The 46,011-nt window shown below is 73.6% G+C and carries 7 protein-coding genes and 1 pseudogene (1 of these 8 running past the window's edge); 1 reads left to right on the plus strand and 7 read right to left on the minus strand.

Annotated elements, in window-relative coordinates; translation table 11 throughout:
* Positions 1 to 421, plus strand: partial view of a DUF4097 family beta strand repeat-containing protein gene (locus ACHFIV_RS15060; protein ID WP_398968151.1) — the final stretch only. 422 nt of this gene lie to the left of the window's left edge; 421 of the gene's 843 nt are visible here — the last part of the coding sequence; its start codon lies beyond the left edge, outside the window; its stop codon occupies positions 419 to 421.
* Positions 422 to 658: 237 nt separating this feature from the next.
* Here the strand turns inward: ACHFIV_RS15060 and ACHFIV_RS15065 are convergent, their stop codons facing one another.
* The 7 genes and pseudogenes from ACHFIV_RS15065 to ACHFIV_RS33200 all read right to left on the minus strand — a co-directional run.
* Positions 659 to 2,668, minus strand: coding sequence for a beta-N-acetylhexosaminidase family protein (locus ACHFIV_RS15065; RefSeq protein ID WP_398968153.1), 2,010 nt, complete (start codon positions 2,666 to 2,668; stop codon positions 659 to 661).
* Between the two features lie 221 nt (positions 2,669 to 2,889).
* The gene (locus ACHFIV_RS15070) at positions 2,890 to 3,510 is read right to left on the minus strand and encodes a type VII secretion system-associated protein (RefSeq protein WP_398968155.1); all 621 of its coding nucleotides are present in this window, start codon (positions 3,508 to 3,510) and stop codon (positions 2,890 to 2,892) included.
* Positions 3,503 to 4,273, minus strand: coding sequence for a type VII secretion system-associated protein (locus tag ACHFIV_RS15075; RefSeq protein WP_398968158.1), 771 nt, complete (start codon positions 4,271 to 4,273; stop codon positions 3,503 to 3,505). Before ACHFIV_RS15075 ends, ACHFIV_RS15070 begins: the two co-directional genes overlap by 8 nt.
* 68 nt (positions 4,274 to 4,341) lie before the next feature.
* On the minus strand, positions 4,342 to 42,675 hold the full coding sequence (locus ACHFIV_RS15080) for a lonely Cys domain-containing protein (protein WP_398968161.1): 38,334 nt from the start codon (positions 42,673 to 42,675) through the stop codon (positions 4,342 to 4,344).
* 81 nt (positions 42,676 to 42,756) lie between these two features.
* Positions 42,757 to 43,128 carry a hypothetical protein gene (locus ACHFIV_RS15085; protein ID WP_398968163.1) on the minus strand — a complete coding sequence of 124 codons (372 nt, stop codon included), beginning with the start codon at positions 43,126 to 43,128 and terminating at the stop codon, positions 42,757 to 42,759.
* Between the two features lie 2 nt (positions 43,129 to 43,130).
* Entirely contained in the window at positions 43,131 to 43,583 is a 453-nt protein-coding gene (locus ACHFIV_RS15090; RefSeq protein WP_398968166.1) for a YbaB/EbfC family nucleoid-associated protein, read from the minus strand.
* A gap of 181 nt (positions 43,584 to 43,764) precedes the next feature.
* Positions 43,765 to 46,011: pseudogene (locus ACHFIV_RS33200) on the minus strand (AAWKG family protein); the annotation flags it as partial.

Here is a 46,011-nt window from a genome sequence, read left to right on the forward strand (position 1 = left end):
GGCCGAGATCACCACCAGCTCCGGCAGCCTGCGCGTCGGCCTCGTGGAGGGCCCCGCCGTCCTGAAGAACTCGCACGGCACCACGAGCGTCGGCACCGCGACCGGCGAACTGCGGGTGAGCGGCGCCAACGGGGACATCGACATCGCACGCGCCGGGAGCTCGGTCACCGCCACCACCGCCCACGGCGCCCTGCGCGTAAACGAAGTGGCGCGCGGATCGGTGCAGCTGGAGACCTCCTACGGCGCCATCGACATCGGTGTCCGCTCCGGTACGGCCGCCTGGCTCGACGTCAGCTCCGAGCGCGGACAGGTCCGGAACACCCTCACCGACTCCGGGACCCCGGAGAAGACCGAGGACACCGTCGAGGTACGCGCCCGGACCCGCTGGGGCAACATCGACGTCCACCGCGCCAGGGCCTGAGTACCGCGCCCCTCCGGCGCGGACGACGACTCCCCCGGTTTCCCACCCCACCTCCTGGCTCGCCCTCGCCTGGTGCCTCGGACTCGTGGTCCTCGGTTACCGCTGGTCGATGTCGACGTTCCACCACGGCCCTGACAGGCGAGGATGAGCTGATACCGCACGGCTGACCGGGCCCGGTGCGCCACCACCGGGCCCGGTCAGCCGTGCGGTGGCGCCGGCCCCGGCGCATGGACGGACTCACATGGCCGGTGCCCGTTCGATGAACGTGTCCAGCACCCCGTCGGCCACCTTGACGGGACCCTGCGGCCTGGTGGTGCCCGGGATGGTGGTGACCGCGGCTGCCTGCTCGGCAAGTCCGGCCGCCGCGGCGAAGTCCGCGTGTCCGCTGCCCGCGTGGGCCTCGGCCCGCAGGCCGTCGAGTGTGGCCTTCAGCGAACCGCCCCACAGGTCGAGGGCGTCCAGCCAGGGTTTCGTCTGCGCCAGGAACGCCGGGTCCCGGACACCTTCGCGAATCCGCTCGGGAGCCCCGGCCAGCACGTCGGCGTACGCGTCGAGCTCCCGCAGCGCGGCCTGCCGGCGGGCACGGGACCCGCTGCCCCAGGCTTCGGTGAACTCCGCGAGGCGGGCCGCCAGTCCGGGTGCCTGCGGCTGCCAGTTCGTGTCACCGAAGGTCGGTGCCAGGTGCTGGGTGTCGAAGAAGGCCAGCAGGGCGCGGGTGGTGGCGGGGTCACCGCCCGCCAGGTAGCCGGCCGCCGCCCGCCAGGTGCGGCCGGGGTCGTAGTCCTCGTCGTTCCACGCGAACGCCGCGCCTCCGAAGAGGGCGACCTTGCTCGGCGCGGCCTGGTTCATCGGGTTGAGGACGATGCCGCTGAGGGCTTCGTGCAGACCGGCTTCCCTCTTGTCGTAGGGGGCCATCAGCAGCCGCCCCGCCGTCTGCCCGTAGTCGTTGACCGGGTAGTTGTCCCACAGGAACACCTTGCGCCCCCACACGGCGGACGCGGCCTCGGCGTCCGCCGTGCTGATCGAGGGAGGGACGACGTCCGTACCCGTCCACTGCACGATCACCTTCGGGTCCAGTTGTTCCCGAAGGACCGACTTGTAGGCGGAGTCGGCCGTGTCGGAGTACTCCGTGGGCACGAACTGGAGTGGTCCGGCATCCGGGTGCGTGTCGATGAAGCCGTGCTGCACCGCGTTGAGCAGATCCGCCTGTGCCTGCCCCGCGCTGCCCCGGCCCGGGGCGCCGTACTCCTGCCGGTCGGCCTCGCAGTTCCACTCGGTGTAGCTGATGTCGTCCAGTGCCACGTAGAAGTTGCGGGCGCCCTGGTCGTAGAGGGTGCCCAGCTTGTCCTTCAGGGCTTTCACGTCGTCCGGGTCGCTGTAGCAGACGGAGAGGCCCGGGGAGAGCGCGTAGGTGAAGTCGACGTGGTGGGCGGCGGCTTGCTCGATCAGTTCACGCAGGCGGGCCAGCCGGCCGGCAGGATAGGGCTCGCGCCACTCCTCCCTGAGATACGCGTCGTCCTTCGGGGTGTAGATGTAGGTGTTGGCCTTGATGTCACCGTAGAAGGCCAGTTGGTCGAGCCGGTCGGTGTGCGACCAGGGCGCGCCGTAGAAGCCCTCGATGCTGCCGCGCAGGGGCATGGCGGGGTGGTCGGTGATCGACACGGCCGCGAGGGTGCGTTTCCCGGTCACCAGTTGCCGCAGCGTCTGCGCGGCGTAGTAGGTGCCGTCCCCGTCGTTGCCGGCGAGCACGACCGTGTCGCCCCGGGAGGCGAGGGAGTAGCCCTCCGCCACCGGCGTGCCCGGTACGGTGCCGCCTGCGGTGCGCAGGGCGTCGGCCACCGCCCGGTCCTTGACCGAGCCGGCCACGACGGTGAGCGTCCTGCCATGGGCGCGTGAAGCCGGGGCGGCGTCCCCGGCGGGCGTCGTGTCGATGTGACGGGCCCCGGCCGAGGCCAGAGCGTTTCTGATGACATCGATGGCCGAGGCATCGACATCGTCGCCGAGCAGGAGACGCACGCGGTCCGGGACGCGGACGTCCCGCCCGGCCCGTTCCATTCGCTGCGGGGTCGGGGTGACGACGGGCAGGTTCCCGGCGGGCGCGGGCGCCGCCCTGGTGGCGGACGGGCCTCCGGAGGCCTGGGCGGGGGCGGAGAGCGTCCCGAGGGCCAGCAGGGCGACGGCGCCGAGCAGCGGGAGCCGGGACACACGGGGAAGACAGTACGAATGGCTTTCCGGCATACGGGTCACTGCACCTCCACGGAAGTGGACCACCACGTTCAGGTGGTGGAGTGGTCTAAACCACCACCCGTCGGTGCCGGTGTCAAGATCCCTGCCGGAAACAAACGGAAGCCTCACGTCCTGTCCATGAAGTGGCGCGCACTCTCGACGGCGGGTCAGCCGGGCCGCCGCCCGGGGCTTCGGACGCGTTTCCTGTTTCCTCGCGCCCCCGGAGCCCCGCAGGGGCGTGCCTACTGCTCCCCCGCCGGGGCCGCCGCGTTCGCCGCCGCCTCCCGCAGCACCTCCGCGAGCCCGTCGGTGGGCAGCACCATGCTGACCGGCGCGGAGCTGTTGAGGCACAGGGCGTGGTCCGGGGGGATGCGGGCGAGCAGGTCCGCCACGGGCAGCCGTTCGAACCCCAGCTGCCCTACCGCCCTGAGGTGGTGGGGGGAGGTGTAGACGGGGATGACCGCCGTGCCGTCGGGCGCCGACGCACTCACCGGTTCACCCCCCGCCGTGACCAGCACCGCGACCTCGGCCCTGGCCAGGGCCGCCGTGACGTCCTCCGCCGGGCCGTACCCGGTGGTGGCGAGCTGGACGGCGCGGTCCACGTCGTCGGCGGGCTCGGGCCACCCCATCGCCTCGGGGGACGGCCTGTAGTCCTCGTTGTCCTCCCACTCGACGATCTCGCCCTCGGAGTCGGAACGCCACTGCCCGACCACGGCCCACTCCGGCGGCGGGCCCTCCCCCTGCCAGGCGGGATCGGGCAGGTAGAGCCAGTGGTCGGGTGCGAGCCTGGCGGCCTGGATGAACTCCTCGGGAGGGGCGGGGTCCAGGGGGGCGGCGGGGGTTCCGGTGCCGAGCTCACTCATCATGTCCTCGCTTGCTGGGGGTACCTGGGTCGGTGTGGGAGCGCCCGGCGGCCCGGGCCGGGGCGCCGGGTCCGGATTCGCCGGTCACCTCCGCCCACCGTGCCCGCAGATCGTCCGCCGGGACGAGCAGTGCGGCCGGAGCGGAGGCGCTGAGGAACATCACGTCCCGGCCGGCCGGCAGCCGGTCGAGGAGGTCGGGGAGCGCCATCAGCACGTGCACGGGAAGGCGGTCCGCCGACGCCTGCGGCGCCACAGGGAAGACGGGCGCCGCGAGGGCGCCGCCGGGTGCCCGCGTCCACGCCGGCTCCCCGTCGTCGGCCACGCACACGGCCACGGTGCCGGCCTCCGCGAGAGCCTCGGCGACATCCGCGTCCGGACCGTAACCGGTGGCAGCCAGGTGCACGGCGGCGTCGGCGTCGCTGACCGGTGCGGCCCACCCGAGTGCGGCGGGTGAGGGGCGGTAGTCCGGGTTGGCCTCCCACTCGGCGATCTCGCCGTGGGCGTCGCTGCGCCAGCGGCCGAGTACGGCCCAGGGGGGCGGGGGCTCGTCGTCCGTCTCGCCGAGCCAGTGCCGGTCGGTCACCGACAGCCAGTGGTCGGGGGCGGTGCGGGCCGCCGCGACGATGTCCTCGGGCGGCGCCGGGAAGTGCGCGTGTTCCCGCCCTACGGGTACGGGCGGACGCGCGGACACGCCCTCGGGCGCCGCGCCGGGAAGAGGTATCGGCCCGCGGGCGGCGTCCGGCCGTCCGTCAGAAGTCGGCATGGGGGTCGCTCCATACGGTCACGCCGCGCGGATGCCCGGCTGGCGGAGGAAGACACGAGGACATCTCATCACCCGTGCGCACGGTCGTCGCTCCCCGCCCCCGCTCCGTCGGCCTTCCCGGTCTCCTCCGCCCGCCCGGCCTCCAACTCGGCCAGCAGCGCCCGGGCGTGCTCGTCCGGGAACAGCCCTTCGCGGGCGACGCAGGCCCGCAGTTCCTCCTCGGAGAGCGGGTGGACGTCCCAGTACCGGCCCCAGTTGTTCACGTAGACCGAGGCCGCCGAGCGGTCGAACTCGTCCAGGGCGTGCTGGGCTCCGGTCATCACCTCGTGGAAGCTGTGGTGGCCCACACCCACCAGGATGCTCACCAGTCCGGACCTGATGAGACCGAGATCCACGGGCACGCCCGCGAGCCGGGTGAGCCGGGCCACGTGCGTGATGATCCGGTAGGCGCTGCCCGAAGTGCCGGTCAGCACCAGGCCACCGGAGTCCTCGGAACGCGCCTGGTAGTCCGCGGCCATCGGCAGCGTGTGCGTCAGTCCGGCGGGCGACCAGAGCAGGGTCCCTTCCCGGACCGCCAGGCGCCGCTCGGCCGGGCTCAGTGCGGGCCAGACCTCGTGGGGCCGCAGCGGTGTCCGCAGAAGCGCGTCCAGCTCGTCCATCTCCTGTTCCTCGTCCTCGGGGTCCAGGCCCGCCGCGAGGAGTTCGGCACGCTCGCGCTCGTAACGCTTGAGCTGCTCGCTCCGGTGCCGGTCACGGCGCTCCAGCCCGATCACCGGATGCTGCGGCTCGACACCTCCCATCAGGTACGGGACGAGGTCCCTCGCCACGCCGTTGAACAGGAACGTCACCCGTTCACGCAGGTTGCCGGACTCCACGACTCTCGCGAGTTTCTCGTACGAGGTCCCGACGGCTCCGGCGTCCTCGCCGCTTCTGCTGCCGAACTGCCGGTAGTCCGTGCGGTTGTGCAGGGCGATCGCCCAGAACGCCCGCACGACCTTGCCGAACTCGTCGTTGACCTGCTGGCTGTCTCCCAGGTACGCGGCGAGCCGCTGCTCGAAGTACAGGGCTTCCTGCGCGTAGCGGACGCGGGCCAGGGCCCAGGGGGGCGCGTCGAGTTGCCCGGCCTGCTCGTCGGGCTCCGAGGAGTCATCCCGCTCGGTGCCTCCTCGGGAGTTCCCGGGCACCGGGGTGCCCTCACGGTCCGTGGACGGTTCCCGCCTTCGCGGCAACGGATCGTCGTCCGAGTCGGAGTCGTCGTCCCTCGACAACAACGGCCGCGGATCGTCGTCCGGGTCCGGATCCAGGGACGGGGCCGGGAACGACTCGAGCACCGGGCCGGCGAAGTCCGCGTCCACGACGGGCGCCCCGGCGCTTCCGGTGTGCGGCGCGAAGTACGGGTTGGGGACGTACGGTCCGACCGGCATGCCGTACGCCATCGGTTGCGCGCCACGGATGTACCGGCGGTGGATGCCCCCGGGGAAGAGCACCTCCTCCTGGTCGGGGAAGGGCGAGGCCAGCCCCAGAGTGGCGTTCACGTCGATGCCGCCAGGTACCTGCATGTCGTAGCGCCAGCGGTAACGGCGGTGCAGCGCGTCCGCACCCATCGGGTTCGCGCGGGCGCTGTCGCGCACGTAGTCACGGTTCGCGGTCGCGCTCGCGAAGACGGTGTCCGGAACCAGGGCGCTGCCGCCGTAGACGTGGTCGACGAGGTGCACCATCTCGGGCCCGTACGGCTTGAGCCCCTCGCGGAAGACCTGCTCGGGACCGTCAGGACTGAAGCGGAACAGCGGGCCCTCGTGGTCACGCCACAGCGCGTCGGGGAGCGTGCTGCCTGCCAGCGCGGCCGGGTCGGCCGCGACGACGGCCGGGTCGACGGGTGGGGTCGGGCTCACCGGTCCGGTGGCGGGCCAGCCGACAGGTACGGGCTCGGCACCCCCGTCCGTCAACAGACGGGAAGAGGCGACGAGTCCACGACCGGGCAGGTACCAGTCCCAGGCCGGACCCTTGGAGTACACCCGCCCGGCCATGTCCGTGACACCACCGGCGGACGGGCCGTCCGGGTTGTACTCGCCGCGCAGTCCGAGCGACGGAATCTCGGCCACGAACACGTGGAGGTCCGGATCGTCCTGGCCGTAACCCCACACGGTGTGCCGGTCGGTGGTGACGGCCACGGGGAACGCCTCCAGCGTCTCCTCGTACCGCCCGTCGAACTGCCCGTCCGCCGAATAGGGCAGGGCCTGCTGCCCCGCCGAGGCCGTGCCGGCGGCGGGCGCGGTGCCGGCGCTCCACTCAGCGGTCCCCGCGGTGTTCCCCGTCCCCGGAGCGACGGACGGATCGGCGGACGGCATCCGTGGGACGGTCCGGTGCCAGACGCCGGGCCGCTCCGCGTCCGCAGCGAGAACCGTCACGACGCCCGGTCGGGTCGTGCCTCCCTCGGACACCGTGAGCGCGCCGTCGTAGCTCCATACGGTCCGGTCGTTCGTGAGGGAGAAGCCCTGCTGTGCGCGCAGCTCCCCCGTTCCGATACCGGGCACCAGCAGGGCAAGGGGGCGGTGATGGTCGATCAGCGGCAGCTCCGGGTCGGATTCCAGCAGGGCGAAAAACTCCTGTGAGGTGACCTGCACGGTGCCGCCCGGCAGCCGCAGGACCACCGCACCGGCGTCGGTCGTGTCCGCGTACACGAAGTACGGAGCGGCGGCGCCCTGCTGGGTCCATGGGGCGAACTCCAGCGAGCCGGTGTTCCCCGCGGCGCCGGTCCTGTCGGCGTACAGGCGGGAGGGCTCCAGCCCGCCGGGGGTCGGCGTGGGCCCCCAGTTGCGGCCCTGGAGGAGGCCGCCGGGCGTGCGGACGCGGCCCTCGTCGGCGAACGCCCCCAGCGTCTCCAGATGGAAGACGGCGAGTTCACCCGGGTGGCCGGAGTTCCGCCCGGTGGCGAAGGCCTGTTCGGTCAGCTCCCTCAGCCGGGCCTCCGTGGACGCGTCCCACCCGGCCTCGGCGGGCAGGTGGAGCGCCGCACGCCCCAGTTCCTCCCGTCGCGCGGGTGTCCTGGCGTCCAGCAGCTGTGAGGCGCCGGTCATCGCCCACAGTGCGCGGGCGTACTCACGCGGCGTGAGTGGACCGGCGGGCATCCGCAGCACCGCCCGCACTGCGGCGTCGCCACCTGAGGCGATCCTGTCCAACGCGGACCGCAGCGCGGGCGCGTCCCAGGCGTCGGTGAGCGCCACGTCCCGGGGTGCGGCCAGGGCGCTGTCGAGCACGGCCTCGAAGTCGGCCGGCCCCGGGTCGTCCCCGTCGGGAGGCGACGCGAGGAGCTGCCACAGCTCCATGCGCAGCGGGGTGAGCGCGCTCAGCGCCGGGTCGTTCGCCCGCAGCGTCTCCAGTGCGCCGATCCCGCGCAGCAGCCGCTCGTAACGGCCGCCAGGCACACCCCTGTCGGCCTCCACCTCGTTGCCGAAGACCTGCTTCAGCGCCCGTACCAGCCTCAGGGCGCGCGGCCCCTCGTCGTCCCAGGCGGGAAGGCCCGTGGGATGCGGGAGGGGGCGCAGGCCGGCGGCCTCGCTCAACTCCGCCGTCGAGTGCACCGGTTCGGGCAGGAACGTCTCCATGCGTGCCAGGGTGCCGTCGGGCGTCGCCGCGAGCAGCCGCGTGGTGTCGTTGTAGCCGGTCCTTCCGGTGGCGGCGGTGGTGGTGCGCCCGCTGCTGTTGGCGGCGTGCTGCGCGAGCGCGACCTCCTCCAAGGGGTCCTCGACGAGCGGCGCGGGCCTGATGAGGGACTGCGGGCGCAGCGGGTCACCCGCCACGGCGCCGTAGCAGCTGGCGACGTGCAGTTCGTCCCCGGCCGCCCGCTCGACCACCTCGGGCAGCCCGCCGATGTAGCGTCCGCCGTCCTCGGCTCCGAGCAGCAGCACCCGGCCGTCCTTGCCGGCCAGCTTCAGCCCGCCGGGTACGCCGTGGGCGTGGAAGGTGTAGACCGACGCCTCGGGGTCCGGGGCGGTCTCCTCGGTGGCGACCGTGTGGAAGGTGTCGCCGAGGCGGAGGACGTGCGCGCGTTCCCGCATGCCCCGGTACAGCCTCAGCCGCCGCTCGCGCAGCCGCCTGCGGCCGTCGTCGGGCATCGACTCCCGGCCCTCGAAGCGGTGGTCCGCCCCCACCAGCGGGCGGGTGTCCACGTCGCTGTCCCGGAACCGGGTTCCGTCCACGGTGACCCATTCGCGGTCCACGGACTGCCCGTTCGCGGCCGACGGCGGATCGAAGGGCACCCAGTCGCCGTACGCGTCGCCGGGGTCGGAGTCGACGAGCGACAGCACGTGGGCGGTCGGCCCGGCGGCCGTGTGGGGCTCGGTCTCGGGCTCCATGAGGCGTCCGTCGCCGCTGGGCGCCCAGACCCTGCGGCCCAGCCGCTCCGCTACGGCCCGTGCCAGCTGGCCGTACTGGGCGCCCGCGTACGGGCTCGCCAGCACGACCGGGACGTCGAGCGGCAGCGACGCGAGTACGGGATCGGCTGCCAGCAGGTCGGCCACCGCCTGCGGGCCCAGGTCCCTGCCGTCGGCGAACAGCGCCTCGCCGTAGCCGCCCTCGGCCGCCACCACGTAGGCGCCTTCCCTCCAAGGGGCGGCCTCCTCGGAGACCCTCCGCAGCTCACCGCCCCGCTGTTCGTGAAGCTGGATCCGCGTGGCGTCGACGCTGCTGATGCCGGATCCGGTCCAGTCGCGCCCGCGCGGAGCGCCCTGGGTGTCGCTCATCAGCGTGTCGCCGGACAACAGCGGGTCCAAGGCCGCATCGACGGCTCCCACGGGCGGAAGCGAGTCCGTGGACGACGACCCGGACGTGTCCGAGGAGGAGACGGGTGAGGCCGGGGCAGACGCCGTGTCGGTCCCCGGGGCGAAGGCCCAGTCGGGGTCGGACGGCGACGTGAGTGGCGTCAGGGAGCTCCGGGGCCCGTTGTCCGCGGCCGGGTCCGGGTGCGTGGCGCCCCGTCCGGTGGACCGGGGCACCGGCGCGGGGAGCGGGCGGGGCGCGTCCTTGGGCGCGGCGTGCTGGACCGGGCGCGCCTGGTGCCAGACGCCGCCCCCCGGCACACCCCCCATGACGGCCGAGTGGTGCATGGTCAGCACCGGCTGCCCGGAGTCCCCGGTGCCGGACAGGTCCGCCGGGAAGTCGGTCCACCACACGGTGCGGCCCAGCCGCTGGGCGAGCCGCTCGGCCACGTCGCCCGCGTCGGCGGGCGGTCCGGTGAACGCCAGGACGAGGGGGGTGGTCAGTTCCCTGCGTGTGAGCATGGGGTCGTGCGCGAGCAGCTCCACGAACTCGCGGGTGGGCACGGCGGCCGACTCGCCGTCGTAGGTCAGCCGGAGGAGCTCCGGGTCGGACGCGTCGGGGGCGACCCGTACCAGGAACGGGACCCGCGTGCGCCCGCCCTGCGTCCACGGCGCGTCCGCCAATACGGCGAAGGTGCGGAACTGTGCCAGGTCCACGTACGACTGCGGCTGTCCGCCGGTGAAGTCGCGGCCGAGCCCGCGGGCGGCGCCCTGCACCGTGCGCAGACCGGACGTGGCGTACACCCTGGCCTCGTCCAGGTCGTGCACCGCCGCCACGTCGGGGTCGGACGCCTGGCGGCCCACCGCGAAGGCGCGCGTGAGCAGGTCGAGTGCTTCCCCGAGTTCGTCGGGGCCCGGCCGTGCGCCGGGCGTCAGATGGAGGACCTGCGCGACGAACGCGTCCCGGTCCGGGCCCGGGGTGTCCAGCGTCTCCTCGGCCTTGACCCGGGCCCAGAAGATGCGCGACCGCTCGGGCTCCCCGACCGCGTCCTCGTCGATGTCCAGGGCGGTGGCCGCCTCCTCCTCGGGGTCGGCGTCCCGCATCCACCGGGCGGCCGCCTCCACGGCGGGGAGGTCCACGAAGCCCACCAGCTGGTCGCCGGGCCACATCCTCCACTGCTCGGCCGCGGCGGCCAGTACACGTCGGGTGACGTCCTGGTCCACACCGGACGCGGCGTCGGGGTGCGCCTCGACCACCCGGCGCAGGAGGTCCAGCGTGAACGGGCCGGCGGTGTCGAAGTCGGAGTCCGCACGCCACATGTGGTCGACCGCCGCCGCGCCGCGCAGCAGGCCGTCGTAGTCGGGCGCGTCGTCCACGTCGTGCCCGAAGGTGAGCCGCAGTGCCCGCACCAGGCGCAGCGTCCTCTCGCGCGTCTCCTCCGTGACGGGTCCGTCGGCCGGGCCGAATCCGGCGGCCTCGGCCAGGCGGTCCAGTCCGGGGCCCGCGGGCTCCGGCCGGAACAGGTCCCAGGCCCTGTGGCGCCCCTGCGCGTCGGCGAACAGCGTGCGCGTGTAACGGCCGTTGTCCGACTTCGTCCCCTGCGAGCTGTAGGCCAGGCGAACGGTGCGTCCCGTGGAGTTCGCCACGTGCTGTCCCATGGACACGTCGCGCAGCGGGTCGGGAACGAACGGGCCGGGGAAGGCGTCGCCCGCGGTGTTCGGGGCTGGCACGGCGCTGTCCTTGGGCGCTCCGCTCCAGCAGACCACGAGGTCGACCCAGTGGTTCTCGGGCAGGCTCGCCAGGCTCTTGCGGCGCTTGAGCCACGGCCCGGCCTCCCGCTCGTCGACCCGCCTGACGGTGCCGTCCCGCAGCGCCAGTTGGAGGGCGCCGGGTTCGCCGTGCATGTCCAGGCGGTAGGCGGTGTCCTCCGGGCCCGGACGCGGCAGGTCGTACTCCTGGGACATGCCGTCCGTGGCCGGGTAGTGGTGCACGAACGTCGTCATCCGGTCGAGCCGGCGGCCCTCGTCCTCGAAGTGCTTCGCGTACTCGGCGGGGTGGTGCGAGGCACGGCCGATCTGCTTCCCGCTCAGCGAGCTGACGATGGGCCGGGTCACCACGTCGCGGTGCCAGTCCGGTGCCTCGTCGTCGGGGTCGGGCGCCAGGCCGGGCTCGCTCGCGATCCAGTCGCCCTGGGGGACGCCGGAACGGCGGACGGTGTCGATGGTGCTCGCCGCGCCGGGGGCCGAGCTGAGCATCGCCTCGCCGCTGTGTGCCCAGACCGTCAGGCCGGTGCGGTCGGCAAGCTTGCGCGGCAGGTCGAGGTAGCCGTCCCCGGCGAAGGGGATCGCCAGCACGATCGGGGTGCCCCGCGTGAGTCCTTCCCTTGCCACGTCGGCCGCGACGAGTTCCACGAACTCGTCGACGCCCAGTTCGACCGTCGAGTCGTCCGGCAGCCGTGCGTCCACCTGGTCGTGCCCACCGTCGGCGGCCACGACGTACGGGGTCGTGCCCTGCGGCCAGGGTGCCGGGGCAGTGCCGAGGACGTCGTACGTGCCGGACGCCGCGTCCTCCAGTACGTCGCCCCGGGCGGTGTCCAGCTCGGCGACGGCGTCGTCGTCCCAGTTGAGGCCCGGTACGCGGCGTCCCTGGACGGTGAAGTGGCGGGCGCGGCCCGGCGCCAGCACGCCCAGCTCGGTGAGGTGGAAGGCCCCCAGTGCGGCGAGGCTCGTCGCCGCGCCCGCCGCCGTGGCCCGTTCCACCAGCGCGAACAGTTCCGCGCGAAGGTCCGGTCCGGCGCTCGCGTCGGAGTCCAGGTGCAGTACGCGGCGGGCGAGCGCGTCCACGTCCAGCGGACGGTCGCGCAGCGAGGGCTCCCGGCGGCGCAGGGTGTCCAGCGTCTGCACGGCTGCCGCGTCCGGCGACTGGGAGATGCCGATCGTGGCCTGCCGGCCGAGTGCGGCCCGGGTCACACCGTCGAGCGCCCCCGTGCCCACCCAGTCACCGGGGACCCGTGTCAGGCTCTTCGCCCCGATCGAGAAGTCCCCGGCGGTCAGACGTGGTTCGCCGGCGGGACCGTCCTTCTGGAGGTCGTCGAGCGCACGGGCCAGCAGCCGCTCGAACAGGGTGCGGGCGGCCTGCGCGCGCCGCCTGGCCGCCGAGGCCTGCTCGCTGACGTGCGAGGAGTTGTCCGTCCGGCGCGCGTCGGCGCCGTAACCGGTGACGGTGATGCGCGGCAGCGCCGCGCCGGCCCGCCGGTTGCGCAGCCCGGCGGCGGCCACCTGGGACGCCAGCCGGCGCAGGGTGTCCGCACCCTGCGCCGAGGGGGCCGTCTCCCCGGGCCCGTACGCCACCAGGGCGCGCGTCGGCAGGACGGGCAGCGGCCGGGCCGCCTGCGGAGCGGCCGGGGCCGTGTACACCGGTGTGGTGAGCGTCGGCACCGAGGTCATCTCCACGCCCTGCATGGGGTCTCCGGCCGAGGAGCGGGCCTTCACGGTGGAGGTCGCTGCTGCCGTGGAGCTCTCCCCGGACGAGGGCGCCGCGGGCAGCGGCCGCTCGACGGCACGCGGGCCCTCCTGGGTCCCGGCCCGGTCGACGGGCCGGGCCTCCCGCCAGTCGGCGACCGTCGGGCTGGTCAGGGTCAGCAGCGAGTCGACGAGCGTGGGCACCGCGACGCCTGCGTCGTCCCTGCCGGACAGATCCGCCGGGAACGGGCTCCACCACACTCCGCGGCCCAGCCGCTGGGCGATCACCTCCGCGACGCCGGGGGCCGGGCCGCCGAGTCCGGTCAGCATGAGGAGGACGGGGACGGTCAGCTCCTTTCGATTCAACTCCGCGTCTGCGGCGAGCAGTTCGGCGAACTCCGCGGCAGTCACCTCGTAGGTGGCACCGTCGAAGCTCACCTGGACGCGGCCGTCGTCCTGGAAGCCCACGTCCGCCAGGACCAGGTGCGGGACGGGCTTGTCCTTGCCGTACACGTCCTGCCCGGCCCACGGGGCGTCGGTGAGTCCGCCCGGTGTCCGGAATTCGGCCAGTGCGGGCCGGGGTGCCGACAGGTCCGCCCAGTCCCGGCCGCCGCCCGTGGCGGACCCCATGGTCGTGGCCACCGAGGACCGGCCGAAGGCGCCGCGCACCTCCAGGTCGTACGCGGCGGCCACGTCCGGATCGGTCATGTTCCGGCCCGCGGCGAACCCGCGGGTCAGCACCGTCAGCGCCTCCTCGCGCAGTGTGCCGTTCACCTCGGTGCCGGGGTCGAGGTGCCGGATCCTCGCGGTGAGGGCGTCGGCGTCGGGGCCGGCCAGGGTCTCCTCGGCCTTGACGCGCGCCCAGAACATCCGCGCCCGCTCGGCGTCGCCCACGTCGTCGGGCCCGGAGAGGCCCAAGGCGGCGACGGCCGCCTCGTCCACCGCCACGGTGTCCTGCAGCCACCGTGCGGCGGAGTGCAGCACCGGCAGGGCGACGAACCCGCTGACCGGCAGGGAGGGTCCGTCCTGCCAGGCCTGTGCTGCCGCGGCCAGTACGCGGCGGGTGGCCTGACGGTCCACTCCGGAAGCGGCCTCCGCGTGGGCGGCGATCACCCGACGCAGCAGGTCCGGCGAGAACGGGCCGGTCCCGGCCAGATACGGATCGGAGTGCCACATGCGGGCGAGCGCATCGGCTCCGCGGATGAGGGTCGCGAAGTCGGCGTCGTCCTCCACGTCGTGGCCCAGGAGCAGCTTCAGGGCCCGTACCAGACGCAGTAGTTGGGCCCGGCTCCCCGGCGAGGGTTCACCCCTGAACCCGGCCGTCGCCGCCAGCCGGTCCAGCTCGGCCTCGTCGGGCTCCGGACGGCTGGTGTCCCACCACCACTGCTGCCCGCTCGCGTCGGTGAACAGCACCCGCACGGGGTCGTCCTGGTAGGTGAAGACCCCCTGCAGGGCGTGGGACAGCCGGACGGTGCGCCTGGTGACGTTCGCCAGGTGCTGTCCCAGGGACAGGGCGTCGTCCGAGAGCGGATCGGCGGCGAACGGCACGGGGAAGGAATCACCGACCTGCGAGAGGTCCTGCACGGCGCTGTCCTGCGGGGCCGAGGAGTAGCAGACCACCATGTCGATCCAGTGGTCGGCGGGCAGGCTCGACAGGCTCTTGCGGCGCCGCAGCCACTCCCCCGCCTCGTGCCGGCCGGCCGTCCTCGACCCGCCGTCGGCCAGGGGCAGCATCAGGCTGCCGGGCAGCCCGTGGCCCGCCAGGTGGTACGCCTTGTCCTTCGGTCCGGGGTCGGCCAGCGGGAGCTTGGCGGAGTACGTACCGGTGGCGCGGTTGAAGTGGACGTACAGCGTCATCTGGTCGAGACGGTTGAAGTTGTCCTCGCGCGACGACTCGGTGAGCTCGCCGGGGTGGTGCAGACTGCGGCCGATCTGCTGCCCGGTGCGCGCGCTCACGATGGGCTGGGACAGCACGTCGCGATGCCAGGCCGGGGCGCTGTCGTCCGCGTCGGGCACCAGGCCGGGCCGGACCGGGACCCACGAACCGTGGGGCATCCCGTCCCGCTGGATCACGGCGACGGTGTTCACCGCCGCCGGATCGGGGTTGCGGCGAGCCAGGCCGCTGTGCGCCCACACCGTGCGGCCGGTGCGCTCCGCGAGCTTGCGCGGCAGTTCCAGATACCGGTCGCCCGCGAACGGGACGGCCAGCACGATCGGGGCCACGGCCGGCATGCCCTGCAACGCCGGGTCGGCGGCGACCAGTTCGGTGAACTCGTCGACATCGAGATCCCGCGTCGTTCCGTCGGGCAGCAGCGCCGTCACCGTGTCGTGGCTGCCCTCCGCGAGGACGGTGTACGGGGTCATGTCCCACGCCCAGGGGGCGAAACCCGTCAGTCCGCTCGGAGCGAGTCCGCCCGCCTGGTCCTCCTTGAGGTCATCGACGAAGAGGCCTTCCATTTCGGCGACGCCGGCCCCGGCCCAGTTCAGGCCCGCCACCCGGCTGCCTCCGATGGTGACGTACCGGGCGCGGTCCGGGGCGAGTACGCCCTCCTCCTCCAGGGCGAACGCCGTGAGGGAGGCCAGGCTGCCCGCCCGCCCGGCCGCGATCGCCCGCTCGACCGTCGTGTACAGGGCCCGGTGCATCTCCGGGTCGACGAGCACGGACGGGCCGAGGCGGCGGACGCGCCGGGTGACGGCGTCCATGTCGAACTCCCCGGCGCGCAGCGCGCTGTCGTCGCGGCGCAGCGCGTCCAAGGTCTCGACCGCCGCCGCGTGCCCCGGCGAGGTGAGGGCGATGGTGGCCTGCCGGCCGAGGTCCGGGCGGCTCACCGCGTCGGACATCGCAGCGGTGCCGTTCCGGCCGGGCAGACGCGCACGGCCGCGCGACGTGATCTTGAAGTCCCTCGCGGACAGTCGTGTCCGCCCTTCCGGCAGGTTCGTCTGGAGGGTGCTCAGCGCGTCGTCGAGCTTCCGGACGAACAGGTCACGCGCGGTCCGCGCGCGCCGGTCACCCCTCTGCCGGGCGGCCTGTTCCCGCTGCTGCGCGGTGCCGGCCTGGCGGGCGTCGGCACCGTACCCGGCGATATCGATCTTCGGGAGCGCTACCCGCGTACGCAGATTGCGCAGACCGGCAGCCGCCACCTGGAACGCCAGCCGTTCGACGCTCTCCTCCGCGCCGGCCGAGGGGCGTGTCTCCCCTTGGGTGTACGTCACGAGACTCAGCCGGGGCAGGGGAGCGAGCGGCCGAGCGGTCGCGGCGGTCACCGGCGCGGCGAACACCGGCCGGCCGGGAACCGTGTCCAGCGTCGTCATGTCCGGGCCGGTGGGCTCCAGACCGGTCATGTCGACGTCGGTGTCCGGACCCGTCAGGCCCGGGTCGGCAAGGCCTGTTCCGGTCGGACCGAAGTCGAAGTCGAAGTCGAAGTCTCCGGTGTCAAGGTCGTTCCAGGCCGAGATGTCGAAGTCACCGAGGTCGATCGGGCCCAGATCGATGTCGTCCACCATCGACAGGTCGAAGTCGGTCATGGCGGCGTCGGTCCCCGACTGCGCCGCCGGCACCGGATCCGTGGCGGGCGCGGTGGCCGGGCCCGGTTCGGCGGCGGCCGCGGTCCATCGCTGCCGCAGGCCCAGGCCGGAACGGAGGGTGTCGGCCAGTTCCGTGGCGGAGGCCGGTGCGGCCCCTGGGCCGGCCCCTTCTTCCAGCAGGTGACCTGCGACCCGGCGTACCGCGTCGCGGAAACCGTCACCGGCATACCGGGAGTCGGCGAGGACCTCGTGCGGCTCCGCCGGCAGCACCAGGGATACCGCGGCGTCCCAGGCACGGGTGATGACGCTCCCGTCCGTCCCCTCGGGTGCCGAGTCCGCGAAGCGGGCGTACGCCTGCGCCCACAGCCGCCGCGACGCGCTCGCGGCCACCGCGTCCAGGGTGTCCGTCCAGGGGCCGGGCCTCGCCATCCGCACCCGGGCCAGGTCCAGCGGCGACAGCGCGCCCGCGGGCAGCCGGTCGTCGCCGCGCAGCATCATCTCGGTCCGCTGGCCGACGGAGGGTGTGACGCCCGCGGCGCCCATCTCCTGCAGGCCGACGGTCTCCTCCGCGGCGGGCCGCGCCGGGAGGGGCGGCAGGTCGGCCTCGGTCACCTGCTCCGAGATCCAACGCCGTTCTCCGGCGTCCCTCGGGACGGCCGGGCCCGTGGCGGCGGCGTCGGCCCCTTCGCGCGCCGCGCCCAGAGCCTCCGGAGCCACGCCCAGGCTCCACAGCCGGGCCTCGGCGTCCTCCAGCCGGCGGCGGGCCTCGTCGACCCCGGCCCAGGCGTCCGCCACCGCCGTCTCGTCACCGCTGACCCGCTCCGTCGTCGTGGCTTCGGCGGCTGCCTCGCCGAGCGCGGTCAGCGCCTGCGCGTGCGCGTCCCAGGCGGCGTCGAGGTCCGTGGTGGGGTCGGCCGCAACGGCCGTACGGGAGGATCGCGCGTTGGACGCCGTGGCCGTGGTGCCGGAGCTGTCGCCCTGGTTGGCCATGGTCCTCCCCCAGCCGCCCGCCGTGGCCGGCTGTCCGTCCGGGCCAGGCAGTACCGCGACGGTGTACGTACCGGTCGCCGGGTCGTGGTGGAGCGTGGTGGCGCCGTCGGTGGCCCACCAGTTCCGGGCCGAGTTCCGGGCGCCCTCACCCGGGAGGCTGCCCTCGACAGGCCTGCCGCCGGGAGGCCTGCCGTGCGGCACCACGGCGATGACCTCGGCGTATCCGTTCTCGTTCAGCAGATCCGGGTCCCTGAAGACCAGTTCGCCGAACTCGGCGGGCGTTACCGGTCCCTGCATCCGCAGACCGCCGGCGTCCCCGTCGGCGACGTACACGAAGGGCCTCGGGCGGTGCGGGTCGGCCGTCCAGGGCGCGGGCTCGGTGCCGACGGGCACGAGCGAGCCGTCCGGCGCGTACCCGAGCAGGGTCACGACAGTGTGGTCGAACGTGCCCTGTGGCCGGGACGTGCCGTCCAGCGCCCTGCCCCAGGCGTCGCCGTCGTCGTCTGCCAGAAGCCGGTCGGACTCCAGCGCGCCCTGCTGCTCCAGGTGGTAGGCGGCCAGCTCGCTCAGCTGCCACGGGTCGCGGCCTGCGGCCGCAGCCTGCCGTGCCACGAGGACCGCTTCGCCGAACCGCGCCGGGTCGGGGGCGGGCAGGTGCAGTACCGCGGCGGCGAACGCGCCCTGATCGGTCCGACCTGTCACCAGCGCGACCTTGAACGACGCCCACAGCAGCCGTGACCACTCGGACTCGCCCACCGGCGCCGAGACGTCGAGCCCCAGGACGCGGCGGGCGACGTCCTCGCGGTGCGGTGCGGCGGCGAGGTCCGCCAGCATGTGGACCAGGTGCGGCAGCGCGATCCAGTCGGTCAGGGGGCCGCGCGACCCGGCGTCCCAGCGCCGCGCCGCCTCCGCCAGCAGGCTCCGGTGGCCGTCCGGCGTGAACTGCGGGGCCTGTCCCTGCGGGAGCCCGCCCGCGAGGTACCGGGTCACGATCTGTCCGTACAGGTCAAGGGTGAACTCGCGCGCACCGTCGCGGTTCAGGCCCGGATCGGCCTGGTGCATCCGGTCCAGCGCGCCGATGCCGCGCAGGAGTACCGGGTACTCCGGGCTGTCGTCCACCGTGGTGCCGAAGATCTGGCGCAGCGCCCGGACCAGCCGCAGGGTCCGCTCCCGCGCCGCCTCGGGGGCGGGGCCGGGCCCGTGGTGCAGTCCGGCGTCGCGGGCCCTACGGTCAAGGGCGTCCCCGGCCGGTTCGGGCGTGAACATGACCCACGGGTAGGTGCGGCCGCGCGCGTCGGTCTGGAGGGCGATGTAGGCGTCCTGAGTGCCGTCCTTCGGCTGGACCGCGGCGTTCATCAGGGTGGTGGCGAACACCGTGCGGCCCGTCTCGTTGGCCGTGTGCTGGCCGACCGCGAGGGCCGAGAGCGGGTCGGGCACGAACGGCGGCGCGCCGACGATGTGGAACCCGGGCGTCTCGCCGATGCCGGGGGGCGCCGCCGCGTAGCAGACGAGCAGCGCCACGGGGTGTTCGGGGGCGAGCGAGACCAGGCTGCGGCGGCGGGCGAGCCTGCGGGCGAACTGGGGTCCGTCGTCCGTCCGTTCCCCCTCGGGGGTGTGCCAGGTGACGGAGCCCGGCAGACCGTGGTTGTTGGGGAAGTACGGTGCCGGCAGGCCGAGCGCGGTCCACGGCACGGGGGCGGTGGGGCCCTTGAGGTCGTAGGCGGTGCGCTGGTGGGTGTAGGTCGTGACCGTCCCCAGCCGGCTGTGCGTCATCGTCCGCCGCCAGCCACCGTCTTCCGAATCGGCGAGGTCCATCGAGATGTAGCCCGTGGACCGGTTGCCGTGATGGGCGATGGAGAGGGCACTGACCTGAACGTCGTCCGCGCCGACGGCCGGGATGGGCGCCGTGGCGGGCGTGTTGGAGAACCACTGGCCACGGGGCGCCTGCCGCTCCTCGTCCAGCAGCAGGACCACCGAGCGGTCCGGGGCGCCCGGGAGGCGCCCGATCCCTGACCGGCCGGTGGTGGCCCACACCTCGCGGCCGAGCCGGTCGGCGAGCCCGCGCGGCAGGTCCAGGGACGCGGCGGTGGGCCGGGCGACGTGGAGCAGCAGGGGCCCCGGCCGGCCCGTCAGGTTCCGGTCGAGGGCCATCAGCTCGTGGAAGACCTCGGGCGTCACGGGGCGCGCGAAACCTCCGAGCCCACGGACCACGACCGCGTCGGACCGGCCGCCGACCATCACGAGGTACGGGTCGGGGTCGCCCTGGGCGGGGAGCCAGGGCGCGGTCTCGGGTTCGCTGTGGCCGGTCGCACCGTCGGGGGTGCGCGAGATCCGGCCGGTGGTGCCGGGATCGAAGTCGGCCGGCAGGGGCTGGCCGAGCCAGTTCCAGCCGCGCGGGCGGCCCTGGGCGTCATTGATCCTGAAGTCGGCGTGGAACGCGCCGCGTTGCGCGAGGTAGGCGGCGGACAGGGCGGGAAGGGTGCCGGCGCCGGCGGCGAACGGGGCCGTCACCAGCCGTACGAGGGCGCCGCGCGCCGACGCGTTCACCGTGTCGGAGGGGTCGAGCAGCAGCACCCGGCGGACCAGGGCGTCCAGGTCCAGGAAACCGCCGCGCAGCTGCGGGTCCGCCGACCGCAGCCGGTCCAGCCGCTCCAGCGCCTCGGCGGTCCGGTCCCGGTCGACGGCGTTGAGGGCGCCCAGGCCGTGCAGCGCGTCCAGGACCGCTTCGCGGTGCCGCTCCGCGTCGTCGGGCGAGACGTCCTGGGGCATGGCGGCGGTGCCCTGACCGGTGGCGGGGGTGCCGGACGCGTTCGGCATCTGCGGGGCCGGACGGTTCGGTTCGGTGGCGACGGGCCGCGTGTGGATCGGGCGGTGCGGGAGCACGGTGCGGCTGCTGCTCCCGCCCTCGCGCGTCACGGTGCCCGTGACGCGCCCCGGCTCCAGCTCGTCCAGCAGCGCCTGGGCGTGCTCGTCGGGGAAGAGCCCGTCCCGCGCGACGTTCTCCCGCAGCTCAGCCTCGTCGAGCGGGTAGATGTTCCAGTACCGGCCCCAGTTGTCCGTGTAGTCGAGGGCCGGGTCGTGACCGGGCACGTCGTTCAGTGCCAGCTGGGCGCCGCGCATCACCTCGTGGGCGGTGTGATGGCCCACCGTCAGCGAGATGGCCAGCATCCCGGCCCGGATCAGCCCGAGGTCCAGGTCGAGGCCCCACTGGTCCCGCATGCGGGCGGCGTGCAGCATGAAGCGGTACGTGGACCCGGCGGTGCCGGTCGCGACCAGGCCGCCGGAGTCCTCGGAACGCCCCTGGAAGTCGGAACTCATCGCGAGGTCGTACACCGTCGTCGCCGGCACCCAGGTCAACCCGGCCTCGTCGACCGCGATCCGTCGCTCCGCCTCGCTCAGCGGAGGACGCGCGTCCTCCGGACGTGCCGGATTCGCCACGGGATGCGGAAGTTCCCTGACCGCCGCCGCCTTCTCGGCAGGGGGCATGTCCGACGCCTGGATCTCCATGGCGCGCCGCATGTACGCGGCGTAGACCTCCCGCTCACGTCGGCTCGGCCGCTCCTCGGCGATCTCCGGATGCTGCTCCTCGCGACCGCCGAGCATCTCCGGCACGAGATCGTTGGAGATCCCCTCGTACAGGAACGCCACCAGCTCCCGCAGGTTGCCGTTCCTCAGCACCCCCTGGAGAGCCGCGCGGGAGGTGCCGACGGCGCCCGCCTTGAACTTGCTGGTGTCGCCGAACGTCGCCAGGGCGCGCGGATACTGCTGGCGCGCCTTCGTCCACGCCGCGGTCGCCATCTTCCGGTACTCGGCGGTGACCGCCTCGTGTTCGGCCAGGTACTCGCCCAGCTTCCTGTCGAAGGCCTCGGACTCCTCGGCGTACCGGATGCGGGCCAGGACCCACGGAGGTGCCCCGCTGTTCCTGCGTTCCGGGTCCGGCTGTGCGGAGCGGTCCGGCGGCCGGGAAACGGCGCGCTCGGGGAGGGGCGGGGGCTCGGCGGGCGCGGGTCCGGAGGGCCGCGTGGGGGCGGGCCCCTCGGAGCGGGCCGGTTCCCCTGCGGGCGTGGCGGGTTCCGACGTCCCCGGCGGGACCAGGCGGTGATCGTCGATCTCGATCGTCACCGTGCGCCCCTGGGCCGGGTCGGTGGCGCTGCGCACCCGCTTGGCGGCCTTGGTGAGGCCGAAGTCCCGTACGCCGACGCGCGGCCCGTTCAGGCCGGCCTGGAAGGTGTCCAGGGCCTGGGCCAGCTTGGCCGCGAGCTTCCCGGCGACGGCGTCCGCCCGCTGCCGGCCGCTGGACTGCGAGCGGTTGCCGTGCCCGGTGAGGGTGATCGCCGGCATCGGCAGGCCGTGGGCCCGGTTCCAGAGCCCCGCGCGGGCGAGCGACAGGGCCAGTCCGTCGATCGCGCCGTCCGCGTCGGAGGGGAAGCCGTGCTCCCCCTCCTCGAAGCGGATGACCTGCTGGTGCCAACGCGGCGCGTGGCCGTGCAGCACCACCGTCGTCAGCGGGTTGGCCACCGCGGGCGAGGACTCGGACAGCAGGGCCGCGTTGACCTCGTGCGCCGACTCGCCGGGCCGCTTGCTGTACGCCCGGAAGGACCACAGGTCCTTGTTGTCCATCACCGGCGCGGCGTCCCGGATCAGGTCCCTGGCACGTGAGCGCGTCTGGGCCACCTCGCGCAGCGCCAACGCGTGCTCGGGCCGGTCCTCGTCGAAGTACCAGGGAATGCGCTCCGCCTGACGGAGGTCGGCCAGGGCCCTCGCCACACGCGCGAAGCCCTCCATGCGGCCGGTCTCCGCCTGGTCGGCACCGCCTTGCCTCGCCTCGGCGACCCGCTTCTCGGCGTCGCGGGCCAGCCGCGTCAAGTCGTCCTCGCTGTAGCGGTCGAGGTTCTCGTCGATGACGTCGTCGAGGAGCTCGGACGGGATCCCGCTCCCGGAATGGGTCTCGTTCTCCAGCGTGATCTGGTGGGTGCCGTCCTCGCTGGCCAGCACCACCTGAGCGAAGTGGTAGGGGGCGTGCGGGCCGACTCGGTCGCCGGGTTCGGCGTGGTTGTGCGTGAACAGTTGCGCGCCGCCGTCGTTCGTGGTGCTGACGGACTGGATCAGGTAGCCCTCGCCGACCTCCGCCCAGGCGTACTCATTGACGCCGATGCGCCGCGCGGCCGAGGCCAGAGGGGCACGCAGCGGGTTGTCCTGCGGCTCGTGACTCAGCGCACGCCCGTAACGCTCACCCGGTGTGGGGGCGCCCACCACGCCGCCGGTGAAGCGTTTGTCCCGGCCCGCCTGACGGGCGGCCCAGCGTGGGGTGACGTCGGTCGCGGAGCGGGTGCCCTCGGCGACCTCCGTCAGTGCCTGCGCCAGGTGGTGGGTTCCGGTGACCTCCCGGCCGTGCTGCCCGTTCACCGGGGCCGTCGAGACGACGTCGCCGGTGGGGCCCCGGAAGGCGATGTGGGACAGGGGGGCGCTCTCCGCGCCGGCCACCATCTGGGCGAAGTCCCGTGTGAAGGCGTGTTCCGAACCGCCGGAAGCCGTCAGGAACTCCGGCTCCACGCGGAACAGCGGCTCACCGTACGAACCGTCCTCCCTCGGCAGCAGGACGCCGGTCGACTCGTCGGCCCTCAGCCGGACCCCTGCCCCGGCCAGCCGCGCCGAAGAGCGCTCGATCGCCGCGCGGGTGGCGTACACCTGCCGGCTGCGGCCGGTCGTGCCGTCCTCGGCCGCGAGCGTCGCCAGCGACCGGTCTTCGGAGATGTGCAGGGGCGGCCGGTCGGCCATGGGAACGGTCCCGTGGTCCTGGCGCGGGAGGACCAGCGCGTCGGGGCCGGTGCCGCCCCGGACCTCCCCCACGGACCGCGGGAGCGGCTGGGTGAAGAGGATCCCGGTGCCGCGCTTGTCGATGACTCCGTAGTCACGTGTCGTCAGCGGCCGGGGGCGGCCCGCTTCGATCTGTCGTTCGCGGACGGCCTGGTCGACGTCCACGGGAACCTCGTGGCCTGCCGACGGGTCGTCCTCGCCTTCCGGGTCGGCCACGCTCACGGTGTCGGCCTCACCGCTGAGGTCCCGGGCACCGGGCAGCCCGCCGTCGGCGGACGGCGCGGCCGAGACCCAGCCCGCGCCGGTGTTGTCCTCGCTCAGCTCGAGCATGAGGTGGCGGGTCCCGGCCGTCGGGTGCGTGGCCAGGCCGACCGGCGCCTCGGGGTACCAGACGCGGCGGCCCGTCGTCCCCGCGACGAGGGAGGCGACGGTCGCGGCGTACTCCAGGGGCAGCGCCAGGACGATGTCCGCGCCGCGGGGCCTCCGGGAGTCGTACGAGATGAGCTTGGCCAGTTCCTCGGCGGTGCTGACCCGGAAGCTGCGCCCCGGCGCGGTGATCCCGACACCGCGGCCGTCCGCGTCGGCCGCGACCAGGTACGGGTTCTGCCAGGGAGCGGGCCGTGGGATGACCCTGCCCCTGCCGCGCACGGCGTAGGACTCGAGTTCCGGAGTGGGCTGCCCCGGTCCGGTGTAGTCGCGGCCGGTGGCGTTGCCCTCGTCGTCGCGCAGCAGCGTGCCCTCGTCCAGGGCGCCTTGCCCGGTCAGGATCTGCTGGTCGATGAAGAAGAGGGCGAGGTCGCCGACGCCCGCCAGGTCGTCCGAGGAGGCGTCGAGCGCCAGCGAGCCGAGCTGCAGGAAGTCCGCGGGGCCCGGCCGGGCCCCGCGCCCCATGTGCAGGACGTACCGGGTGGCGCGCTTCAGGCCGTCGCGCAGCGTCCGCGCCGTCGGGTGCGTCTCCGCCTCCTCGCGGACGAGCTCGTACAGCGCCTCGGAGGTCTCCCGGAGTCGGGCACGCGGAACGGTGCCGCGCTCGGGGCCGAACAGCGTGTCCAGCCATGCCGGTTCGGCCCAGAACGGCCGCTCGTCGTCGTCCTCGTCGTCGGAGTCCGACTCGTCGGACGCCTCCGCCAGGGTGGGCAGAGCGGCTGCGGGGGGCAGCGGTGGCGGCACCGCACCATCAGGGCCGGTCTGCGGGGAGGCCTCCGGGAGCGATACCGGGTCGGCCCATGCCGGCTCCCGGATCTCCGCCGGCGCGCTCTTCCGCGCGTCCGCCCAGGTCGTCCCCTCCGGAGGGGTGTGCGGCTCGATGTCTCCGGCCACCGCCGCCCAGAGCTGGAGGTGGCGCGGGCGCAGACCGCTCTGCGCGAGGCCCTCGGGGGCCTGCTCGCGGAACGGCCCGAGCAGGCTGCCCGGCGCGTGGAGCCGGTCGGCGTTGCTCGCGTCGCGTGTCTCGTCCCGCAGGAACAGCTGGTGACCCAGCTCGTGCGCGAACTCCACCGGGTCGGCGTCGGCCCACCACGCCCGCTGGTTCATCGGCTGGTCCCGGCCGACGAGATCCACCGTCAGATGGGGGTTTCCGTCCGCTCGGACCGCCTCCACGGTGACGTGCAGCCGGTCGCCGTTGGGCAGCTCGTGTCCCGGACCGTTGTAGAACTCCTCCACGCCTTCGAGTACCCGCGCCATGACGGCGTCGGTGTCGGTCTGCCCGTCTCCCGGGCGGAAGGCGATCCGCACGGTCAGGTCGGTGACGGTCTCACCGCCGTGGGTGAAGCGCCGGACGTCGAAGGCCGAGCGCACGACGTACCGGGGCCGGGCGTCGAGGGCGGCGCGGGGCGGCTCGGTGGAATCTGTGGTCTCCCGGAGCGGGATGCGCAGGGCTGTGTCCCCGCCGTCCTCCGGCACCAGGTACAGGGCCGAAGCGTCCCCCGCGATCCGGTGGGGCGCCGAGTCCTGGTCCAGGTCGGCCATGACGACCGAGAGGGTGTCCATGTTGGCCACGCGGCCGATCCAGCCGCTGTCCCCCCGCAGGATCGCGCCCGTCGCCTCGTGGACGAAGTCGTGGCCGAATCGCGTCCAGCCGGCCGGCGGGATCTCCGCCCCGTCCGGGAGCCTTATGTGCCCGGTGTCGGCGACCTCGTAGCGGAAGGGCTCCGAGCGGGACTCGGCCGGGCGCGTGTACGTGAACCACCGGTTCGGCTGAGGGTCCGCGGTGGCCGTGGCGTCGTCCGCGGTCGCCGCAGCCGGGGCCTTGCCCTTCCCGGTCCCGGTGCCGGCCGGCGCATCGGTCGCGGGCGCGGCGGTGGCCGGGACGTCGGTGGCGGGCACGACGGAGGCCGGGTCGACGCCGCCGAAGCGGGGCCGCATGACGGTGACCGGGCGGCCGATCGGCCACTGCTCCGTCACCGGGTCGAGTCCGTCGTCGGGCGAGCCGCCCGGCAGGCCTCCGGACCGGGAGCCGCCCGGACCCCGGGTGGCGACCTTCCGCAGTCCGCCGCGGTGGTCGTCGACCGTGATGTCCACGGTGCCGGTGCCCGTGTCGGCGGTGGCGGAGCCGCGGCCGCGCTCCGAGCCCGGGACGACGGTGATCACGTCGGCGGTGAGGTGCGGTCGCGGTGTTCCTTTCTGGAGCGCCGCGAGCGCCTCGGCCAGTTCCTGCCGGAACGAGGCCGCAACCGCCTCGGCACGGGCCTTCGCGAGGTCCCGGCCCGCCAGGCGTCCGCTGCGCAGACCGGTGACCTTGACGTCCGGGAGCGGCAGCCCGTTGGCGGCGTTCCACATCGCCGTCCTGGCCACGATCTTGGCCAGGTACTGCATGGGGGGCTTCGCAGCGTCGGGCGGCTGCTGGTCGCCCTTCCCGAAGGAAATGGTCATCGGCAGTGCCTGCTGGCCGCGGAGCACGACGGCGGTGAGCGGGTTCGCCTCGGCGGCCGGCCTGTCCTCCAGCAGTTCCGCGTTGGTGTCGTGGGCCGACTCGCCCGGCCGCTGGGAGTACATCCGCATGTACCACTGGCTCTTGCCGGGAATGACCTGTTCGAGCTGTCCGATGCGCTGCGCGGCGGTGCGGATGGCACCCTCCAGCGTCCGCTCGGCTGCGGCGCGCTCCGGTGAGCCGGCGGGCGCCGCGCGCATCTCCGTCTGGGCCTGCTTCGCCCGTGCCAGCGCCAGCGTCAGATCGAGATGGCCGCGCAACTCGGTGAGATGTTCGTCGTCGCCGGCCTCCTGCCGCCGCTCGATCTCCCCGCGAAGCCGCTCCGCGGCCTCCCGCAGAACGTCCAGGTTGTGCCCCCTCAGATTCGCCCTCGCCTCACCGCGGTGCCGGGCGTTCCGCTGCGAGGACCGCGCGTGGTTCTCCAGGGAGATCTGGTGACTGCCGTCCTCGCTGGCCAGCACCACGGTGGCGAAGTGGTAACCGAAGTGCGAGCGACTGCTGCCGGACCGCGGCTTCGCGTAGTTGTGTTCCAGGCTCGGCTGGCCCTCGGCGCCGGCCGTCGCGACGGACTGGACGACGTATCCCTCGCCGACGCCGGCCCACGCGTGCTCGTTGACCCCGATCCGTTCCGCGGCGTCCGACAGTGCGTCACGGCGCGGGTCCACCGGCTGGTCGAGGCTGAGCGCGCTGCCGTAGGCGTGGCCGGGCAACGGGCCGCCGTCGCCGCCGGTGGGCCGGTCGTCCCGGCGGACGTACGAGGACGCCCAGGCGGGATCCACCCTGTCGGGGGCCACGTCGCCGTCCGCGACGTGGCTCAGGGAGTCGGCGAGGTGGTGCGTGCCGGTGACCTCGGCCCCGTCGGAGGCGTTGACCGGGGCGGTGACCACCTGGCCGGTGCGGGGATCGCGGAAGACCATGTGCGACGTGCGGGCGTTGTCGGCCAGCATGTCGGCGAAGTCCCGGCAGATCTCCTCCGAGGACTGCCCGGAGCGGGTCAGGAAGTCGGGCGTCACGCGGAACAGCCGCTTCATGCCCCCGTCGGGGGTGGGCAGCAGGATGCTCAGGTCCTCGTCGGTCCGCAGACGCATCGCGAAGCCCGCGCGCGCCAGACCGACCGACGCGCGGGCGACGGCTTCCGCCGTCGCGAAGACCTGCTGTCCGTACGCGCCGTTCTCGACCGCGAGCGTACGGTCCGAGGAGATCCGCAGCTCGGGCCGCTGGGTGGCGAGTGTCTCGTGGTAGCCCTGTACGGACATGGCCAGGCTCGGGGCGCCCTCCAGGTTCGCCAGCGCCTGCGGGGGCCGCCAGACGCCCTCGAGGATGCCGGGCTTGCGGAAGAGCACGCCGTCACCGCTGTGGTCCACGACGCCGTAGTCCGTGGTGGTCAGCGGCTTGGGCCGACGTGCCTCGACTCCCTCAGCGGGCTCGGACCCGTTCTCGTACAGGTCGACGATGTCCGCGACGTCCGCTTCGCCGGTGTCGTCCGCGCCCGGTCCGGTGGAGGCCCATGCCGTGCGGGCGCCGCCGGGGACCGGCCCCAGGGTGATGTGGTCGGTGCCGGACCGCCAGTCCGTCGAGGGTCGGGGGCCGTGCTCCGAGTACCAGACCTTCGAGCCCGTCAGGTCGGCCACGTGCCGTGCCAGGGACGCGATGTCACCGTGGGGGAAGGCCAGGACGACATCGGTTCCCGCGGGCCGCGCCGGGTCCCGTGCGACGAGCCGTGCGAACTCACCGGGGTCGTCCAGGGTGAGCCTTCCGTGCGGCGTCATCAGGTGAACGGCGTCCGCGCCCTCCTGGGCGAGGACCACGTACGACTCCGGCCAGGGTGCGGTCCAGGTGATCTGGCCCCCGTCCTCGCCCTCCACCGCGTACGAGTTCAAGGGCGGCGCCTGGTTCCCGGTGCCGGTCCAGTTCCTCCCGGTACCGGCCTCCGACACCAACCGGGTGTCCTCGCCCAGGACGGCGTCGTGCTGTGTCAGGTAGTCGGCGAGGGCGTCGGCGTCGGACAGTTCGTCAGGGGATGCGCTCAGGGCCAGGGATCCGAGGAGCAGCAGGTGCTGTCCGTGCACCGGGGCATCCGGGCCGAGGTCCAGCACGCGCCTGGTCAGGTCGTGCAACGCGTCCAGCTCACCGGTGGCGACGGACGACGGTGCCGCCTCCCTCAGGGCGAGTTCCCGCAGCGACGACACCGTGTCGACCAGTGTCTCGGGCGAGTGGTCGTGCCTGGCGGCGGCTCCGAAGAGTAGGCCGAGCCACGCCTCCTGGGCGGCGTCCGGGGAACCGTCCTCGCTGTCGGTGTCACTGCTGTCGTCGACGAAGCGGAACTGCGCCAGATCGACGTCCAGGGGCCCGCTTTCGCTGTCGGTGTCGGTGTCGTTGCTGCCGTCGGTGTCGCTGCCATCGGCGAAGTGGAACTGCCCCAGCGCATCGGCTCCGGAGCGCCGGGTGGGCGCGGACGGCGGCAGGGGGAACGACCGGTCCTCGGTGTCCGCCGCCTCCGGCGTCTTGGCGGCCCCGGCACCGGACAGGGTGCTCAGCTCGTACGCCTCCTCCTCACCCGGGAGCCCCGGGAGCCCAGGCAGGTCGCTGCCGGCCGGAGACGGAGGCAGGGGTACGGAGGCCGGGTCCTGATGCGAGACGGGCGGGGCGGGCTGTGGAGCGGGCGGGGCGGGGGTGCGCTCGACCAGCGGTACGAAGTCACCGCCCCGGCGCCGGAGTCGGAGGTGTGGGCCGTCGGCGGAGGGACCCGGGTAGGTGTGGGCCGTGCCGTTCTCCTCCACCAGGGTGACGGTGGCACCGGTCACCGCGGAGGCCCACTCGGCCACCGCCCGGTCGGCTCCGGGGCCCCAGGGCGCGTGTGTGAGGTGGCGGCGCAGGTGGCCGTCAAGGGCCTCGCGGCTCGGCGCGGGCGCTCCGGGGCGCAGGTTCATGGGCGGAGGGCCGAACAGGGCGTCGCGCCCGGCGACGTCGCCGGGAAGGCCGTTCAGGCGCAGCAGCTGGGCGGGCGACGCTCCGGCGCGCATGCGCAGCCGTGCCGCCTCCCGGCGGTCGAGTCCGGGCTGTCCGGCGGCGTGGCGCAGGGCCGAGGAGAGCGCGCCGAAGAAGCCGTTGCCGCGTCCGGTGGGCGTCCCCTGGGTGTAGGTGGCGCCGTCGGGTGCGGTGAGGACGCCGTCGCGGGCGAGGCGGTAGCGCGGGTGGCTGCTGTCGGCGGGCGGCAGCCAGGGCGCGGTGGTGTGACTGCGGTGCACGGGCGGCTCAGCCGGCTGCCCGGTCGTGGCGTCGCCCGCGGTCGCGGCGGTCGCCGCGGCCGGCAGGGCGGCGGTGACCGGGGCCGGGGTGCCCGGCGGGAGGGCGGCGTGGAAGAAGCCGTCGGAGGCGAACAGTACGGGGTCGGCGGCCGGGTCGACGGCGGCCGGGTCGAGGCCGTGCGGGAGGAACAGCTGATCGCGGCCCTCACCGGTCACCACGGTCAGCGGGGTGCCGAGGACCCGTGCGGCGAGGGCCGGCAGCAGGTCCGCGCCGCCGTGGTCCCCGGCGCGGCGCCCGGGCGGGGCCTCTACGCCGTCCTGCTGCCCGGCGGGGACCTGGCCGGGCTCGCTCGCGAACGGACGGGCCAGGGCCGCGGTCGCCAGCGCGACCCGCTGGTCGGGCGTCCCCCAGAACGTCAGCGGAAGGCGGCCGAAGGCGTCGAACTCGGCTTGCTGGGCCGGAGTCAGCACCACGCCGGCGGTGTCCAGTTCGTCCTGCGTGAAGGTGTCGGCGACGTCGAGGGCGAGGGCGTCGAGCAGATCCTCGTTGGCGTCCTCTCCCAGCGCCCAGGCGAGTCGGTCCCGGGCGGCACCGATGGCCTCGGCGGTGACCTCCGGGTCGCCGGGAGCGGCCGTGAACCGGGCGGCGAGGTCGCTGCCGAGCAGGTGGGGCAGCCGGCCCCGGACCTCGGCTGCGGCGAGCAGCGCGTGGAAGAACGAGGCGCCGTCGTGCGGCACGTCGTGCACCTCGCGCACCGTGGCGCCGTCCGGCGAGGTGAGGGTGCGGGGGGCGGTGCCGGCGCCGTCGTCGAACCCGTACGGCTCCGGCGCCTCGGAGCGCCATCCCGGTGCGGCGTACTCCTGAGGCCGGTCGGGCACCGGCACCGACACCGAGCCCTGGTGATGGGCGGTGAGGCGGGAGGCGGCGAGGTGCAGCCGGTGATGGTCGGCGGCGGCCCCGTCGGTGCGCGCCTCCCACAGCCGTACCTGGTCGCGGGCCGCCTGCCAGGTGACGACCGCCGGGGCCTCGGCGAGGTCCCGCGGCAGCACGGTCGCGAGGCGGGGGTCGTCGTCGCCGAGCGCGGTCCGCTCCGCCGGGCTCAGCGAGAGCCACGCCTCGCGGGCCCGGGCACGGGCCTCGTAGTACTCCTTCTCGGCCGTGGCGAGGTCGGCGGCGGCCTTGGCCATGTCGTCCCAGGCCGTGCCCACCTCGTCCGGGAACGTGCCGTCGTCCAGGAGGCCGTAGTCGCGGGCGATGTCCTCGCGCAGCCAGACCAGCGCCGTGGTCCCGGCCTCGGCGGCGCGTGGTCCGCGCGGGGGCGCGCCGAGCGCTCGCACGGGGCGGCTGTGGGTGATCCGGTGGTCCACCTCGGCCACCGCGAGCCAGGTCACCGGCACCGCGAACAGCATGCTGCGGTCGGTGACGACCTTGACGTGGGTGCCGAGGGTGGTGTCCGCCGCGCCCTTGAGCGCGGTGCTGTCGTTCGTGCCGGCGATCGGGACCGTGGCTCCGGGATTGGTCATACCCGCGTTGCTGTTGCCGGCCATCGGGGCGGTGCCCACCGCACCCTCGACGTTGTCGGTGGTGCCTGCTTCCAGCGCGTCGGAGGTCTTACGCCGCTGCATGGCCTCCATGCGGGGCTTGTTCTCCACGGCGAGCAGCCGTGCGCCCCGGCGGTGCATCTTCGCGTAGAGGCGCGAGTCGGCGGTGTGCGACTGCCCGAACAAGTGGGCGGAGGACTGGGTGGGCAGCCGGGAACCCTCCGCGCCGAGGGCCTCGCGGAAGCCGGCGGTCAGACCACCCTGCGACGCGGCCTCCTGCTGCGCCTGCCCGGGAGCGGTGCCGAGCCCGGTGAGCGGGGTGAGGCGGGCCATGCGCACGCGTCCGGCGAGGATCTGGCCGGTGTGCCGCCGGCCCAGGTCACCGTCCCCGAGGCCGTCGGCGCGGGCGGTGGCGAGGGTCAGCGCGTCGTGCACCCCGGCCGCGCCCCGGATGTCCACGGCGAGGATCCCGGAGCCGATCCGGTCGTCGAAGGGCAGGATGTCGGCGTCGGCGCCGCTCGTGCCGCCTCCGGACGTGCGCCAGGCGGACACGCCCTCCGGCCGGGCCTGGTCGGCCGTGAGCATGCGTACGGCACGCTCCGGTTCCGGCACGTCCTGCTCGGTGACCGCGCCGTCGTCACCGTCGCCCACCGGGGTGAGCAGACCCGCGGGGGTGATCTCGTTGAGCGTGCCGACCTGCGCGACGGCTCGCGGCGCGAGCGGGTCACCGGCGGCGTCCGTCATGGTGACGGTCAGGATGTAACTGGTGACGATCTCCGCGTGGGCCTGCGTGGTGGCGATGTTCGGCATCGCCGTACTGCCGTCGGTCTCGGTCCGGTTGCTCGCCCGCTGCTTGGCCGCCGTGCCCTGCAGCGAGGGGTTGGCGACGAGGACACCGTCGCCCGCCGCGCGCTGACCGCCGCTCAGGGTGAGGTCGGCGCCCCGGTCCTGGGAGGAGCTGGAGGCGCCGTCGCGGGCGGTGTTCCGGTAGTCCTCCAGCTCCAGGCCCGTACGCAGCCGCTGCACGGTCGTGGTGACCGGCGTCAGCCTGAAGCGGATCTGCCCCGGGCTGCCTCCGACCGGGAGGTGGTGCGGCCTGGACCACGTGCGGTAGCGGACCGGCAGGCTCATTCCGTCGGTGGTCAGCTCGTGCAGATGGGCGCGCAGGAAGTCCGGCGACAGCCGCTGCAGGACCTGCTCCCGGTCGTGCGAGGGCACGCCGATCTTCTCCAGGCGTGGCAGCAGCTGCTGTGCCGCCCGGCTCGCGTCGAGCTGCCCGCTGGGATGGGTGGGGAAACGGCGTCCGCGCATGAAGCCCGGCACCCGGTAGCCGCCGCCGAGGTTGCTCGGTGTGGTGGTGCCCAGCCCGTCCGGGGCGAGCCCGGCCTCGATGACGTCCTGCATGGGCAGGTGGAACATCACCGCGTCGCGGATCCGCTGGAGCGCGGCGGCGGCCCCGCGCGGTGACAGGCCGCGCCCGAGGCGCTCCGACAGCCGCCCGGCGGCGGAGCTGACGCGGGACCCGGCACGGGTGCCGACCGTGCCCATCGCGGCCGTCCAGCGGTCCCGCACCGCCACGGTCTCGGCGGCATCGGCGACCACCAGGTACATCCGCCCGGCGAAGGTCAGGGTGGTGTTGCGTCCTCGGGTCAGGGCCTGCGACACTCCGCGGCCCTTGCCCCAGGCGTACTGGAGCGCGGTCGAGTACGAGCCGACCACCGCCTGCTCGCCGGGGAGCTGCTGCAACGGCATGAGGCCGCCCTGGACGCCCAGCGTGGTGCGCGAGACGGTGCTCCCGCTGCCGACGACCCGGTGCTCGTTGCCGATGGTGGCTTCCAGGCTGGCCGGCTTCGGATCGCTCCTGACCCGTACGTTGTCCAGCTCGCCGCGGATCGCCGCCTTCAGGTAGTGCGTCCGGAACGGCCCCGCGCCGTTGAGCCCGGCGACCCGTGAGCCGAACGGGCCGAGGTACTGACCGAGTTGCCCGGCCACACCGAGATTGGCCATCGCCCGGCGCAGCGCGGTGCGGACCGGCGCCCCGGGCGCGCTGACGTGCCAGGAGGTGCCCGAGGCGCGGTCGGCCGTGTCCTGCATCAGCTGCTGGCGCTGCGGGCCGCCCTCGGCACTGAGCACCACGTGCGGAGCGCTCAGCAGCCGCCGGACGAGCTTCCGGTCGTCCGAGTCGGCTCTGGGCAGCGGACGGGTGCCGTCGAGGAGCTGGCCGGCCTCGACGGCGGAGAGGCGCTGCGGCACGGGCGTGGGTGCGGGCACGGGTGCCGAGCCGTCGGCGGGCGGGTCGGCGGGGGCATGGCGGTCCGAGCCGTGCGCCGCGGGCACGGCCAGCTCCACCCGTCCCACGGTCTCGGTGCCCCTGCTGAACAGCGGGCGCTCCTCGACCTTGCTGACGAAGACGCCCGCGCCGAGCAGTCCGACCGACAGCAGCCGGGCCCAGCCGCGCGGGCGGCGGTGGCCCTCGAAGGACGCTCCCAGTTCCACCTCGTAGCTGTACAGGTCTGCGCCGTTCTGGAACGTCAGGTGGTCGTGGGCGACCGTGACCGTGTTCCGGGTGCCCTTCTGGTAGGCGCGGGCGTAGCGGGCGCCTACCGAGACGTTGCCGGTCCGGCGCGGCAGGTTGGCCTCGGGCACCTTGTCGTGGTCGCGGGGCGAGACGCCCACCTCGACACCGGCGGAGTAGGTGCTGGACTCCTGCTGCCCCTGGCCGGAGACCTCGTTCCCGATCACCGCGGTACGCAGCGACCGCTCGCTCATGGTGGTCTCGAACCGGCGGTCGGCCAGCCGCGCCCGCAGGATCAGTGTGTGGTGGCCGCGGCGCACCTTGCCGTCCTCGGTGAGCGTGACCGGGACCCCGGTGGTCGTCAGCTCGTCCAGACTCTGCGTCAGGGTGGGCCGGTTCAGGGCCTCGCGCACCTGCCGGTCGTTGTGCAGCGCGGTCCGCATCCGCCCGTCGCCGTACCAGAGCCGGGCCAGCCGGGGGTGCCGCAGCATCAGCGGCGGCACGAACAACGACGGGTACGAGCGGTGCAGCGTGTCCAGGACGGCGTCCGTGAAGACCCGCATCGGGTCCTGGGGGGCGGTGCCGTCCTGCGGCGCGACCGGTTGCTGGGGCGTCGGCAGCGTCTGCTGCTGGGTCGCGGGCTGCTGGGTCGGCGGCGGTGTCTGCTGCGCGGCCGACGGCGATGTCTGCTGCTGGGTCGCGGGCGGCTGCGCCTGGGCGCGTGCCTGCGGACGGAAGCCCTCCGCGCGGACCTGGCCGCCCAGGTGCACCGGGTCCTCACGGGTGAGGTACCACGGCACCGGCGGCTCGGCGTCCGGGTTCGGTCCCGTGCGGCCGGGCGTACGGCCGTCCCAGCCCGCGAGCCGGCGGGCGTCCTGGGTGGAGATCCAGTCGAGGCTGACCACTCGCACCGGCCGGGCCGCGGACGCCGGTTCACCGGCCTTGCGGACCATCAGGGTGCGCTCCACCTGGTAGAGCGCCGTCGGATGGTTGCGGATCCGGCCGGTGACCTTGCGGGCCGCGTCGGTGCCCAGGTAGTGGCCCCGCCCGGCGGCGAGGTCCGCGCGTACCAGCGGGCCGCCCTGGATACGTACGTCGGTCTCCGGCCCGAGAAGGGTGTAATTCGGCCCGGCGGTGACCTGGAACCCGAACCGCGTGTCGCGGACGTGGCCGCGCTGGTTCTGGTACGTGGTCTGGGTGAGGTCGCGCACCTCCGCCTTGACGGACTCGGTGACCAGCACGGCGCGGTGCGGCACCGACCGCTCCACGACCAGGTGACCCAGCGGGTGCTGACCGCTGCCACGGGTCAGATCGGGCCCGCTGACCGGCCCGGTGAGCCGCCCGAACAGCCCGAGCAGCCTCCCCGGGCGGACGTAGGAGACCGTCGTGCGGTGCGCCGAACTGCCTGGCCGCGCACCGGAGACGGCCAGCGCGATGTCCTCCGGCGGGGCCGTCAGGTACAGACCGGTGGAGTCGGTGAGCCGTGGCTCCACCCCGTCCGGGAAGGTCAGTGTCTCCGGCGCCCGGCGGGGGCCGGTGAACGGCACGGTGAGGTCGTCCGGCAGCCGCCAGCTCAGCCCGTCCCGCATGCCGAACTCAGCGGTGTGCACCTGGGTGCGCTGCCAGCGCGGCCCCTGCGCGGGCGGGGCGGTCGTGCCGGTCGGCGGGCTGTCCGTTCCGGACGTGCCCGGTGCCTCGGTGACCCGCTCGACCCGCACCTTGTAGTAGACGTCGTCCAGGTGCAGGTGCGAGCCCTCGTGGGCGCGGTGCTCCCCCTGGTGGTACGCCGCGGTGCCCTGGGAGTAGTCCGTCCTGCGGCTCCAGCCCAGGGAGGTACCGATCTTCAGGAGCCAGTTGAGCGGCGGTCCCATGCCGATACCGGCAGCGATCCGCCGCCCGAAGCCCACACTGCGCCCGCCGCCCGTGCCTGCCTGCCCGCGGCGCATCGTGTCCACGCGGACCGTGGCACCGCCCACGTCGGAGAAGCGTTCCCAGCGGTGGTACGGGATGGCTTCGACGGTCATCTCCAGCCCGACCCCGGACTTCTCGCGGCCCACGATGCGGGCGCCGCGTGGGGCGGTGAAGGCCGAGGGCTGGTCGGTCAGCAGACGCAGCAGCTCCGCCTCGTCGAACCGTGCCCGCACCTTCGGGGGAACCTTGTCGAGGATCTCGCGCGCCACCGCCTCGGGCGAGCGCAGGGTGAGCACGCCGGGCCCGGCGAGCAGGCCGGTGGGCGAGCCCTGCGCAGCCCCGTCCGGGGCGCTGTCGCGCGGGTCGGCGCCCGGCCTGATCAGGACCGCGGGCAGCCTGCTGCCGTCCTCGAAGGTGACCGTGCGCGGCGCGGGCGCCGGCGGGCGGGCGTCCTCACCGGTCAGCAGACGCGCCGGGCGGTGCCGTTCGAGCTGGGTCTCGAGCGGTACCGGGTCGCCCCGGTCGGGAGCCTCGGCGTCATCGGGACCGGTGATGCCGGCCATGCCGCGCAGCCACTCCCCGAACGGGTCGGAACCGTCCGGCTCCTGGGAGACCGACGGGACGGTGGGCGTGGCCGGGTCCGGCGCCGGCTCCGGGGTGGGCACCAGGGCGTCGTAGTGGTCCGATCCGTTGTACGCCACGTACAGGGGGCTGCCGATGCCACCCGGATGCAGCCCGGTGACGAGGAGTGTGCCCGTCGTCTGCGGGTGGGGCCGCACCAGGCGCAGGTCGAGGTCGAGGGTGTGCGCCAGCGCTTCGGGCAGCAGATCGGCGAAGGGGGACGACCACAACCCGGGGCGTTCGGCGGCTGCGGCGAGCAGACCGCGCCCGCCGAGCCGCCGTGCGTCGGCGGGGGTGGGTGCGATCTCGGCGAGTTGCGGGAAGTCGCTGTCGGCGAGGATCTGCTGCCACCTGCCGGCGTCCCCGTCGGTGACGGCCTCTCGCGCGATGCGATTCCAGGCGTCGCCGATCCGGCGCCGGTCGTCCGCGTCGTCGACCCCGGCCAGGGCGCGTATCCGCAGGTCGTCCACCACGGTGAACACCGGGTCCGGTACGGCGGCGTCGGCGACGGCGCCCAGCTCGGACCCGGCGACGCGGTCACGCACCAGACCACGCAGTCCGGCGATGCTCCGCGAGGCCCAGGCCGGGGGCACGTCCCGGCTGCGCGCGCTGTCGAGCACCGCCCGGAAGAGGCAGTCCCCGTCGCCCCGGGCGGCCACCCGGTGGAAGGCGAGACCGTCCGCCCGGACGACTTCCGCCGACGGCCCGCGCACGTCCTCCTGCGAGACCGGCGTGGCCGGAGACAGGGCGGGCGTCCTCGTGAGCGGCGCGGGCCGGGTGAGCTGGGCGTGCTCGTTGCCGGGACTGAACCGGAGCAGCGGTTCACCGTCAGGACCCTGATGCGCGCCGACGATCTTGTCGAAGAGCGACTTGTCGAAGGGGGTCGGCGGATTCCAGAACATGTGCGCGCCGTGCACCACGGCCATGTTCCTCGACCGCATCTCCTCGATCAGCGCGTCGTGCTCGCGATGCGCGACCCGCGTACCGTCCGGCGTCGACACGTCGAACACATCGTGATCACCGGTGATCGGACGCCGGCCACCGTCCTCACCCATCCCGAAGACGACCCCGTCACGGACGACGAACCTGTTCTCCGCCTCCAACGCCGCCATCTTCGCGGCCAGTTCACGGAACTCCGTCGAACGCTCGTTGAAACGCGACAGAACCCCTTCCAGCTCACCCTCCGAAACGGTCCCCGGCTCAGGCATCACCGGCTTGAAGTAACCGACGAGCCCGACGCTCTCCGGGTCCGCCCCCAGAAGAACATCGACCTCGTTCAACGTCTTGGCCTTGATCTCCTGCGGCTTGGGCAACGCCCCGGCCTCTAGCCACTTCGGCGCAAGACGATTCGTCGGACGGACGTCGATGACCACGTTCCTGTCCCGCGCCAGATCACGGAACCCCTTGAAATTCTTCTCCGGCATCCCGAACGCATGCCGAGCCGTGTACGAGTTGACGTCACCGGTCCTGAGCGGCGCGGGCCGGGTGAGCTGGGCGTGCTCGTTGCCGGGACTGAACCGGAGCAGCGGTTCACCGTCAGGACCCTGATGCGCGCCGACGATCTTGTCGAAGAGCGACTTGTCGAAGGGGGTCGGCGGATTCCAGAACATGTGCGCGCCGTGCACCACGGCCATGTTCCTCGACCGCATCTCCTCGATCAGCGCGTCGTGCTCGCGATGCGCGACCCGCGTACCGTCCGGCGTCGACACGTCGAACACATCGTGATCACCGGTGATCGGACGCCGGCCACCGTCCTCACCCATCCCGAAGACGACCCCGTCACGGACGACGAACCTGTTCTCCGCCTCCAACGCCGCCATCTTCGCGGCCAGTTCACGGAACTCCGTCGAACGCTCATTGAAACGCGACAGAACCCCTTCCAGCTCACCCTCCGAAACAGCCCCCGGCTCAGGCATCACCGGCTTGAAGTAACCGACGAGCCCGAGACTCTCCGGGTCCGCCCCCAGAAGAACATCGACCTCGTTCAACGTCTTGGCCTTGATCTCCTGCGGCTTGGGCAACGCCCCGGCCTCTAGCCACTTCGGCGCAAGACGATTCGTCGGACGGACGTCGATGACCACGTTCCTGTCCCGCGCCAGATCACGGAACCCCTTGAAATTCTTCTCCGGCATCCCGAACGCATGCCGAGCCGTGTACGCGTTGACGTCGGTCGGGTTCAGCGGAGGGGGCGTCGGCTTCCCCTTGTCGACGGTGTCCGTGGGCGCCGGGTCCTGCAGGCGACGCGCCAGCTCGGCGGTGTCCTCGGGGCCGAGAGCCAGATCGGACAGCGGCAGACGCGCACCCGACAGCGACCAGACGACCTCCGCCGACGGCGCGTAGGCGAGTCCGCGCACGTCCTCCCGCGAAACCAGCGTGGTCGGGGGGAGTTCGGGCGGCGGTGCCGGCAGCAGTTCGCCGAGCGTGGTGGCTGGGCCGGCATCCGCCCGCAAGCCGGCTGCCGCGCGCAGGAACGCGGTGTACTGCGCGGGAGTGAGGTCGGCGGCGGGACCAGCCGTCGTGCTGCCCGTGACGGTGTGCCAGTCGGTCACCATCCGGCGCAGCAGATCGGGGGTCATGCGGCCGTCGCCGTAGCGGGCCGCGCTGTCCGCGTCCAGCCATCGCAGACCGTCCACATAGGCGAGTCCGGCGAGCAACTCCGCGTTCTCCGGTCGCTGTTCGGCGTCCGGTCCGAGGGCGTCCCGCAGCGTACGGATCTGCTGGAGGGTGCGGGCGCGCGCGAACACGTCCGCAGGGCCCGGGCCCGAGTGCAGACCGGCATCGCGGGCGGACCGGTCCAGGTCGGTGCCGCTGGGCTCCGGCATGAACAGCCGCCACCGTCCCGGCCCGTCCGTGCCCTCGGTGAGCACCGCGCGGACCTCGCCGTCCTGGTCGCGGGCGGTACCCACCTCGCTGGTCGGCGCGTACACCGACCGCCCGGTTTCGTTCGCGACGTGCTGCGCCACCGGCAGGCCCGCGATCGCCGGCTGCTGTCCGGTCCTGCAGGAGTACAGCACCAGCGGCCGGTCCTCGTCGCCGTCCACCGCCCAGGACTTGAGCAGCTTGCCGAGCTGGACACCGCTGACCTCCACGCTGGGCCGCGCCGCGTCCTCGGTGCCGAGCGTGACGGTACGGGGAGTGCCGTGGTTCACGAGGTAGTCGGCGCCCCGTCCGGTGCCGGCACCGGGGAGCGGGGCCGGCGGCCCGGTGAAGACCGTTCGGGTGGTACTCGGCGCCCCTTCGGTCCCCGCGACGGGGTTCGTCGACGGCGGCAGGGCGGACGAGCCGGCGGTGGACACGGTGCGTACGCCGCGGAAGGTGTCCTGGCCGATCAGCGCCCGACGCCCCGCGTCACGTGCCGTACCGTCCTCGGCCGGGCTCTGCGAGATGGTCAGCGTGTGGACGGCACGGCCCGGCGGGGGCTGCACCGTCGCATCCGGCACCAGGCGCCGCACCTGACTGAGCGGCACCGTGAGGCCGTCCAGGGTGACGACGGAAGGCTCGGCCGCCGGCCGCCGGGGACCGTTGCCCTCGCCGTCGGCGGGGCGTACGACGACCCGGGCGGACGGCGCGGGAAGTGGCACGGACGGCGTCGCGGAGGTGCCGCTCGACGAGAGAACGGGCGGTGGCGGGGTGATGCCCACGGCGCCGGTGCCGTGTCCTGCGCCGGGGCCGGGGGCCTGTCCGCCGGTCCCGGCATTGCCCCGGTCGCCCTCGTCCGACTCGAGGTGCACTTCGGAGGCCGTCCCGGTCCAGGGACGCGACAGGGTCGCGAGCTTGTCCGGGGCGGATACGGCGGTGTCGGTGGAGTCCGGACCGACTCCGTTGCTGTGTGCGGGAGTCGACTTCTCCGGGGGCGCCACCGACGGGGGTATGTCCGTGGAGGTGACGAACGGGTCGCTGTCGTCCGTCGCGGTGCTCTGGGTGGCGGGCCGGCCCATCGGGCCGAGGGCATCCGCGAGCGGCAGCAGCACGTCCGCACCGGGGAACGCGGTGTCCGTGGTGGTGCCGTCAGCCGTCGCGGCGGGCGCCGGACCGGTGAGCGGGCGGACCTGGACCGGGGCGCCCGGCCCCTCGCGAGTCAGCTCGACCGCGGCACGTACCGGGCGCCCTGCCCCGTCCGGCGTGATCGCCGGTCCGAGCACCACGGCCCGGTCCGTCCCGGCCCCGTCCAGCAGCTCGGCCGCCTCCGGCGACGCCTCCCCCGGCGGGGGCACCGCCGAGACCACGATGGTCAGTGGCGCCGCCGAGGCGGGCTCGAGGTTCCCGGCGCGGGTGGAGCCGGACTTCACGTCGGCTGTGCCGCTGCCGTCCCGTACGCCGGCTGTGCCGCTGCCCTCCCGTACGTCCGCTGTGCCGCTGCCCTCGCGCACGCCTGCCGCGTCATCGCCATCGCGTACGTCGCCGGTGCTGTCGAACGATCCGGTGGTGCTCAGCTTCGATGGAGCGGTCGTGGTGTCGACCGCCGGATCGGGGGCGGGGGCGGGGTCGCCGGTCCCGGTGACGACGGCGGTCGTGTCGACGGCCGGCGCCGTGGCCGGGTCGACGGCCGGGGCAGGGTCACCGTCTCCGGAGTGCGGCGTGACGCCGGTACCGGTCGGCCCGGCGGCCTGCGCAGTGTTCTGCGGGGAGTCGTCCGCCGCCGTCGGCGAGCCGTCCACCGGTGCCACGCCGTCCGGGGTGCGGGTGCCCTGGGGCGATGTGGCGGAGGGAGCCGTGCCGCCTCCGGCGGTGGGGACGCCACCCGGCCGGGCTCCGCCGCCCGTTCCGGATGCGGCGGAGTTCGTGGGGCTGCCGCCGGTGGCGACGGGAGCGCTGTTCCCCTGGGCCGGCACCGTAGCCGGACCGTCGTTCTGCCCGGCCGCTTCGTCCGAAAATCCCTGAGTGCCGCCGTCCCGGGAACCGTCGCCCTGTCCGGCCGCTTCGTCCAGGGACTCCTGGGTCCTGGCGTCCCGGGAACCGTCGTTGCGCTGGGACTCCTGGACGTCGTTTCGCGGTGGCGCCTGGGCCTCGCTCCCCGGAGTCTCCTGGACGTCGTTCTGCGGAGGCGTCACCTCCGAGTTCGCCGGTACATCCACGGCGACGTTCTCCGGAGCCCCGGACGCGGCGCCCTGCTCTTCGGCCACGTCGTCGAACCGTGCGTCCGGGCCGGGTTCCACCACCGGATCGGCCTGGCCCCCGGCGGGACGCGCGGCGGTGTCTCCCGGGGCCGTGGCGGGGCTGCCGCCGGAGGTGCCCGGCGCGCCCACCGCGGCGGGGCCGTTCCCGGGCGTGGCGGTGTCCGCCGTGACGGGAGCTGCGCCCACGGTGATCGGCGGCTCAACCGAGAAGACCTGCGTACCGAAGCCGTCGAGCGCGCGGCGGACCTCGTCCGTGTCGACCTGGGTGGCGGGGCTGTTCCCGGCGGGCACCACCCGGACCTCGGGCAGCTGCGACAGGTTGCCGTGCAGTCCGTCACGGACACCGATCTCGGCGCTGCTGGGCGGCTGGGCCCCGCGCAGTGCGGCGAGGTCACGCAGCGCCTGCTCACGGACCTCCGGCGAACCGTGGTGGACCTGCTGCCACAGCTCGTTCTGTGCGGCGGTCACGGGCAGCGCGCCCGGCGAGTACGGCGGCGGGTCCAGGGTCGTGTAGGGCGGCGGGCTCTCGGAGAAGTGGGGCGAAGTCCCGGATGTGTAGGGCGGGGGCGACTCGCTGCCGGCGACGTCCCCCTGTCCGGTGGTCTGCGGGGTGACCGGCGGGGACGGGGCGAGGGCGGGGCCGTCGCCACCCGTGGTGTCCGTACGCGAGGGACCCTCGGCGCGGTCGGAACCGCCACCGGAGTGCGAAGGACCGTCGGCGTCACTGTCGCCGCTGGAGACGGTGGGCGGCTGGTGGCGCAACTTGTCGATGGCGTGGCGCAGTTCGGCGGCACTGTTCACTGCGGTGTCGCTGAGCGTGGCCTCGACCTGGCTGCTGATGCCCGCGCCGACGAAGGTCGACCAACTGGTGGACCAGTCGCCCTCGAAGGCGCCCTTGATCAGGATCTCGGCGAGCGCCTCACCGGAGCCGGCGGCGAGGAAGTCGGTCACTCCCTTCAGGCCGTAGTGCCCGGCCAGCGCGCCGGGCCGGTCCGCGTTGTTGCGCAGGAGCTGGTTGTTGCGCCACAACTCGGTGTTGTTCCGGAAGGAGAGCGGATTGTTCCGGAAGGTGACCGGCACGTTGCTCGAGAGGTTGGGGCCGTTCCCGTTCGGGGTGGGGCCGAGGGTGTCGCGGTCGGGGTTCGGGGTGGGGTCCGCGTTCGGCTTGGGGTTCGGACCGCTGTTCGGGAGGTCGAGGTCCGGGCTGTTCTTCAGGTTAGGGTTGTTCTTGAAGTCGAGGTCCGGGCTGTTCTTGAGGAAGTTGTTGTCGTAGCTCCTGACGATGCTCCTCGCGAAGTCGTCGAAGACGCTGGTGAAGAGGCCCGCCGCGGCGCCGAACGCGGCGGCCTTGCCGATGTCGCTCCAGTCGATGCCGTCGGGGCGGCGGCCGTCCGGGGCGAAGTTCATCATCGCCAGCCGCACCGCGAAGGTCGTGAACGCCTCGGCGAACGCCTCGGTCAGCGAGGGCGTGAGGTGCAGCCGCTGGAGCAGGTGGCTGAGCGTGGTGAGGATGAAGAACCGGCTGCGCATTTTGGCCAGCATGATCTGACCTATCGAGGCGCCTCCGGTGACGTAGGCCAACGCCAGATAGATGGCGATCTCGATGAGCAGGCGGAGGATCTCGGCGATGACCTGCCACTTGGACTCCATGATGTCCATGGAGGTCTTCCGCCGGCCTTCGGCGATCTTGTCGAGCTGATCGGCGAAGTCGCGCAGGTAGTTCTTGCCGCCGTCGTCGATGAGCATGCCCATCGCCTTGCCGTACGACTCGGCGAGGTCGTCCGGCATGGACTCGCCGATGTCGTGGACCGACTTGTCGATCAGCGAGGACAGTCTGTCCAGCTTCCGGCCGAGACCGGAGTAGGGCCGACGGCTCTCGTACGCGAGATCCTCGTCGGCGTCCATGAGCCTCTCCCCGGTGAGGATGAAGATCATCGCGTTGACCTCGGGCGAGACCTGGATGCTCATCGGGGGCCGCCCAGGGGTCCGGGCGGGCAGCACGGAGCGACCGCTCCCGGCGCGGTGCGGGAGCGGCCTGCGGCGTGTCGGTCAGCGGCGCCCATGCCCGCCCGGGTTGCCGTCGAGTCCGTCGGTTTCGATGCGGCTGGTGCCCTGCTCGACGTTCTCGATGTTGCGGTCCCGGGTGTCCTTCATCATCCGGACCTGGCCGAGTGTGGCGTCGGTGATGCCCACCAGGGCATCCCGGATGGACAACATCGTGTCCTTGGTGGTCTGCCGTTCCTTCTGTTCCTGGGGCCTGGCCTTCTCCGCGAACTCCCCCTCCGTGCCGGGCCACTTCACCGTGGGCGCCAGCTCGTCGAGGAACTCCTCGGTCATGCTCCTGGTCAGGGTGCCGATCTCCTCCAGCTGCTTCGCCAGAGCCTCGATGCGATGCGGGTCTACGTAGTAGCGCTGTCCCATCGTCAGACCTCTCCCTCGTCGCCGAGCGCGTCCCGCCAGGCGGGGGTGGTCTGACCGCGTGCCGTGTCCCCGTCGTCCTCGCGCAGCACCTCGGGACCGAAGATGCGCTCCCAGTCCATCTCGAAACCCTTCAGCTCCGGCACGTTGCTGCTGGGCTCGGCGAAGGGCGCCATCGCCTTCATCACGTGCCGGTTCATCTTCAGGCGCGCCGCGCTCGCCGCCTCCAGAACGCTGGCGGCCAGTTCCTGCGGGGACATATCGCGGTACTTGTTCTCCAGGAAGTCGATCCCGGTCAGCTCACCCTGCGGGCCAGCCGTGGCACGGACCGCGCGGTCGGAGGAGAGAGCCGCGAACGACGCCGTCCGCAGCTCACGCTCTGTTCGCGCGACCGCCTCCTGGGCGGCCTGCAGTTCGGCCATGGCCTTCTCCAGGCGCTTCTCCAGCGGTTCCGTCACGCCTGCTCCCACTTTCTCCGTCGGCTCTCCGTGCGCGATGCCCGTACGTCCGGGCGGTGCGTCCTGCCCGGCTCAGGGCAGTCAACCACTCTGTTGATCCTGCCTGGTGCACGCCCGCCGTGGAAGCCGGGGGCGAGTGGTGTTCGTCTCCGCCCGGTGGCGCGGGCTATCTGAGGGATGGTCACCGCCCGATCACGGCCGGCGTGCCGCCCTCCTCCGTGCCCCACACGTCGGCGTCCTCCTCCAGGTAGTCGGCGGAGGTGGCGGGCCTGCCGCCCTGCTCCGCCTCCTCCTCGGGGGACGCGCCGCCGGTGGTCGTGACCCGGGAGGCCGGAGCCAGGAAGGTGTCGCTGTCCTCCTGCCGGTTCCACGGGCTGCGCCTGCGACGGTTGCGACGCTCGCTCTCCTCGGCCGCGTCGACCAGGACGGCGCGAACCCGCTCGCCGTTGCCCTTCTCGCCACCCGCGCCCATGCCCCCCATGCCGCCGCCCATCGGCATGCCGGGGCTGCCGGGCATGCCCGGGGCGCCGGGGGCGCCACCCCCGGTCGCGGAGGAGGCGAGGGGCGCACCCGCGCCTGCGGTGGCGCTGTCGGAGAGGGGGGCGACCCCGCCCACACCACCGTTCAGGGAGACGGAGCCCGCCCCGGAGAGGCCGCCGCCGGGGGCTGCGGTGCTTCCCTGGCCACCGCCGACACCGAGCTCGGAGAACGCCACGTCGCTGCTGGTGGTACCGCCGCCACCGATGCCTCCGCCGGACCCGTCGAGACCGCCGAGGCCGTCGAGGCTGCCGAGGTCGTTCAGACCGCCCAGATCCCCGATGGTGCCCGGACTGTCCAGGCCGACAGATGTGTTGAGGTCCTTCAGGTCGACCGTCTCGGTCCTGCCCTGCGGGTCGGTGATGGTGGCGACGCCCGTGTCCGGGTCGATGATCTGGGTGCTGCCGTCCGGGAAGGTGGTGTTCAGCCGGCCTTCGTCCAGGAAGGTGGTGGAGCCGTCCGGGTTGGTGACCTTCGCCCCGTGGGTGAGGTCCGTCTCCACGACGGAGCCGTCGGGGCCGGTACTGGTGAACATCCCGCTTTCCGGGTCGAAGACGCCCTTGCTGCCGTCCGCGAACGTGGTGGCGAAGTCGTCGTTCAGGAGCGCGGTGTGCCCGCCCGTCGGGGTCTCCAGGCCGTTGATGCCACCGAGGTCTCCCAGGTCGCCGAGACCGTTCGAGCCGTTCAGACCGCCGAGGTTGCCGAGGTTCTCGGTCGTGGTCGTACCGTCCGGGGCGGTGGACGTGGCCTGACCGGTCGTCGGATCCACGACCTGCGTGGTGCCGTCCGGGAACGTCGTCGTCAGCTTGCCGTCGTCACCCAGCGACGTGACCGACCCGTCCGGGTTGGTCACCTCCATGCCGCCACCCAGATCCTGCGTGGTGACACTGCCGTCCGGATGCGTCGTGGTCAGCAACCCGCTGTCCGCGTCGAAGGACGTGCTGGAGCCATCCGGGAAGTCGGTGGTCAGAGCGCCGTCACCGAGCTGCGTACTGCCACCGGTCGGAGTCTCCAGGGACCCGCCGGCGCCGTTCAGACCGCCCAGGTCACCCAGGTCGTCGACCGAGGTGGTGGGCAGGTCGGCGTTGATGCCACCGAGGTCTCCCAGGTCGCCGAGACCGTTCGAGCCGTTGAGACCGCCGAGGTTGCCGAGGTTCTCGGTCGTGGTCGTACCGTCCGGGGCGGTGGACGTGGCCTGACCGGTCGTCGGATCCACGACCTGGGTGGTGCCGTCCGGGAACGTCGTCGTCAGCTTGCCGTCGTCACCCAGCGACGTGACCGACCCGTCCGGGTTGGTCACCCGCGTGCCGTCACCCAGATCCTGCGTGGTGACACTGCCGTCCGGATGCGTCGTGGTCAGCAACCCGCTGTCCGCGTCGAAGGACGTGCTGCTGCCGTCGGGGAACTCGGTGGTCAGGGCACCGTCGTCGAGCTGCGTGCTGCCCCCCGTCGGGGTCTCCAGGGAACCGCCGCCGTTGTTCAGGTCACCGAGACCGCCGAGGTTCTGGGTGATCGCCTCGTTGGCCGCGTCGGTGGCGTTCTTCGTCCCGCCGGGTCCGTTGTTGAGGTTGCCGAGGCTGCCGAGGTTCTGGGTGACCGGCGGAACCACTGCCGTGGGCGACTGGTTCTCACCGCCCGGGCCGTTCACGTCGCCGAGGTTGCCGAGCTCCTCGGTCACCACCTGGTTCAGGTCGTCCGGGCCGCTTCGGCCGTTGAGGTTCCCGAGGTCACCGTTGCTCTCGGTGACGGGGATGTTCAGCAGCTCGTCGAGGTTCTGCGCGTCGACCGCGTCGGGATCGTTGATCCCACCGAGGCTCTCCTCCACGATGCGCTGCTGTTCCTCGGCCTCCCGCTTGGCCTCGTCCTGCTCGCGCCGCTGTTCCTCGCGCAG

The sequence above is a fragment of the Streptomyces sp. ALB3 genome (genome assembly GCF_044385685.1).
Lineage (GTDB): Bacteria > Actinomycetota > Actinomycetes > Streptomycetales > Streptomycetaceae > Streptomyces.

Coding starts and splice junctions, on each gene's coding strand:
- ACHFIV_RS15070 (WP_398968155.1), bottom strand. CDS start 3,510: ATGAGTGAGCTCGGCACCGGAACCCCCGCCGCCCCCCTGGACCCCGCC.
- ACHFIV_RS15075 (WP_398968158.1), bottom strand. CDS start 4,273: ATGCCGACTTCTGACGGACGGCCGGACGCCGCCCGCGGGCCGATACCT.
- ACHFIV_RS15080 (WP_398968161.1), bottom strand. CDS start 42,675: ATGAGCATCCAGGTCTCGCCCGAGGTCAACGCGATGATCTTCATCCTC.
- ACHFIV_RS15085 (WP_398968163.1), bottom strand. CDS start 43,128: ATGGGACAGCGCTACTACGTAGACCCGCATCGCATCGAGGCTCTGGCG.